We start from the raw sequence: 57,671 nt of genomic DNA, 5'->3' as shown, positions 1-57,671 counted from the left end.
AGGGTAACATTCACTTTAATCGTATCTTCTTCCATACCCAGCGCAGCGGCCACATTTTGCTGTGTGCTTTGCGGCGTTTGGGTCGATGCCCAGATTTCACAGCCCTTTTCAGTCACATGGGCGGTGGCAACGGGCGGCTCGATAGAAGAATGAATTAAATAAGGTACGGTATAAACCGCCTTTAACGTATTCGCCTCGGGCCAGTTTTTGATTTCATCACCAGCTTGGCGCACAACGTTACCGCTTTGCTGTACCCGCTCGACAAGCTCCTTTAAATAAAGACTTGAATCATGCTGACTGTTGTCGGCCTGAGTCCAAGTGACTTTTAAGGCTTTGCGGCCTTCGAGGGCACTCCAAGTGTTTGTGGCGATAACAGCAACGCCGCCCAAAGCCTGAAACGCGGGTGCGCCCTTAGCGGCGGGCAAACGATACACATCTAATACACCGGCCACCTTGCGCGCCGCAGTATCGTCCAAGCTTGCCACATCGCTCCCAAGCACGGGCGGGCGCATGATGCTGGCGTAGAGCATACCGTCGAGTTTGATATCGTAACCATAAATCGCGCTGCCGCTTAACATGGTATCCATATCAACGATTTGGCGTGATGCGCCAATCTGCTTGAAATCTTTAACCTCTTTAAAGGTTAACGACTCAACGGCGGGGACTGGCTGCTTTGATGCGGCTAACGCTAACTCGCCGAACTTGGCCGAGCGGCCAGATTTAGCATGCAACACTTTATGGTCGGCGGTATGCACCTCGCTCACGGGGACTTTCCAGCGCGCAGCGGCTGCTTGCTCTAGCATGGTTCTTGCCATCGCCCCCATCTGACGCATGCGGTCGTAATTTTCGCGAATACTGCGGCTACCGTCAGTGTTTTGGCTGGCATAACGTTTATCGGCTAAGCCTTGAATGGGGACGATTTTATCCCAATCCGCTTCTAACTCTTCGGCTAAGACTTGCAGAATGCCGGTTCTGATCCCTTGTCCCATCTCGGAGCGATGGCAAGTGAGGTACACTTTATCGTCTTCACCAATGGCAATAAACAGATTCAGCCGCGCTTCTTTATCCTGCGCCAGCGCCATGGGGCTCCAAGTTAGTCCACTCGCCCCTAATGCTAATCCGCCACCCACTGCGCCAAACAGTTTTAACACATCGCGGCGGCTGATATTTTCTACGGCAGTAAAAGTACTCATATTAGCCCTCCTGTTTGGCATAGTTTTGCAGTGCTGCTTTAATCCGCGGGTATGTGCCGCAGCGGCAGATATTGCCTGACATGGCAGAGTTGATTTGTTCTTCAGAAGGTTTCGGATGCTGCGCAACTAACGCCGCAGCCGACATCAATTGTCCCGCCTGACAATAGCCGCACTGGGGCACGTTATGTTCGGCCCATGCATTTTTAAGCTTTTGATTATCCAGCCCTTCAATTGTTGTCAGTCGTTTTCCCTGTGCCTGCCCCAAACTGGTTAAGCAAGCGCGTACGGGTTGGCCGTCTAAATGCACAGTGCAAGCACCGCATAGTCCTGCACCGCAGCCATATTTAGTGCCCGTGAGCCCTAGAATATCCCGTAGTGCCCACAGGATTGGCATTTTAGGATCGGCATCTAAGGTAAATGATTTACCGTTGATGGTCAGTGTCTGAGCGGAAAATGTCTGGGTGGAAGCGGCGGCATTCGCTTCCTTGACGACTGCTTTGGTTGATAAAACTTCTGCCATAACTCACTCCTTAAGTGCCAACCACGACGCAAGATCGGCTTGGGTATCAATATCAATTGCGGCGCGGGGTAGTGTTATAGCGACTAACGCTCCCTGCTGTGCTTGTTGTTTTAAAATAGATTTCGCCCCGCGATCACCACTCAAGTGGGTGAACAAAGGCAATGTAGAGGCATTAAAAATAGCAGGTACACCTAAATCATCCAAATAATCGGCGGCAACGTCTTTACCCGTTTCATGCCATGTTAAAATCAGTTGGCGATAATCATCGGCGCTCAGAGCCACTTGGTCAGCGAGTGTCAGCAGCATGGCATCAAAGCCTTGCTCCTTGGCATAACTTGCCGCCAAACTCACAGAGGAGGCCAAACCCGTGTGCCACTGCGGATTAATCAAAATATCAAAGGAGTGGCGGGAGTTAAGTTCAGCCAATAACGGTTGCAATACGTGCTGGTGAGCACCGAGTATGACTAACAAAGGCAAATGCTGGGGCGAATGTGTGTCTTGGCGCTCCAAATATAAATCTTGGCAATGAAGCTGTTGTAAAAGCTCAACATGGGTGCAAATAATGGCTTGTTCGCGAGTTTCTGTAGCGCTAAGTGATGGTATAAGCTGCGCTAACTTAACCCCCTCAAAGCGCTTACTTTCACCCGCCGCAAGTACCACGATCAACAGCCGCTTGGATGAACGTGGCGTTTGCTCTGCCAACGTTAGCGCTGCAGACTTTGGCACTGGCAGCAATGTCATCAACGCATTATCTCATCGAGATGTTTTAAGGTCGCACCATGGAGTACGCCGTGGCATTGGGCCAAAATACTTAACGCCACTGCGCTCGGTAACTCGCCGCCAAGGGCAAGCCCAGCGGGGGCAGAAAACACCCCAGAAAAAGATTCAGTACTCAGCCCTGCCATCCCAAGCACTTTATCCCGTCTATGGGCAGGGCCAAGCAAGGCGACATAGGCGAGTGGGTGGGCTTGAATGACCTTCAATGCCGCAGCATCTAAGCCCAAGTTATGATTCATCACTACGGCGCAATCCAATTGGGCGATATGATTCGCGGTTAATTCCCCTGCGGTAAGTTTCACGATATGGGCATGGGGGAAATCCGCCGCTCTGGCATAGGCGGTACGACCATCAAAAACTGTCACTTGCCAGCCTAATGTATCGGCCATGGCGGCAATGGGCTTAGCGTCGATACCACCGCCAAAAATCCCAAGGTGGAATCTCGGTCTCAGCGGAATAATCAGCGATTCTCCCGCCTCTTGGGTGAAGACGCCTGTGCGGACAAAATCGCTGGCGGGGAACGGTGTCAACGCTTCGGGGTAGAAAGCGGCTTGATATTGGCGCGCATCCGTCCCCGCTTTGACTAATGGCAATTGATAAAAACCCGACCGACCGTGGCGAAATGCCTGTACTAGCTCAATCAAACCAAGATCATGATTCTCTTTTAAGAGTGGGATCAACATGATATCTACTATGCCGCCACAGCCGAGTCGATAGCTGGCATCGGACTCATCACTCGCGTCATAGGTCACGCACGTGACTTGCTTTGTCTGCATGGCCTTTTGGGCATGGCGGCGGAGATCGGCTTCTAAACAGCCGCCACTTAACATACCCACGCCTTGACCAAACTCATGAAACAACATCATGGCGCCAGGTTTGCGATAGGCCGAGCCTTGAATTTGGGTGATCACCGCAAGCACCCAAGCGTCATCCGCCAGCGGTAACCAATGCTCTAGTAAATCTTCGATTTGGTGATCCATCCGCAAGGACTCCATTGAGTTAGGGATATTTGAAAAGACTTAATGCACTTTTTACTGTCGACACTATCGAAACAAATAACCGTCGAAACTAAAAACGCTCAAAACTAAAAAATCGCTGGTTAAGATCGCTGATGAATATCACAGCTATCAACGTCTATTTTGTTATCAAGGTTTGATGCGAGTTTCATTTGTCGATAAAAAAGCATCGCCAAACGCTCGGCATTAAACACTTGGGCAACCACGTTAGCAAAGGCGTGTGTGTATTGAAAGGAGTAATAGATGTCAAAAAGTGTCGAAGCAGAAAATATGTTCAGGAGAGGATTCGAAGAGGAAGGATTGACGTCCATGTCTTGAGTGGCCTTCGTTCGTAAATCAACCACATCTAATCTAAAACTGATATTCCCCCGCCTTAGTGCGCAGTATCTGAGATTGATTATCTAGGCTAATAGAGGTCGATTCTATCTGTTCGATAATTTGTGATACTTCACGGGAATTATCGCGGATCACCATCATACTCGAAGCGATTTCTTTAGAAACCAAGGACTGTTCCTCAGTTGAAGCGGCAACCTGAGTATTGATCCCATGAATCGCTTCCGTACTGTGACGAATATCCTCAAATACAGCCACGATACGTTGCAGCTCTACTCCCGCCTTTTGCATAAGCGTCGCCGCTTGAGTCACAGATGTACCCACTTGATTTGTACGACTCTGAAGGCTTGCGACAATATCATCGATTTCCTTAGTGGAATCTTGGGTTCGCTGGGCTAATGATCGAACCTCATCGGCCACCACAGCGAAACCTCGCCCTTGCTCACCGGCCCTTGCGGCTTCAATCGCGGCATTCAGTGCCAGCAAATTAGTCTGCTCTGCAATCGCCTTAATCACACTCAACACATTACTAACTTGGGTGCTTTCGTTCACTAAATGCGACATAGAGTCTTGAGTATTGGTAAACTCAGTTTCCAATACCGACATGGCTTTCAACGCTTCCGATACCGTCTGTTTACCCACAGTGACATGCGCTTCATTTTCAGCGGCGCGACTTTCAGCGTTCGACGTGCTCTCACTCACATGCACTAACGTCGTGGTCATTTCTTCCATCGCACTGGCGCTGGCATCCAGTTCTCTCGCCACCCGATTTGAGCTTTCACGCGAAACTTGAATAGATGCCTTGGTTTGCTTCGCTAAATCAGCGACCTCTTTTGCAATACCATCCGTTGTCGATAAGGAACTGGCAAGGGAAGAGATAAACAAGTTGATTTGATTAACGATTTCGCCAATCTCTCCCTGAGTGGTGACAGAAATCCGCCGCGCAAGGTTTTTAGAGCGCTGAATGTCGAGCAACTCACTACAGGTCTGCACTAATGGAGTCACAATCCGGCTCTTAACGATAATGAATCCACCAACGGCCGCTAAAATCACGATAAATAACACGAACTGAGACCAGTTTAATGCCGCATGTAAGGAGTCGAGACGACCATTAACTTCTCCATCGGTACGTTTATCCAACGCCGTAAAGAACTCATCAATCGGCTGCATGATCTTGGCTTTTTCTCTATGGTATTGGTCGCTATGCAATAACTCCCTCGCCATGGTTAAGTTAGGCTCGCCTTTTATCGTGTAGGTTTGGGTGTTGGGGTCCATAAAGATACCTTTGACGGCATTCATGGCTTTCACTTCGAGGGCGACTAACGCATCTGAGTTTTTTTGGGCTTGTTCGAGGTAACGAAATTCTTCATCGGAAAAACCGAGGGACTTCATTTGCTCTTTTATAGCAATTCTCGCGCCGTCTGGCTTTGGCTTATCGCCATAACTCAGCACCAAATCCCAATAAATCTGATGATATTTTTCGGGTCTGGGTTTATCACCATTACGGATAGCCAAAATATCCATATACATTTTTTCGTATTTTTCATCACCTGTGACGGCGTAGGTACGGGCGAGACGTGTTAAGTCATCGGAACCTTGCCTTAATTCATCGGCAAGTTGATAGGACTGATATCGGATGCTGGCGGCATCATTAAAGAGATCGATTTTAGACTTCACATTGAAGCTCAGTGCCGCAGAAATCACGGCACTCGCGACTATGGTCGAAAATACCACACTCATCATGGTTTTTGTTTTCATACTTACCCCAATAGACGGAAGAACAGCTTTAAGTCTAGAAGGAAAATCAGAAAACATCGGTAAAAGTGGGACAATCAACGGAAATAATCATTTGATTTGCGAGTGATTATCGCTCACAAATCAAACAGTTCTTAATGACGTGACACTTAGAGTAAAAGTTGGTCCGCGACAAAGGGATTATGCTCGCGCTCTTCACCAAAGGTTGATATAGGACCATGCCCCGGAATAAATTCGACTTCGACGCCTAAGGGCCACAGTTTTTCGGTGATCGAGTGAATTAAATCCTGATGATTTGATTGAGGAAAGTCGGTGCGGCCGATTGAACTTCTAAACAAAATATCCCCCACCCACGCCAATTTAGATTGGGCAGAGAAAAGGGCAATGTGTCCCGGCGTATGCCCAGGGCAATGCAGCACAGACAAACTTTGTTCACCCACTTGCACGTTATCGCCGTCCTGCAGGTATTGATCCGGTTCAAAGGCATCGCAATGGGGAAAACCGAAGTTTTGGCTTTGCTTAGGTAAGTTTTCAATCCAGAATTTATCGGCGATATGCGGCCCAATAATCGGCACATTGGTGGCTTGCGCTAAGGCTTTTGCCCCACCAACATGATCGATATGCCCATGGGTAAGAATAATTTTGTCGAGGACGAGTCCAAGTTTCGTCACTTCGTTTTGGATCCTGTCAATGTTTCCACCAGGATCCACGACCGCAGCTCGCTTGGTTTTTTCACACCAGATCAGGCTGCAATTTTGCTGAAAAGGTGTCACTGGAATAATCTGATACTTCATAGCTTCAATCTCGTGTTATCCATAAGCGATAGATTACGCTAAGAAACTCATCATGGCTCAAATTTAAAATGGAAAAATTGATCTTCACCAAAAGCTAATTAAATAATCCTAGCCTACTGCATAAACTATTTGGTCTATACCCAAGGTAGTTGAAGATACTAGTTTCAACTAGCCTAGGTTGCTGCATCTTCAGGTTATTTGGGTATACAATCTGCCAATCACAATAACATGATCCTCTGCCATTAAGGTTGTTTGATGAAACCCGATATTATTCTCGCCGGAGTGCTGGCGAAGAAACATACTTTTACCTTGCCCCTCAACTATCAAAATCCGATTGCAGAGCAAATCCAAGTGTTTGCCAGAGAACTCTGTAGCCCAGAAAACAAAGATAAAAAGCTACCTTATATCGTGTTTTTCCAAGGCGGCCCGGGATTTGCGGCCATGCGCCCCGCCAGCAACAGCGGCTGGATCCGCCGCGCATTAAAAGAATATCGGGTATTATTACTCGATCAACGCGGCACAGGCTTATCAACACCTATTAATTACCAAAGCCTGCAACACTTAGAGCCCGCAGCTCAAGCTGAGTATCTAAGCCATTTCAGGGCTGACAATATCATTCGTGATGCAGAGACGATTCGTGCCCAGCTTTGCCCCGCCGATAAATGGGCAATTCTTGGCCAAAGTTTTGGGGGATTTTGCGTATTACATTATTTAAGCGCCGCCCCTCAAGGTGTCAGCGAAGCCTATATCACCGGCGGCATACCGTCATTAACCCGCAGTGCCGATGATGTCTATCTTGCAACTTATCAACGCGTGCTGGCGAAGAATAAACAATTTTTCCAACGCTTCCACGATGCCCAACATTTAGTTACTCGCTTAGCAAAACACTTGCTTGAAAATGAAGTGTATTTAGCAACGGGAGAACGCCTCACGGTTGAAATGTTGCAGCTGCTGGGTATTAATATCGGAATGGAGCAAGGGCCTGAATCGGTTTACTATTTACTTGAGCAAGCCTTAATCAACACGGCTTCTGGGACAGTCGTGAACCCGTTATTTTTAAATCATTTCGGTCAAATTCTCGATTACAACACTAACCCGATTTTTGCCCTGCTGCATGAGGCGATCTACTGCCAACACTCGGCTTCACAATGGGCGGCGCACAGAGTGAGACAACAATTCCCCGCCTTTAACTATCAGCAAGGTAAGCCGTTTTTATTCACCGGCGAGATGATTTACCCTTGGATGTTTGACCAATTCAGTCACTTAGTTCCGCTTAAAGCCGCGGCAGAAATCCTTGCCCATAAATCAGATTGGCCTGCACTATATAATCTTGAACAACTGGCGCAAAACCGCGTTCCCGTTGCCGCAGCCATTTACAGTGAAGATATGTTTGTCGAGATGCAATACAGCCTAGAAACTGCGCAACAGGTCGGCAGGCTAAAGTATTGGTTAACGTCAGAATATGAACACAACGGCATTCGCATGGATGGTGAGCACATACTGGATAAGCTCATCAGCTTAAACCGAGGCGACACCTTAAGATAAAGGTTAATTTTAAGGGCTAATTAAGTTAACGCTGATATTATAAACCTGCTCCTCATCTATTGAGTGATTTTGGCAAGTTTCAACGACCTATTTCCGTATGAGTAAACCGTTTTGGTTTACTCTTTTTTTTGCAAAAAATTTAAGGCTATTTCGGAAACTCGTATCCATCAAACCTCAGCAGCCACTTTGCGTGTTCGACTCCGAGTCCCTGAACTCGCACTCGACTTTTTTACACTGCTACTTATCTTTGTACTTGTTTTAGCGGTACTTGCCGTGCCAGTGCGTTTTGTCGAGCTAGAGGCTTTGCGGTAAGGCAACTTGCGATAACCGGATTTATTCCCAGCCGTTTTGCGATAACCTTGGCCTTTTAAACCATTAAGCGCGGTAGGCAGTTGTGCTCCTGCGTTTTGAATAAGCGTGGATAAAGTGCCGAGCAACGGTTGCATAAAGGCTTGATAGGAGGCTTCTTTATGACAAATACCGTTCAAGCTGGCTTCCCACAGGGCGGTCATGTCAGGCGTTGTTGCACTCGCGGGTAAGCTGTTAATTAACCCCTTACCCACATCCGTCGAAACGATGGATTTACCTAAACGTTGTAAAAAACCGCGTTTAAACAGTAGTTCAATAATGCCTGCACGGGTGGCTTCAGTACCTAAGCCATCAGTTTCTTTGAGAATTTTACGTATATCAGGGTCGGTTACGTAACGGCTAATCCCCGTCATAGCACTGAGTAAAGTGGCATCGGTAAAGGCCTTTGGCGGCTGAGTATTTTTCTCCAGTAACTCACCTCGAGTACAATGCAAAGCCTGCCCTAGTTTCAGAGGCGGTAATTGGCCGATAAACTCGTCATTCTCCTCATCATCCTTACCCGCGCTTTCTTCCGTCGACTTGTTGCCACTCGCCTTACTACCATTTGGCTCTTGGCGGGCAAAGAGCTGCTTCCAGCCAAGAGATTTATCCTGACGCGCCTTGGTATTAAATAAGCCGCCCTCAATTGTCACTTGTACTGTGGTTTCACTGTAACAATAGGCCGGATAAAACTGGGCTAAGTACTGGCGGGCCACATGAAGATATAACTGCCTCTCACGCTGACTCAAACTGGATAAGTTAGCCGTCTTCTCGGTTGGAACAATGGCGTGGTGGGCATCCACTTTTTTATCATCCCATGCCTTGGATTTAAGCCGTGGATCGGGGGCATCGGCGCCTTGCAGTAACTCAGCGGCACCGCTACGAATCGCCTTAAGAACCGACGGCGCTAGGCTATGTTGCTCGACGGGTAAATAACGGCTGTCAGAGCGGGGATAAGTAATGAGTTTATGGCGCTCATACAAACTCTGGCAGGTATCGAGCACATCCTTAGCACTCATGCCAAACCGTTTTGCCGCATCAATTTGCAACGCGGATAAGCTGTAGGGCAAAGGCGGATTCTGTTTCTTGTCCTTAGCCACTAATTGAGTGACTAAGGCGGGTTTATCACTGATGCGACTCACCACATTTTGCGCTAATCCTCTGGCTAATACTCGCCCTTCTTCGTCCATATACGGCTGACAAGCTTCGCTGGGTTGCCACTTAGCACTGAAGGTTTTCTGCTTTTCGGTCGCCAAATGCGCTAGCACTTCATAGAAAGGTTTAGATTGAAAATTGGCAATCTCTTCATCACGGCGCACCACTAGCCCGAGCAAAGGCGTTTGCACTCGCCCGACGGACAATACGCCTTGATAACCAACCTTTTTACCTTGGATGGTATAAGCGCGGGTCATATTCATGCCGTAGAGCCAATCGGCGCGGCTACGGGCTAAGGCCGATGTGGACAAAGGAATAAACTCGCGATTACTGCGCAGCTGCGTTAGCGCCCGTTTTACGGCTTGTGGGTTTAAGTCGCTGATCAGTAAACGCTGAGTTTGATGTAACTTATCACCCGTCACGCCAAGATAGGCAATCACTTCATCCACGAGTAACTGCCCTTCACGGTCGGGATCGCCCGCATTAACTAGCATGTTGGCTTGTTTGACTAATCGTTTTAGCACTGTGAGTTGGCTACGGGTTGCGGCCTTAGGTTTTAGTTGCCACTTGTCCGGTACTATTGGCAAGTGCTCGAATTTCCAAGACTTAAATTCAGGATTATAGGCATCAGGTTCTGCTTGTTCGAGCAAGTGACCTACGCACCAAGACACACAATCGCCATTGGCGGCTTCGATAAATCCATCGCCTTTTTTATGGGGTTTAGGCAATACATCGGCAATGGCCCGCCCTAGGCTAGGTTTTTCAGCGATATAGAGGATCATACAAACACCAAGCACTGGATATAATTACAGTATAATTTAGCCCAAACGCCCGTTGAGTGCAAATTTCTGTGACAAACCGAGCTTAAATACCAAAGCTCAAGTGTAAATTCAATTGCGAATAGTTCTCAACAACCACTAGAATGCACTAAATTTTAGAGGAGTGGCTATGAGACAGTTTGCAATAAATGCGCGGCAGGCGATGACAATCAGTCCAGCATTAATATTAAGATTCAATCAGTTACTGCTATTTCATAGCCTGATGTTACTCGCGATAAGTATGCTCACCAGCACTTGGCTGGGACAAATGAAAATCATCGACATGCCTTTAGCTTGGGGATTCATGTTAGTGATACCCATTGCGGTGAGTTTATCGCTACTGCTAAAACATCAAGTCACCCGCCATAGCTTAAGCAGCTTATTCGGGGTGTGGATGCTGCTGTGGATCTGGGGATGAGCCAACTAACCTATGGCTGAAAAGATCAGTAGCCTCGCTGCTCCAACAATGGATTGAGTTCGCGGATGTCGAGAACAAACACTCATAGAAGTTCCCCCTCGCCCAATCGCGATACCTTTCCCAAGTGGCGGTTAACAATTAATAAAAAATCCATAAAAAAAAGCCAGTGACGTTATCACTGGCTTTTTATCAGCCTAACGTTTCACCTTATGGGTGACAAACGTTATGCAGCTCTAAATTAGTACCGATATCTTTATTGCGATCCGCTTTAGCATCGTCATTACGCAGTTGCGTCAAGTGATCTAAATACGCTTGATCTACATCGTTAGTGATGTAATGACCATCGAAAACAGAGGTTTCGAAACGCTTAATCGCTGGATTCTCCATTCTTACCGCTTCAATTAAATCGGGTAAGTCTTGGAAAATAATGCCATCAGCACCAATTAACTTGGCGATTTCATCGGCATCACGACCGTGTGCAATAAGCTCATTCGACGTTGGCATATCAATACCGTACACGTTCGGGAAACGAATTTCCGGTGCGGCAGAGGCAAAGTACACTTTCTTAGCACCTGCTTCACGGGCCATTTCGATGATTTGCTCTGAGGTCGTACCGCGAACGATAGAGTCGTCCACCAACAGGACATTTTTGCCTTTGAATTCAGTGTTAATCGCATTCAACTTGCGACGCACTGACTTCTTACGCTCCTGTTGACCAGGCATGATGAAGGTACGGCCAATATAACGGTTTTTCACAAAACCTTGGCGGTACGGTAAGTCCATGCAACGGGCAATCTCCAGCGCGATATCGCAAGAGGTTTCAGGAATAGGAATAACCACGTCGATATCGTGATCATACCATTCTTTCTTAATCTTCTCGCCAAGCTTAGCGCCCATGTTTACGCGACTGGCATAAACAGACACTTTATCGATAGTCGAATCTGGACGGGCAAAATAAACGAATTCGAAGATACAAGGGGCATAGCTAGGTTCTGCTGCACATTGACGGGTATACAGCTGACCATCAATTGACACGTAAATCGCTTCACCTGGCGCCACATCACGCATCACTTCAAAACCGACGGCATCGAGTGCCACGCTTTCAGAAGCGACCATATATTCAGTACCCGTTGGCGTTTCGTGCTTACCTAACACCAGAGGACGAATACCAAATGGGTCACGGAACGCGACTAGGCCTTGACCGATAATCATAGCCACAACCGCATAGGCACCACGAGCTTGCTGGTGTACGTTAGCAACCGCATCGAACACTTCTTCCGACGTCAGGGTCAAACTCGTAGTTTTTTGCAGTTCGTCGGCCAACAGGTTGAGCAACACTTCAGAATCTGAAGTGGTGTTCACATGGCGACGTTTTTTGATCAGCCCTTCGGCTAATTCGACTGTATTGGTTAAGTTGCCGTTGTGGGCTAAAGAGATCCCAAATGGCGAGTTAACATAGAAAGGCTGCGCTTCAGATGCGCTTGAACTGCCCGCAGTTGGATAACGCACATGGCCAATACCTGCATTACCTTGTAGGCGTTGCATGTGTTTGACTTCAAAAACGTCTTTGACCAGACCATTGGCTTTACGCAGTCTGAAAGCACCACGATCAATGGTCACAATACCTGCCGCATCCTGACCTCTGTGCTGCAACACTGTCAGTGCATCATAAATGGTCTGATTAACCGATGATTGGCCAACTATTCCGACGATACCACACATGGGTAAGCTTCCTCATTGTAAGATGTTCTATGCCCTTTCATGTTGAAATATAAGCAAATGATAAAGTAAACCTCTAGCCTTTCGGCTTAAGTGCTACCTTATCGGTCGCCAAGGTATCCCGTCACTGACCTGTTAATCGCAATCGCACGCCTAAACTTGCCATTGCGCTCACAGTTACCCTGTTTTTAGGCATAAGCCCTTGAACAGGAGTGACGTACATACCTAAGCGATTGCTACTTTCCATCACTTAGGATTAATTAATTTTCTTTCTTATAGTTTGGGTACAAAGCTGGAGGTGTTTTCCAAATAGTCAAAAAACCATTGAATGACAACGCCAAATTCGGGCACTAGCACAGAGTCCTTCCACCATTGGGTGTTGGGCGAGCCTGTGAAAGCATCCATAAAAAACAGCAAGGCGCTAACAATTAGCGCGCCTCGAATAGCACCGAAACACAGGCCCAAGAGCCTATCAGTGCCAGATAATCCAGTTTTGACAACAAGTTGTCCGAGAATATAGTTAACTAAGGCGCCGAGTACCAAAGTGGTAATAAAGAGGATGGCAATAGAAACGCCATTACGCAGCATCTCATCGTTCATTTGAGTTAAGTGAACGGCAAGATCTTGGTAAAATTGGCTGGCAACAAAGAAAGCCGCGAACCATACCACTAAGGACATGGCTTCTTTGGCGAATCCGCGGATTAGACTGATGAGAGTCGATAATCCGATGACGAATATGATAGCGTAATCAATCCAAACCATTGAGATGGCTTTCCGACATGGGCTTTAAGACGGCGCGATTCTACCAGAGACTGAAACGATTCTCACCCCTAGAGAGGTAAATAAATCATTTTCAGTCGCTGATCTTATATCACCATTAAGATTCTAAGGGATTAAAAGGAACAATCCAGCCCTTAAGACGCGTGAGGTTTTCCACCTCAACTTGTATTTTCTTCAGCTTTGCCTCAGACACATCTGGCCCGACAAACACTTTGGTTAATACGCCATCTTTAGGATTTTCAGGGATAGTGTACGCTTTAAAACCGCTCTTACGTAGCTGTGCAATCAAGGCTTTAACATTGGTTGCATTGTTAAAACTGCCAAGCTGCAAGGTAAAGCCACTTTTTAAGCTGTCACGGCTCGCAGCACTGGCTTTAGGCGTTTCTGCTTTGGGCTTTTCAGTCTTAGCGACGGTTGGCGCTTTAGTCTCAGCTTTTTTAGCGGGCTCCGTTTTTACCGTCGCCTTAGGTGGCTCTTTTTTAGGTTCTGGTTTCGCTTCAGGCTTTTTAACTTCTGCTTGCTTAACCTCTGGCTTTTTCACCTCGGGTTTAACGTCCGCCTTAACGTCTTGCTTAGCGATGGCAGCTGACTTGTCACTGTCTGCATTATTGCCTGTCTCAGCTAAGGCAACATCAGCCCCACTTAGCGCGGCAGCATCTTCGGCCGACAAGACTTCAAACATATCATCGTCGGCTTTTTGCTGCTCAATCACAGTCGGACGCAAAGGAATTTCGGAAAACTGCTCTTCTTGGCGATCTTTTTTGCCATCCAAAATATCCGGCAAAAAAATCACTCCAAGCGCAACCAGCACCACAGTGCCGACTAAACGATTATGAAACTGGCTAGACAAAACGGACTTCCTGCATAAATTGAGACTTAAAACCTGCCACAGTGTAAAAGGAGCCAAACACAATTACCACATCATCTGGGTTAATTTGCGCTTTTAATGCCGACCATGCCTCAGCTATGCCCTCAAACTCAAATGCGCTGGCCTCGGGTGCTAAGGTTTTGCGCAGCATGGCAGAACTCGCGCCACGCTCACCATGAAGGCTCACTAAATACCAAGTGTCGACCAGAGGATGGATCACAGGCAACACGCCCGCAATATCTTTATCCTTCAACATGCCACAAAGGGCAAACACCCGCTTACCTACAGCCATTGGCGCTAATTGCTGCACCAAAAAACGCGCCGCATGGGGATTATGCGCCACATCGAGTAGCACTAACGGCTGCTCATTCACCCGCTCTAATCGACCGGTTAACCGAGCAGTGCTAATGCCCTGGGCAATAATAGCGGGCGCGATATTCGGCCAACCCTGTTCAATTACGGCCAATACCGTGGCCGCATTAGGTAGCGGCAAGGTCGGTAACGCTAAATCGTGCAGTTTGAGCACTTGGCCTTGAAAGTCCCATAAACTACCATGGACTTGATAACTGAATTCGTTGCCGACGCGATACAAGATGGCGCCAACCTCATTGGCAACATCATTGACGGTATGCGGCAAGTTGGGCTCGCCAACAATCGCAGCTTTACCGTGACGGAAAATACCCGCCTTTTCACGGCCGACGAGTTCACGGGTATTCCCCAGATAACTTTCATGATCTAAATCGACCGACGTCACCACACTAATGTCGGCATCGATAATATTGGTGGCGTCTAACCGTCCACCTAAACCGACTTCTAAGATGACTACATCCAGCTTGGCGGCTTTAAACAGTATCATGCCCGCAAGCGTGGCGTATTCAAAAAAGGTCAGGGAAATCTCAGCGCGCGCCGCTTCAATTTGCTCAAAGGCGGCGACAAAGGCGCTATCACTGGCGTCGCTGCCATTAATACGCACTCGCTCGTTGTATTTCAGCATGTGCGGCGAGCTGTATACGCCCACAGTCAAACCCGATAATCGCAGAATATTTTCCAGCATGGCGCAAGTCGTGCCTTTACCATTTGTGCCAGCGACTGTGACTATCTTGCTTTGACCTAAATCTAATAGGCCAAGGGTTTGCGCGACCTTAGAAACACGGGTTAATCCCATATCGATTTCGGTTGGATGTATGGATAACAAATAATCCAACCACTGTTCCAATGCTGCATTTGACGCTGGCGCTGTTAGCATGTCCGTACATCCTCGTATTCGATTATCTCTCAAATAAGATCTTTTCAATCCAACATGAATAATGGCCCAAGGGCGAGTTTAGGCAATTGATATTGTTCTGGATAAGTCACATCAACTAAATAAAGCCCATGGGGTTTAGCCGTCGCTGCGGCTTGGTTTCTGTCTTTTAACGCAAGCAAATCGCCCATCCATGTCAGCGGCTGATTGCCTAAACCGATTTCTAATAATGAACCGACGATATTGCGCACCATGTGATGTAAAAAGGCGTTGGCGGCGATATCAACAGTCACATACATGCCTTGGCGCGTAACATTGACGCAATGTACATTACGAAACGGCGTTTTTGACTGGCACTGGACTGCGCGAAAGCTGGTAAAATCTTGCTCACCTAAGAGTGCCTGCGCCGCTTGGTGCATTCTGTCTGCATCGATATCACCGTGATAATGGCTGACACCATGGCGTAAAATCCCAGGGCGAAAACTGTGATTATAAATCACATAACGGTAGCGTCTGGCGGTGGCCGAAAAGCGCGCGTGAAAACTGTCGTCGACTTCTTTAACCCAACGCACGGCAATATTATCGGGCAAATTGGCATTCACCCCTAAGGTCCATGCGCCTTCATTACGAATGGCATTGGTTTCAAAATGAACCACTTGGCCCGTGGCATGCACGCCCGCATCGGTACGGCCAGCGCAGAAGACGCCGATAGGCTCGTTGGCCACTATCGATAACGCCCGTTCTAATTGCGCTTGTACTGAATCGACTTCGGCCTGACGTTGCCAGCCAAAATAACCATTGCCGTCATATTCAATACCTAATGCAATCCGCATCCACTTTTCCTCACAATTGATTTAGCGGCGCATTTTATCACAGCAGCCCATAAAAAAAACGGCGCTGAAGGCGCCGTTAGGTTGAAACTCTCTCAATCGGGATTAACTCATCTCTTTGAGTAAACGTCCGGCTTCATCTTGCTGGCGCTCATTACCATCAATTTGCACTTCTTTGAGCAGGGCTTTGGCGCTGTCGCTGTCGTCAATTTCGATATAAGCGCGGGCTAAATCCAGCTTAGCGTTGACTGAGTTTTCTTCATCATCGACATCAATCATAGCGGCATCGCCGATTAAGGCTCCGACATCACTCATTTCCACGTCGACTTCCGAATACAAATCGGTATCAGTGCCGTCTTCATCGGCATCATTCAACAGCTTGTCGATGTCGATAAAGCCGTTTTCATTTTGGAAATTCGTTAAATCATGCTCAGGAACAAACTTCTTCTGCGCTTTGCGCGACTCTTGGGCATCGAGTGCCGCTAACGCTTCATCGACAGTGAGATCATCGACGAGTGAGAAACTGTCTTCCGACGTCAACACATCTTCATCGTCATCAAAATCGGTATTGGCCGTGAAAGCAGCGAGTACATTATCGTCGCTTAAATCGAGGCCTTGCTCAGAATCGTCAGCATCCTCTTGGGTATCGAGTTTAAAATCTTCACTAAAATCAAGATCGTTACGCGTCGCCTTAATCGGCTTCTCTTGAGTCGCATCATCCGGAGCCAGCGTATCAGCTAGCGAAGCATCGGCATTAGGCTCGACATCATCGACATCCGTTTCAGCGGCGGCATCGGTTGGCGTCGCAGCAGGTTTGGCCTTAGGCGCAAAATCAAGCTCTGAGTCCCAATCGAGCACGTGGGGATCTTTGCTCTTATTGGCTTTTAAATCATTAAAGAAAGAAGACTCTTTTTCCTTAACACTCGCTGCGGCGGTAGCGGCAGCTAAAGTGGCTGCTGCCGTAGTCAGGGCGTCAGAATCATCATCTTCACCCAACTCTTCGACTAACGAGAAAGTATCATCAGTACCGTCAATCGAGTGAGATGCACCAATACCTTTGAGTAAATTGTCTTCATCTGTGGCGTTATCGTCCGCGTCAAGCTGCGCCGTTTCCATATCGAAGTCGAATTCATCTTCATCGGCATCGAGTTGTTCTGGCACATCAAATTCAGCTAACAGCGCATCTAAATCTTCATCGCCTGACGCTTCGCCTTTTATATCTTCCGGTAACGAAGCTTCTAGCTCTGCGGCAATTTCTGCACTGATCGCATCATCTGCGGTATCGTTTTGTGCATCGTCTTCGGCATTGTCTTCTAAATCGACTTTGATTTCAGGCTCAGTATTAAAACTCGCCAACAACGAATCGATATCATCTGATTCATCTACCCCTAATTCATCCAATTCATCGTCTAACTCGGCGGCGATTTCAGCGCCAAGATCAGGTTCAGCTTCGGGTTCTGCTGGTTTATCGAAATCAGCTAACAGCGCATCAATATCGTCAGTGTCTTCTACGCCAAGTTCATCCAGCTCTGCATCTAACTCAGCGGCAATTTCAGCGCCAAGATCAGGTTCAGCTTCGGGTGCTACTGGTTTATCAAAGTCTGCTAACAATGCATCGATATCGTCAGTGTCTTCTACGCCAAGCTCATCAAGCTCTGCGTCTAACTCAGCGGCAATTTCAGCGCCAAGATCAGGCTCGACTTCAAGTTCTGCTGGTTTATCGAAATCTGCTAACAAGGCATCGATGTCGTCGGTATCTTCTACGCCCAGTTCATCAAGTTCGGCATCTAACTCGGCGGCAATTTCAGCGCCAAGATCAGATTCGACTTCAGGTTCAGCGGCTGGCGTTGGTTTATCGAAATCGGCCAATAGGGCATCGATATCATCAACCTCTTCTCCGCCCTGTTCATCATCTAGCTCATCATCGAGTTCTGCGGCGATGGCGGCACTGAGATCTTCATCGTCAGACTCAATAGATTCTGTTGCAGATTCTTTTGCCGTTTCTGGATCTTCAGCAGGAACACTAAACTCGGCAAGTAAGGCATCGAGATCATCGTCATCGGCGACGGCTTCATTGGCAGGTTGAGTATCTTCTACTTCAACGTCGTCTTCTTCAGCTAAATCGCTAGCAAAGTTTCGCTCTAATTCACTTAAATCGTCTTCAGCGTCAGTGTTGTCTTCTGAACCTAGGCCCGCTAATAGTGCATCGAGATCGGCTTCCTCAAGAATATTGTCAGATTTAGGTTTTTCCTCAACAATATCCTCTTCCTGATCGCCCATGGCTTCGGCCCACAGGTCATCAAGAGATTGCCCTTCGTCTTCAACCTCAGGTTCGGCAGAGAGACCCGGATCGACAAACATTTCAGACGCCATATCCATCTGATCGTTTGAGTCAGTCAAATCTTGCTCAGGCTGTAAATCGACGCTGCCCATATCAAGCAGACTATCGATAGAGTCGGCATGGTCGGTATCTAAATGCACCGCCATATCATCTAAGTCGTCATCATCCATGTCCATGATGGCAGTACCGGAAACGCCAGCAGCACCCGCGGCCATAACCGCTTCTTGCGCCTGCATTTCACGACGTTCTTTATTACGCTTACGGCGCAGCAACCAGAACACAGCCAGTAACAAGAACAAGGCAGGGATCACAGCGGCAGCAATCATTAACACTGGACTGTTGAGGATATTACGCCATAAATCATCGGGCTCAGCCGGCGCCTGAGTCTCAGCTTCAGCCGTTCCCGTTGCCATCTCTGGCGTTTGGGCAGCTTCAACTTCGGCTTTCAAAGCTTGATTTTGCAGTTTGCTGGCTTGCAGGGTTTCTTCTAGCACGGCAATGCGTTGATTCAATTCTTCAACTTTCACTTTTAGCGCTTCAACATCTGAAGTGCGGACAGTGAGTTGATCTTGGGTGCGAGCTAATTCATCGGTTAATGACAGATTTTTACTTTCTGCCGCTTCTAAGCGCGACGTTACATCAGAGCTCAGCATCTTAGGCTTATCTGGCGCCGGTGTTTCTACCACTGGCACTTTGGGCGGCGTCACTTTGGTTTCAGTGATAACTTTGGTTTCAGCAATCACAACAGGAGCAGTAACAGGGGCTTGCGTGGTCACTTTAGCAGCAGGTTTCTGCGTCGCTTTCGCTGGCGCACGGGATTGTCTGTCGCTTTGCTCTGCTCTTGCTATCGCCATACTATTGGGAATCGACAGCATGACTTCTTTAGACGGGATCAGCAGGATCATGCCACGTTCTAAACTGTTGTAGCTGGCAGAGTTAAACGCATGGGGGTTAGCATCGTATAACGCGGCCATCACTTGATAGACGCTGACACTGGCATCGGGACGGACTTTTTGCGCTATGCTCCAAAAAGTGTCTCTGGATGTCGTTGGGCCATATTGATGATTAACTTGACGGATCTGTCCGTCTGGACCCATGATTTTTAAGGGTTTTAATCTTGGCGTATCTGCTGCAACGGCGGGATCAATAAAATAAGCGGTAGAAGAAACAGCTAAAACAGTGGCCATTAGACCCACAAGATACGAAGTGCGAAATTTCATCAATCCTTCCCTTTGAAGCGCTATAAAGTTATCTCGCTGATAACAGGCTTTAGGCAATTGTATTTATTGAGATTACTATAAACCAGAAATCCCTGCCCTGCTACTGTTCACAATTGTAAAACAAAAAAAGCCTGCTGACAGCAGGCTTTTTCAATGGGCATGAAATGCAATCTCGTGCTTAGTAATAATCTCTCACTAAGATCTCGGCAATTTGCACACTGTTCAAGGCTGCGCCCTTACGAATATTGTCTGACACTACCCACAGGTTAATCCCGTGAGAATGAGAGATATCCTTACGAATGCGGCCAACATAAACCGGATCGGTACCAGCACCATCGGTTACAGCCGTTGGATAGTCATCATCTGACTCAAACAATACCACTCCTTCGGCATTACGCAGTAAAGCTTTAACGTCTTCTGCATCGACAGGCTGACGAGTTTCGATATTAATGGCTTCCGAGTGACCATAAAACACAGGTACACGTACCGCGGTTGCATTCACTAAAATCTCATCGTCACCGAAAATCTTCTGGGTTTCCCAGACCATTTTCATTTCTTCTTTGGTATAGCCATTATCCATAAATTTATCGATTTGCGGCAATACGTTAAAAGCAATTTGCTTTGGATAAACTTCGGCTTCAACAGGCAAACCTTGCAGCAGTTTAGTGCACTGATGCGCTAACTCTTCAATGGCTTTTTTACCTGTACCCGAAACTGACTGGTACGTTGCCACATTAATGCGGCTGATACCATAGGCATCATAAATAGGCTTAAGCGCCACTAGCATTTGAATGGTTGAGCAATTTGGGTTGGCAATGATATTGCGATTGCGGAAATCGGCGATAGCATGCGGATTCACTTCGGGTACGACCAAAGGAATATCGATGTCGTATCTAAAGTGCGAGGTGTTATCGATAACAACACAACCCGCTTCAGCCGCAATCGGTGCCCATTTGGCGGAAACATCACCCCCTGCGGAGAAGAAACCAATTTGAGCTTGGGTCCAATCGAAGGTTTCTACGTCGAGAATGGTAATTTGTTTGCCATGAAAGCTGACCGTTTCACCGGCGCTGCGGCTACTGGCTAAAGGGTACAAATTGGCAACCGGGAAATTACGCTCTTCGAGGATCTCTATCATTGTTTGACCCACTGCGCCCGATGCACCTAAAACGACAACATTAAATTCCTGTGACATAGCTACTGACCGACTCCTGAAAAACCTAAATTGGACAACCAATCTACCTCAGATTGACCGTCATAAGCCAGCGCCAATGCACTAAATTCGCGTCTATGTTGGTGATTTTTTCTCATAGTGTCGAAGCCATTCTCATTTAAGAATGTATTTCTGAACATCTTGTCATCGTCGCGCAAATCATAGACGAAACGCGCGAGCTGCAATAACGCTTTTTCATTCGGCGCTGTCGCAAGTTCGACCGCCTTAATGTTAAAGGTTGGCAAGAGATCCAGCAGGCTTTTATCGGCAGTAATATTCAACAACTGACACAGGTTTTGGTAGAGCATAAAAGTGCCGCGCGCCTTACCTTCTAAACTGTAACCTGCGATATGCGGCGTAGCAAATTCGGCCAATGGTACCAGTTCTGGCAGCGGTGTTGGCTCGCCTTCCCATACATCGAGCACTAATTTAAGATCGTCACGTTGCTGCTTCACTTTAATAAGCGCCTGATTATCTATCACATCACCGCGGCAGCAATTCACTAACCATGTATTGGGTTTGAGTGCCTTTAAGCGCGCCTCATCGAACAAATGCTTGGTTTTATGCTCGCCAGTGCGCGTGATGGGCACATGTAAACTGATGATATCGGCCTGCGCCATGATGGTATCTAAGCTCACAAAACTGCGCGGATCGCCCTCTGCAGCTTTGATGGGATCATTAAGTAGCACCTTAATACCATAGGCTTGCAAACATTTTGCCGTCGCAGTACCAGTGTTGCCCGCGCCCACTATACCGACGACCTTGCCCTTAAGCGGTGAATTGAAGCGCTGCGCTAGCTCCAGCATAGCGATAAAAGCAAACTCCCCGACCGCAGTCGCATTGCAACCTGGTGCATTAGAGAAGGGAATATTACGCTCAGCAAGATAGGCTAAATCCACATGATCTGTGCCTATGGTGGCACTGCCGACAAATTTCAGCTTGTTATTGCCTGAGAGCAACTCGGCATTCACTTTGGTGACCGAGCGCACTAATAGCACATCGGCCTCGCGCACTTGCTCGGCGGTTAACGTGCGGCCGTTAACAGGAATAATGTCCCCGAGATCGCCAAATAGCGGTTCAACATAGGGCATATTTTCATCGACTAAAATCTTCATGGGCACCTGATATAAAAAAGTGGGAATGGAAGGCATCAAGATGCTCGGTATTCTAACAAGACTAATGGGATAAATCCTTGTCAATGCAACAGGTTTACAAAAATCGCCCATAAAAAAGGGAAGCCTAAGCTTCCCTTCTATCGCGTTTGATAAACAAACTTATTTGAATTTACGCATCACTAGCGTGGCGTTTGTACCGCCAAAACCAAAGCTGTTACTCATGACTGTATTCAGCTCAGCATCGCGATATTCACGAACGATAGGCATGTCTTTCGCCGCGTCGTCCAGATTTTCGATATTGATGCTTGGGGCAATAAAGCTGTTTTCCATCATGATTAAGCTGTAAATCGCTTCATGTACGCCTGCGGCGCCTAATGCATGACCTGTCATAGACTTAGTCGATGCAATCGGTGGGCACTTGTCTTTGAAGACTTCACGTAGCGCTTCTAATTCACGCACGTCGCCCACTGGCGTTGAAGTGCCGTGAGTGTTGATGTAATCGATTGGGGTATCGACATCCATCATCGCCATTTGCATACAACGCACAGCGCCTTCGCCAGATGGCGCTACCATGTCATAACCGTCTGAAGACGCGCCATAGCCAATCACTTCAGCGTAAATTTTTGCGCCGCGAGCCAGAGCATGCTCTAACTCTTCAACCACTAAAATACCGCCGCCGCCAGAGATCACAAAACCATCACGGTCTGCATCATAGGTACGAGAGGCTTTTTCTGGTGTGGCATTGTACTTAGTTGACAGTGCGCCCATAGCATCAAAGCCCATGGTCAGCGTCCAATCCACTTCTTCAGCACCACCGGCAAACACCATGTCTTGCTTACCCATTTGGATAAGTTCAACGGCGTGACCAATACAGTGGGCGCTGGTTGCACAGGCTGAACTGATAGAATAATTCATGCCTTTAATTTTAAATGGTGTGGCTAAACAAGCGCTGGCCGTGCTCGACATTATGCGAGGCACAATATACGGACCAACACGTTTAACACCTTTTTCACGCAGTGTATCGGCAGATTGAACTTGGTTAGACGATGATGCGCCGCCTGTACCGACAATCAAACCGACGCGCGGATCTGAATACTGCTCTTCAGTTAAATTGGCATCGCTAACGGCTTCTTGCATCGCAATGTAAGCATAGGCAGCAGCATCGCCCATGAAGCGTAGCGCTTTACGATCGATATGCTCAGCTGGGTTTAACTTGATGTCACCCCATACGTGGCTACGTAACTGCATCTCTTCAAACTGAGCTGAATGCGTAATACCACTGCGGCCCGCTTTCAGTGACTCGGTCACTTCTTGCTTGTTATTACCGATACTTGAAACAACACCCATTCCGGTGATCACGACTCTTTTCATTTTATTGCTATCCATTGTGTACATGTCAGTACCTACTTTTCGCTGAGCCAATAGTATCTGTTTTGACTCAATTAAGTGGTCAGCTTTCCATAAAGGCGAGTAAAATAATGCCAATTATGAGACCGAGAGTAAATTTCTTTGACTGCAGAGCCCAATAAACCTTGCCAAATTAAGCGTGATTACCAGCAATTAATCAACCTTTATCCCGCAACCGCTGACACTGATGCACACTATCTCAGCAAGTTGAGCATTTATCAGCAGCGGGTATTTGAGGCTCATTCACAGCAAAAACTCTTAATATTAGGCCAAATTGGTTTAGGTAACGGGCTTGAACTCTTATCTTGGTGGCGCACTCAGGCGAATCCTAGCCAACGTTTACTCCTTAAGGTGTTCGAACCCAATCCGATTAATGCGTACGAACTTAAATTACTTTGGGATCAATCACTCGCTCTTGTGAAAGAAACCCCATTCGAGCCACATCTTGAATCAAAGCAAGCGTCAGCGTTGGAGTGTAAATCTAAGCTCAGCCAGCTTGCTCAAACCTTACTCGATGCTGAGCCGACGGCTATTATAGGTTGCCAGAGATTAATTTTTGATGACGGTCGTACCACTATCGACCTGCACTTTGGTGATATTCAAACCCAGCTCAGTTCACTCAGCCATTCGCCAATGCATCCGGTTCAACACTGGTTGATATTGCCTCACCTGCTACAGGCGCTACATCATCAAAGCCAATGGCAGATGGCAAAACTCAGTGACGATAGCGCGACCATTGCCACGATTGGATTAAGCGAATCGAGCGAATCAAGCGAATCAAGCGAATCAAGCGAATCAAGCGAATCAAGCGAATTAAGCGGATTAAGTGAAACAACAGTCAACCGTTTCCAAGCCTGTGGCTTTACTGTGAGCGATATCAATGAACTTGGTACCAAAGCTCTGGGTATCAATGAGCTGGGTATCCATCAGCCAGTCACATTGATTAATCACCAGCCTGACGCCGTACTGCTACACGAGCGCCAAGTCTTACGTCAGCAAGACGCTAAAGCCTATGCTTTTAATCCTATGGCTGCAATCTTATCCTCGGCGGCGCAAAGCTCGATTGCCATTATAGGCGGCGGCTTAGCCTCGGCGCATTTGGCGCTGTCTTTGGCTGAGCGCGGCCAAGGTGCACAGGTATTTTGTAAAGATGCCAAGCTAGGCCAAGGCGCATCGGGCAATCGCCAAGGAGCCATTTATCCGCTGTTGACCCCAGAAAATGACGAATTAAGCCGCTTTTTCCAACAAGCATTTTTATTTAGCCGACGTCGAGTGCAGGCGCTGACATCCACCCCAGCCGATAATCAGACGCCGATTTCCCATGATTTTTGCGGCGTATTGCAAACTGCCCACGATGAACGCAGCCAATTACGACTCGATAAAATCATCCAAGGCCAACCCTGGCCAAGTGAAATCGCCTACGCCGTTGATGCTGAGCAAGCCAATGCCATTGCCAAGATCAATCTCGATAAGCCAGGCTTTTTTTATCCCTTAGGTGGCTGGGTTTGCCCATTTGAATATGCCGAAGCTGCGATACAAAAAGCGATGCAACTGGCCGATGTTAGCGTCTCGCTCAATACCGACATCCTTGCCCTTGAACGCCAAAGCGATGGCTGGGTTTTGTTAACTGAAAAGGAACGTTTCGGGCCCTTCGCGCAACTTGTACTCGCCAATGGCGCAGAATTGACACAATTTGATGCCAGCAACAAATTACAAATTAGCCCCTTTCGCGGCCAAGTCAGCCATGTGCCCGCTCAATTTCAATTGAGTCAGCTCGCAACTGTGCTGTGCGCAAACGGTTATTTAACGCCGAGTCACCAAGGACTCCACTGCCTTGGCGCAAGTTACGTTAAAGAGCCTGAACATTTAGATTTTTGCCCGCAGGAACAACAAGAAAACCTCATGAAAATGCACGAGAGTTATCCGAACCAAAGCTGGCTTGCAGATATCGACATGAGTGGCAACAATGCCCGCGTCGGCGTGCGTATGGTGACGCGGGATCATTTCCCTATGATGGGCAGCGCGCCCGATGTGGCGAAAATCCTTGAGGATTATGAACAACATCAACTCACTAAAGAGAGTCGTCATTACTGGCAAACCACGCCAGCACCCGTGCATCAAGGACTGTATATTCTTGGTGGATTAGGCTCACGGGGACTCAGTTCTGGGCCACTGGCCGCCGAATGTCTCGCGGCGCAGCTTTGCGGCGAGCCAATACCGCTCGATAAAGAAACCCTGTGTAAACTCAACCCCAATCGCATGTGGCTGCGAAAATTGCTCAAGGGTAAAGCGCTCGAGGCAATCAATCGCTAGAAAAATAACGTTTTTGAGCACTATAAAAAAGGGATTAAGCCATGGCTTAATCCCTTATTTAAATGTTTTCTGTAAACCACTTAAGCGGCAGTGATGACTATCGTGTTATCTCTGCTGCTAGGTTCAAGGCTGCTAGACTTAAGACTGCTAGCTTCAGCATGTCGAGGTTTTCGCGGCGCTCTGGGCACTTTTACCCGAGTACGATTGTTGTTATCGCGGCTCTGACGAATAAGCGCATCGCCGCTTATGCTCGATGCTAGGCTTGCAGCCTCACGGTGAGATTTCGCCAATCTGTCGTATAACAGCACATTGACCGACGCAGCAAGATTCATACAACCGACCGTAGGCACATACACTACGGCATCGGCTTTATCGATAATCTCTTGGCCAATGGTGCCATCTTCAGGACCAAACACATAAAAGGCTTTCGCGGGATGGACAAAATCCGGCAGCGGCGTCGCGCCAACCACCAAATCCACACAGATAAGCTTAGTGTCCGCCGGAATCGAGGCGAGTAATGAAGTCACACCCGTGAGCGGAATGCGCTCTCCAGCATCCTTAGTATCGACATGGTATTGCACTGCACCCGAACGCGCGGCTAACTCGTAGCGCCTGCCAGTATAAAATACGCCATCGACACCATAACAACCCGATGCGCGCATTATACCGCCGACATTAACGGGCGTTTTAGGATTCACTAAACCGATAAATACTGTGCTGGCATCGAGCGTTTGCTCACTGGCTAATTCAGCACTTGGCATTTCTGTACTCGTTACTTCGGTACTAGTCACTGCAGTATTAGTCACTTGCTCGTTGTCAGTCATAGGCATAACGCTAGGCAACATCAAATTCGCCTACAATCCTTGCATGCAGCTGTGCCCATGCCTGTTCAACCAAGGCATAATCGGCATCATTTAATTCTTGGCGCGCGAGTGCTAAACAATCGGTCATTTTCAACATAAGGGCATCGAGATCGGTTGCACCCTGCGCTTCAAGTTGCGATAACACAACGGCGACATGACCCTGTAAATAGCCACAGGCAAACAAAGCATCGTCATCACCATGGCTGACTACACTGGCGATCCACTGTTCTAATGCGTCTTCGTAATGCTCTAACATTGGGTCTAACTCTCCATTAATACTGGATTGGTCGACACATCTGCTGCGACCAATAAATCTGGATTGGCCACCTGATACATGACGTAATCATGGTAGCCCGTCGTCACTTTATAATAGCCGCCAAGCTCGCTATCTAATTTAGGGTCGCCACTATCCACAATTAGTGGCCGTCCATCAAGTGCTTTTAGCTTAGTTTTTGTGGCGAGGATAATAATATTGTCTTTTCCGATGCGCCGAATGAGCTCAGGCGACAACTGTTGATTGCCGCGCCCTAAGATATGGCCTTGACCGCCAATCAGAGTGATCACCAACTTAGTCGGCTTATCTTGGATCAGTTTAAGTAATTCATTCGCGGTTAAATCACTGCCGACAAGGTTTTTATCTTGAATAAGATCTACACCTAACAAGGTATTGTCCAGACCTAACTCTTCCATCACAAAGGCAACCGTACTGCCAGAGCCCATGATGTACAGCTCATCTTCCATTTGATTGATCACATCGGCGGCGATATCGGCCAGCACGAGTTCATCGACTTCCTTACCGCCCATCTTCACCGCTTGCACATAACGTGGCTCAGCGGGCACTAAAAGTTCACCAAATCGTTTGGCGCGCACTGTGCCTTGGCGAAAAGCCACTTCGTCGATATCCATCACATCGGCGGACATCAAACTAACAAGTTCACCATCGAGCAACATTTTGACCACCATGCCAGAGGCATGGGGCGTAATACCGTAAACGCCGGAATGAATTTTCACGCCAGCGGGCACACCAAGCACGGGTAATTTGTCATCGATAGTGGCTTGCTCAAACACGGAGTAAACGTCGCGTGCCGTGCCATCACCACCGGCAAAGAGCAGTAAATCCAGAGGTTCATCCAGCAGCGCACGCACAACGGCCTGCGTATCCAGTGCCTGTGTTTTATCCGGGGTTTGATACACCACTCGCGTGGTAAAACCCAGTGACTTAGCGGCGTCCCCACCCATGATTCCTGAGGCGGTAATAACCTCGATGTCATCGGCATAATCACGGATAACCTCAAGTGCCTGCATCATACGCAAAGCGGCTTTCGGTTCGGCGCCTAATGCAAGCGCCTCTTCGGCAACGCCATCGCTGCCCTTAAGGCCAACACTGCCACCTAAGCCAGCCAGTGGATTGATCACTAACCCTAAACGAAACCGAATCACTTTTTACCTCACTTAACGCAATTTTGGTATTTTATCTTTATATTTTAGTATCTTAACAGATGCTTTTAATCGTGACTGATATTGCTAGATTGACATTACTAGGCCGCATGGGCGGCAACGCCAGGTTTATCCCTAGGAATAAAGAATACCGCCAGCATAGCGGCAAAGGCGCATCCAGCAGCAAATACCCAAGACCAAACCGCCCCGCTACCATCGCCCCAAATATAGCCGCAAATCCAAGTGCCGAGCGCGCCGCCAACCCCAAAACTTAAGCTAGCGTATAGGGCTTGACCTTGGCTTCTGTGACTCGCATCGAAATGCCTGTGCACAAATTGAATCGATGCCGCGTGAGTTAAGCCAAAGGTAAAGGCATGCAATAATTGACTAAAACCAAGCCACAATACGCTATCCACCCCAAAGGCGACCAACAACCAACGCAAGCAAGTCATGCCGATACTGACAATCAATAGGGTATTAACACCATAGCGGCCCAGTAAACGCGGCGCGAACATAAACATCACGATTTCGGCCATAGCGCCAAGGGCGACAAATATCCCCGCTGAAGATTCTGAGTAACCCGCTTGTTTTAAATATAAGACGAAAAAGCCGTAGAAAGGCCCTGCGCTCATTTGCAGCAACATAGCCGAGAGTAAGAACCAAATAATTGCCCGATTCCATTGTAATGGCGGCCGCACTTGACTGGTGTCACGAACTAAGCGATTTGCTGGTAATGGCAACGCACTGGCTAACATGCCGATAAACAATGAAAAACCGATATAAGGCAGCACTTCAGTGCCCCACTGGCCAATCGCAAAGCCCGCACCGACAACGAGGCAAATATAACCAACACTGCCCCAGCTGCGAATTTGACCGTAGCGGCTGGCATTCTGGCCTAAGGTTTCTAAGGTGATCACTTCAAGCTGGGCAAGGATCGCATTCCAAAAGAAAGTATAGAGGGCCAGACTCAGCGCCATATACACAAAACCGCCATGGTAGAAAAAACTCAAATACGCCAGCGCGGCGGCTCCCGCGCCCATTTTGATAAGCTCAGCACGCATCCCCGTTCGGTCAGCCACTTTGGCCCACACATTCGGGGCAACGATACGCGTCGCCATCAGGATGGCGAGTAAAAAGCCAATTTCTTGAGGATTAAAACCGCGATTTTCGAAGAAGACCCCAAGATATGGGACCATAGTACCGAGAATAGAAAAGAAGAAAAAATAGCAGGCACAAAGCCAGCGTAATTGCCGGCTTGTGCTAGAAGAAGTTGACATTAACGCATTCCCTTTATCTCATGCCACTTGTTGTATCGTTATCGCATACCATCTATCACATGCGCCTATCTCATACCCCTATTTCATGCGCCTATTTCATGCGCCTATTTCATGCGCCTATCGCATACCAAGCACGGGCGTGTGACTGCGTACATCCTGATTTTGCGCTCTGTGTCTTAGCAAGTGATCCATCAACACAATAGCAAGCATAGCTTCGGCAATCGGTACAGCGCGGATCCCAACACAGGGATCGTGACGACCTTTAGTGACAACTTCGGCCATTTCACCCTGCGCCGTCATACTTTGGCCCGGCACACTGATGCTTGATGTGGGTTTTAAGGCAATATGGGCAATGATCGGCTGGCCCGATGAAATTCCACCGAGCACACCGCCCGCATGGTTAGATTCAAAGCCTTGAGGTGACATTAAGTCACGACCTTCGGAGCCCTTTTGAGTAACTACGCCAAAACCATCACCAATCTCAACACCTTTAACGGCATTGATGCCCATCAGCGCGTGGGCAATATCGGCATCCAATCGATCAAATACTGGCTCACCTAAACCCACTGGCACACCTGTCGCGATAACGGAGATTTTCGCGCCAATGGAGTCACCGGATTTTTTCAGCTCACGCATGTATTCATCAAGCGCTTCAAGCTTGCTGGCATCGGGGAAGAAAAAGGCATTTTGCTCAATTTGGTCAAGATCAATAGTCTCGGCACAAATAGGACCCAGCTGGGACATAAACCCATAGATCTCGATACCATGAACTTGCTTCAAATACTTTTTAGCCACCGCACCCGCCGCAACGCGCATCGCGGTTTCACGGGCAGACGAGCGGCCACCACCACGGTAATCACGCATACCGTACTTTTGCTGGTAGGTATAATCGGCGTGTCCAGGGCGGAATAAATCTTTGATATTAGAGTAATCTTGACTACGTTGATCGGTATTTTCGATCAAGAGTCCAATTGAGGTACCCGTGGTTTTACCTTCAAAAACGCCGGATAAAATCCGCACTTCGTCTGGCTCACGGCGGGCCGTGGTATATCGGGATGTCCCTGGACGACGGCGGTCAAGATCATGCTGCATATCGGCTTCGGTTAATTCAAGCCCTGGTGGGCAACCATCAATAATGCAACCCAGTGCAACACCGTGACTCTCACCAAACGTCGTCACTACAAAATTTTGACCAATACTGTTTCCAGACATCCGCTTTGTACACCTTAGGTTATTTGTTCATCGCTCCGTGTCCAGCGACCACTGGACAATTTATTTTCCCGCTGCAAGCCTAACTGGCAGCGGGAAAAGTCTCAACCTAATTTGCTATCTTAGGTTATTCTGCGTCGCGATAAATGCCGAACACTGACTGATTTTCGACCAGTTGATCGCGGGTCAATACAAATACGCCATCGCCGCCATTTTCAAAGTTAATCCAAGTGAATGGCACTTCTGGGAATTGCTCAATCAAATGCACCATAGAATTGCCCACTTCGACCACGAGTAAACCCGTTGGCGTGAGGTATTGCGCGGCATTGGCCAGTATGCGTTTGGTTAAATCTAAGCCGTCGCGACCTGAGGCTAAACCAATGGCAGGCTCATGATGATATTCATCTGGCATGTCGCCAATGTCTTCGGCATCCACATAAGGTGGGTTTGAAACAATCAAATCATACTGTGGACCTTCTGGGATTGCCGAGAACAAATCCGATTGCATCGGGAATACTCGGTCCATCACGCCTAAGGTTTCGATATTAATTTGCGCCACATCTAAGGCATCTTCGCTGATGTCCAGCGCGTCAACTTCGGCGTCTTCAAATTCGTAGGCACAGGCAATCGCGATACAAGCGCTGCCAGTACATAAATCTAAAATACGCGTTACTGGTTTGCCATATAACCAAGGGCTAAAACGATTGGCGATCATTTCGGCAATCGGTGAACGTGGCACTAACACACGCTCATCGACGTAAAATTCAAGTCCGGCAAAACGCGCTTTGTTGGTCAGGTAAGGCACAGGTAGGCGCTCTCTGACACGGCGAATAATCAACTCGACAATTTTATGCTTTTCACTGCTGGTCAAGTTGCTTAAAATCACTTGCTGGCCGATTTCTTCGGGTAAGTGTAAAGCATGGAAAACTAAGGCGATGGCTTCATCCCACGCATTATCAGTACCATGACCATAATACACATTGGCGTCGTTAAAACGGCTCACGGCCCAACGTAACATATCGCCAATAGTGCGTAATTCTGTCACAGCTTCATCTACAAAGATCTTATCCAAAACGTGCTCCCGCTAGTTTGTTCGCGAACATTGTAACTGAACTCTATTCAGAAACCATAGGATTCAATAGAATACCCGCCATGAATAAAGACGACGACAAAGAAGGCTTGGCGATGTTCTCAGCGCTTATCGATGGTATTAAACCCATCACGCAAAATAAGCGACACTTTCGCACGCCCTTAAAAACCAAACAGGAAATAGAACTGAAAGAGCAGCAACTGCATGCTAACAGTTATTTCTCAGATACTTATCAGCCGCTACTGCCAGTTCAAGGGCCAATGCGTTGGTTAGAGGAAGGGGTTGATAGCCTAGAACTCAAACGCCTGCGACGTGGGGATTACCAGCCAGATTTACTGCTGGATTTGCACGGCTATCGCCAATCGGAAGCCAAACTTGAGTTAGCGGCACTGATCCAAGCCTGCGTTAAACAGCAAAGCCTGTGCTGCTGCATTATGCACGGCTACGGCAGTGGCATATTGAAACAACAAGTCCCCATGTGGTTAGTGCAACATCCTATGGTGAAGGCTTTCCATCAGGCCCCTAAAGAATGGGGCGGCGATGCGGCGTTATTAGTGCTGATTGATATTGGTGAGCAGCCGCATAGACGTTAACTCGCTATCGGCTTTAAACATTAACGTTTCAGGTTTTGCGATTTAGTGATTTTGCGAGTTTCCTACGTTTACTGAAAACGAAACGGCCCACATTCAGTGGGCCGTTTCGTTTGTAAAAGGGATATAAATCAAGACTAGCTAATGCTGTGGGGCGCGTGCTGCCACACGATTGAAGCTTGCTCGGCATGTTTATCAATGAGCGTAATGCCCGAAGTGGCAAATAACGGCGGCTCAACGCCAGCAACTAACTCACTGACTAAATAGCCCAATAACGGCATGTGAGCAATCACTAGCACTTTATCCGCCTTGTATAACTCAGCGTAGGCTACAACTAACGCGGCTACATTGGCGGGATCGCCAGAAGGAACAAGATCATCAGCGACTAACCACTTACGCGGCTCAGGAAAATGCTGACTCAGCTCCTGCCAAGTTTGCTGTGCACGTAAGTAAGGACTCACCAAAACAAGATCGAAATCAGTCACACTGCGAGCCAACCAGTTGCTCATCAACACAGTATGGTGCCTTCCAACATCGGTCAGTGTTCTGTCTCTATCAGACTGAGCATTAAATCCGGCGTCACCATGTCTCATCAAAAATAGCTGCATACTTCTCTCGCGACTCAAACTTGTTTTTGTTTTATCCCAATTGTAGCCCTAAAATCCATTTCAACAAACCTTGTAAGACTTAATCTTTAGTCGATAAACACAAGAGATATTTGCTAAAAACCATTAAGACTATCAATATATAACAAGCTATCGTTATCGGAGTGTCTCTTTGCAAGCCTCTCAGTCCATTTATAAAAGTCCAAATGATCACCGTCAGTATCGTTATCTTGTGTTAGATAACGCGCTTAGGGTGTTATTGGTTGAAGATCAAGATGCCAGCCAAGCGGCCGCATCTATGGCTGTAGGCGTGGGTCATTTTGATGATCCCGCAGATAGACCCGGCATGGCGCACTTTTTAGAGCATATGCTCTTTCTTGGTACCGAAAAATTTCCCGACTCAGGCGAGTACCATGCCTTTATCAACCAACATGGCGGCAGCAATAACGCTTGGACGGGCACAGAGCACACCAACTTCTTTTTCACCATCAATGAAGATGTGTTTGCCGACTCCTTAGACAGATTCAGCCAATTTTTTATTGCACCTAAATTTGACTTAGAACTGGTCGACAGAGAGCGCCAAGCCATTGAATCTGAATTTAGTTTAAAACTGAAAGACGATATTCGCCGTACCTATCAAGTGCTCAAAGAGACAGTTAATCCACTGCATCCTTTCTCAAAATTTTCAGTCGGTAACTTAGTCACCTTAGGCGGAGAGCAAGCACAGGTACGTAGCGAATTACTCGATTTCTATCAAAGCCACTACAGCGCCAACTTAATGACCTTGTGCTTGGTCGCGCCGCTTTCCCTCGACGAATTAGAAGATTTAGCCTGCCATTATTTTAGCGGGATCCAAAACTTGAACTTAGTGAAAAACTATCCTCTAGTGCCGCTGTTTTCAGAAAATGAGCTGTTAACCCAAATTGATATCGTACCGCTTAAGGAGCAAAAACGCTTAAGCATCAGCTTTAATTTCCCTGGCATTGACCACTACTACAAACGTAAGCCTTTGACTTATATCAGCCATATTTTAGGTAATGAGAGCCATGGCAGCCTGTTGTCCTATCTTAAAGAGCAGGGACTGGTGAATAACTTGTCCGCGGGCGGCGGCGTAAATGGTTATAACTTCAAAGATTACAGTATCGGTTTACAATTAACCGATAAGGGATTGGCGAATCTTGATGAGATAATCAGCTGCTGTTTTGAGTATATTGAGCTCATCAAAACCCAAGGTTTAGATGAATGGCGTTATTTAGAGCGCGCAAACCTGCTCAAAATGGCATTTCGCTACCAAGAGCAAGTTAAATCACTCGATTTAGCCAGCCATCTCAGCATCAATATGCATCATTATGAAGTCGAAGATTTGGTCTTTGGTGACTATCGAATGGATGGGCTGGATATTCCAGAAACCATATCCCTACTCGAGCTAATGACGCCCCACAATATGCGTCTGCAGCTTATCGCGCAATCGGTTAAAACGGATCGTAAAGCCAACTGGTATCACACGCCCTATAAAGTGCGCCCTATTGCACCTCAGTCCCTCGTTCGTTGGCAAGTGAGCAGTATTCGCCCAGAATTACAATTACCTGCAGCAAACCCATTTATCGTCGCCGACTCCATTCCTCGACCAGATAAGAGCGATGTCGATGTACCAGTGATCGTTGCAGAATCGACGGGATACCGTATTTGGCACAAGAAAGACGATGAGTTTAATGTGCCCAAAGGCCACATGTATTTGTCGCTGGACTCAGAGCAGGCGAGTAAAACACCAAAACATGCCGCCCTCACCCGCCTGTATGTTGAAATGCTGCTCGATTATCTGACAGAACCAACCTATCAGGCCGAAGTCGCGGGCTTAAGTTACAATATTTATCCGCATCAAGGTGGCATTACCCTGCATTTATCGGGCTTTACCGGTAATCAAGAAACCCTTTTGGCCTTGTTAATCCACAAAGCCAGAGAGCGTAATTTTACTGAAGAACGTTTTGCCCTGATTAAATCTCAACTACTGCGCAGTTGGCAGAATCTAGCGCAGGCTAAACCTATTTCACAATTGTTTACTAGCCTCACTGTCACGCTACAAAAAAGCAGTTATGAGCCTGCCCGCATGGCTCAAATGCTCGAAGACATAAGCCTTGAAGATTTGCATAACCATGTACGCGCCTTTTACGAAAAGATCTATCTTGAAGGATTAGTTTATGGGGATTGGTTAGTCTCTGAAGCACAAGCTCTCGGTAAACGCTTAGAGCACATATTGTCCTTGGTTTCGACGCCAAGCGCAGAGTCCACCAGAGAATTAGTCAATTTAACGGGTCAAGGCACCTTACTTAGAGAACTTGCAATAGAGCATCAAGATAGCGCGATCATTGTGTATTACCAATCCGCAGTGGCAACGCCAGAAAAGATGGCTCTGTTTAGCTTACTAAATCATACTATGTCGTCCACCTTCTTCCATGAACTGCGCACTGAAAAACAGTTGGGCTACATGGTAGGCACAGGTTATCTGCCGCTCAATCGCCATCCAGGACTTATTTTTTATATCCAGTCACCTACGACTGGACCACTGCATTTATTAGAGGCGATAGACGAGTTTATTGCCGACTTTAATTACGCCGTGATGCAAATCACCAACGAAGAATGGGATAGCACTAAGGTCGGTCTTATTAGTCAGATCATGGAGCACGATGCGAACCTCAAAACTCGCAGCCAACGATATTGGGTCAGTGTCGGCAACAGAGATTATCAATTTAACCAAAGAGAACTGGTTGTAGACGAAATCACTAAGCTCACCCGCACTGATTTACTCAAATTCATGATGCGTAGAATGCGCACCAAACACAGTGACCGCTTAGTCTTATTTAGCACGGGTGAACAGCACAGAACCCAAGCGGCGTTGCTGTCAGAAAAGATGATCACAGATCTCAAAACGTTTAAGCAAACGGCAGAGAAGTTTAATTTCTAAACAAAAACACTTTTACACACACATTTGTTCACAAATTTGGACAAACAAACAAAACCGCTACAAATTAGCCCAACTATAGTTGTATCTATCACGGTTGGGCGTAATACTAATGTAAAACATGGCTAGTCCATGCTCTACCCCTTCTACTGCGGACAATTTTGCTGCATCTACATGCTGTTAAAAGGATTTTTAGCCGCCTCCGCTTTGACAAAGCCCTCACTTTCTGGAAAAGTGATGTAACACAATTGTTTCATGGCATCCTCGGATAATAAGAACAAACACTATGCCTAAAGCACTCTTTAAAATTATTTTTCTTCTAGCTATTTTCCTATCGACTGCAGAAGCGCAACAATTACCAATAGCTTTAAAAACTAAGTCCTATGGCGTTCCAGAAGGCCTATCCCAAAGTACAGTCACATCGGTCATTGAAGATAATGATGGTTACATCTGGATTGGTACTTTGAACGGATTAAATCGATTCGACGGTGAAGAATTTAAGCATTTTTTTGCACATGATCACTCAGGTCTATCTAGTTCATTTATTCAAAGCCTATTATTTGACAATAAAAAAATGTTAGTTGGAACTGACAATGGTTTAAATGTTTACGACTCAGAACTTGAATCCTTCAAAAAACAAAAAAAAATAAATGAAGCCATATGGTCTATAAATGACAATGGTGAAGTTTATACAATAGGTACTAAAAACAAAATAATTGATATTAGAAAAGATAATTTAGAAATAATAAAAACATATCAAGATGAAAGCTTTAGCTTCATAAAGAAAGCAATAAAGACCAACAACGGCTATATTATAAGAAATCATGATGGTAAAATCATTCATTATCGCGAAGATTCAACAGCTACTATTTTATCCCTACAATCTGTAGACATAGTAAAAGGCAGAAGTGGAATTTACATTTTAACATCAGATGGTATTTATAAAAAAATATCTGAAGACATACCGAAGTCTCTTGCTGGTGAGTATACAGCTCTAGCCGTGATTGATGGTCAAGTAATACAAACAAACCTTGAATCATCAGAGGTAACATCAAAAGGTTATGTATTAGAAAATAAAGAAATTACAAATCAGGTTCAAGCCTACAGAACGAATAACTATACAATAATACCTTCATTAAATATGGGATTTATTCTAATCAGAGATAGTAGCAATGTTGTAAAGTCCCTAATAAATCCTATCGGAAATATCTGGTCAATAAGCTTGTTAGACAATGAACACATTGTGACTTCTGATGATAGTAGCGAAGTGGAAGTATATAATTCAAACTTTATCCTCGAAGACAAAATAGACACAGGAATATCAGGACCTAAGTATATCATAAGAAACAATGACTCTTTAATTATTGGGGGTAATAATGGTCTTTATGAGTTTAATGGGAATTTAAAAGCAACAATATTAAGCGATAGCATTGTCACTCTATTTAAAAACCCAAAAAGAACCGAATTAATTGTTGGAACAAACAATTCAGACATATACATAATTGATCTACTAGATAGAAAAAAAATTCGAAAACTATCACTAAAAAATAAACACCCAATCTTCCAAATCCAACAGACCTTTGATGGCACACTTCTACTTGCTACTCAAGGTGGGTTGATAAGTATAGATGCTAACGGCAACGAAAAAACAATTTTTGATGATGACTTTGTTTATTGCATAACTGAGACACCAAGTGAATATCTTTTTGGAACAAGAACTTCAATCTATTCGACTAAAAAAGAAACGTTAGAAACTAATAAGGTTTATAACTCAAACAAACCAATCTACTCAATCGCAATTGATGATAGCAATGACTTTATGGCATCTTCCATAAATGAGTTGATTTTAAGCAGAAATGGAAAATTACTCACACTAACAACTGACTATGGTAGTCAAGAAGAATACAATAATCAGAGTGGGATATTCTGGAATGGCAGTTTCTTTTTTGGTGGAATATCTGGCGTCAGTGCAATAAATAAAGTTAATGCAATATCTTATATTGAAGACAATGTTATAAACACTAATATCAGTGAGCTTTTAGTATTTAACAAAACTGTTAATATAGGCGATGAGCCACTAGGAAAAAGTATATCGAAATCAAAATCAATTGAGTTAAAATATTCAGACTATCCATTTACACTGAAGTTCAACTCTCCGAAGTCAAGCCATAAACATATTGAATACTTTTACAACCTAAATGGTCTATCAGATACATGGATTACTGCAAAAGGCACAAACTCTGCAACCTACACAAACCTCTCACCTGGTCATTATATTTTTAATGTATTTGGTGAGAACCCTGTCACCGGAGTAAAAGGTCCAGTAAATTCTCTTAATATTTATATATCCCCTCCGTGGTGGCTATCTTATTGGGCAAAATTAATTTATTTCATAACTGTTTTGCTCGTAGCTTTTTTTATTATAAAAGCTGTGTTACGAAAAAGAGAAGTGCAACGCCAAATAGCGCTCAGTGAAGAAAGATTAAAACTTTCCTTATGGGGAAGTGGTGATGAAATGTGGGACTGGGATATAGAAACTGGCAAAATTTTCCGCTCAAATATCTGGGGAGCACTTGAATTTCCGCGTGATGGACATCGCTCGGGTAAATCGGATGAGGAGAGTAATATACATCCAATGGATCAAGAACGTGTCCGAGAAGCGCTCAATAAGCATTTTTATGGTGAAACAGATCATTTCGAAGCCGCATACCGAGTTAAAGGTAAAGACGACAATTGGGTATGGATCCTAGACCGCGCCAAAATTGTAGAACGTGATGAAAAAGATAATGCCCTGCGAATGACTGGAACGATTAAAAATATTAGTCAATTTAAACAAAAAGAAGAGCAACTAAAACTCTTTGAAAAGGCTATTGAAAATATTTCGGAAGGCATGTTTATCCTCGACAGCGAATACCGTTTTGTCGAAGTTAATGAAGCTTGCTGTAAGATTTCATTACGTAACCGAACTGATTTTATTGGTAACTTACTCACATTTGATTTATATCCTGAAACCTTCTCCACCCAAATCAGGACCATGTTGAAACAACAAGGTCGCTGGGCAAATGAAGTAGAAGCCGCAAGAGGAGATAAAAGTCACTTCCACATGGAGCTCACTATCGATGCTATCTATGATGAGTTAGGCGAATTGTCACACTATGTCGGGGTTTTTTCGGATATTTCGAGACGGAAACAGCAAGAAGAAGAACTTAGAAAACTAACCAATAATGATCTTTTAACCGGACTACCTAATCGCTCCAACTTACAAGTGACCTTAAGTAACCTAGTGAATCGAGAAATAGCTCATGCGCTTATGGTGCTTGATCTTGATAATTTTAAACGTATTAATGATTCCCTAGGCCATCAAATTGGCGATACTTTATTAAAGCTCGTTGCTACCCGCATTAAGTCCTTACTTCCTAAAAATACCAGTATTTATCGTCTAGGCGGAGATGAATTCGCCATTGTATTAGATAAAGGCTCAGATATAAGCGCCAGCGCTGCGATTGCTAACCGTATTATCGAAGGGTTAAAACCCGCTTTTGAAGTGAGTAATGAACAACTAGTCCTAGGATTAAGTATTGGTATAGTGCTATTCCCAGAAGACGAGCAAAGCGAGCAAGCATTACTGAGGAAAGCTGACATTGCTATGTACCATGCTAAGTCAGCGGGGGGGAATTGCTATCAGTTTTATTCAGAGTCATTAAATCAACATGCGATTAGGCAGTTAGAAATAGAGAATCTCATCCGTGAAGGCTTAAAAGATGATCTATTTGAAGTTTATTATCAGCCTAAGGTTGATCTTAAGCGCGGTAAAATTGCAGGCATGGAGGCTTTAGTCAGATTAAATCATCCAGTACATGGCTTGATACCCCCAAATGATTTTATTCCACTTGCTGAAGAAAACGGCTTAATTGTTGAAATTGGTGAAATCGTCTTACGCAAAGCCTGTTTCGCAGCGCAGAAATGGCGTGAACAAGGAATATTCAGCGGCAGAGTCGCCGTCAATTTATCGTCACGTCAATTTGCACTCCCCGATATTCAACAGCGAATAGAGTCAATTTTAAGGCTCACCAAACTCCCCGCTTGTCACCTTGAATTAGAAATAACCGAAGGTACTGTCATTAAGCAGCCGGAAACGGCGATTATTGTCATGCAGCAACTGGCTAAAATGGGCGTTAGTTTGGCACTCGATGATTTCGGCACTGGCTACTCGTCTCTTTCATACTTAAAACGTTTCCCGATTCATACTTTAAAAATTGATAAAGCTTTTGTTGACGATATTGATAAGTCTGATCGCGATCTCAAAATGGTCGATTCTATTATCACTATCGCCCATAACATGGGGCTTTCTGTTGTGGGAGAAGGGGTAGAACAAGCAGCACAATTGAACATTTTACGGGCACTTAACTGTGAAGAGATCCAAGGCTATATCTTTAGTAAAGCTATAAAAGAGACCGAATTTACCCTGCTACTCCAAGAAGACATGATAAAGCCAAACACCAAAAGCAACATTAATTAATCATTTAACTCTCAATTAGATTTCGATTTACAACATTGGCACAACAAGTGCAATAGCACTATCAGTGTCAATAATAAATCAATATCAACTACCCTGAGAGATAATTAGAATGATTAAAGGAATATTCACTGTTGTAGCATTAACATCATCGCTTGCTGCTGTAAGTAATCTTACTTCCTTAGATAGCATAGATACCTTCTCAGCAGTACCTAATGTACGTTTTAAACAATCTGAAATTGCTGCCGTTCCAAATGTTCGCTTCAAACAAACTGAAGTTGCAGCCGTTCCAAATGTTCGCTTCAAGCATATTGAAGTTACTGCCGTGCCAAACGTTCGCTTCAAGCATATTGAAGTTGCAGCCGTACCAAATGTTCGCTTTAAACAATCTGAAATTGCTGCCGTTCCAAATGTTCGCTTCAAACAAACTGAAGTTGCAGCCGTTCCAAATGTTCGCTTCAAGCATATTGAAGTTACTGCCGTGCCAAACGTTCGCTTCAAGCATATTGAAGTTGCTGCCGTACCAAATGTTCGCTTTAAACAATCTGAAATTGCTGCCGTTCCAAATGTTCGCTTCAAACAAACTGAAGTTGCAGCCGTTCCAAATGTTCGCTTCAAGCATATTGAAGTTGCTGCCGTACCAAACGTTCGCTTCAAGCATATTGAAGTTGCTGCCGTTCCAAATGTTCGCTTCAAGCATATTGAAGTTGCTGCCGTACCAAATGTTCGTTTTACCGAAACAACTTTTGCTTAATAGAAATTTTTTATTAAGGAGCTAACATGCTAAATTCAATCAAAAAAGCACTCGGTTTATCCAAGCCAGCGCGTAAAAAAGTTAAGTTGCCAGAAGGCTTAAACCACCTTGAAGTGATTTCTGCGAAAGGTTGGTGGAACTAATTTAAGTCCTGTAGCCATGAGTCTAACTCGTGCACTGTGATGGAAAATTAGGCTAGAAACAATAAAGGGAGCATTAGCTCCCTTTAGTTTTACATAAGTAAAAAAGTATGAAAATACATAGCATTACATATTGATAGATTAGCTATTTAATATCCCTTCCTCACTACAACGGATTTTCCTCAAAGCTAAATGGCGGTGTGTCGTAAAGAGCGGATAAGCCAAAGGCCCGAGCACAAAACCCAGTAATGCCCAATGCGTAACAGAAAGGCCTGCGGTAAATGCAGCTAAGCCGAAGTACCAAGCCGAGATAAATGCGATAAAGATAACCAGTAAAGCCACAAATCACCTCTTTGAAAACAACTAAAAATCATAAATGTAGAGAAACTAATTCCCCATCAAAATGCGGATACGACTCGCTTAATTTTGCTGATTAATTCAATCTTAAAATACCGCTCTAACTGCACAATGAAAGGTTCTCCACACTGTGCAGAAACGAGCAGCACTCATTCATAGCTACGCTCTCAGCACAGAACACATAGCTCTGAACAATTAGCACTGAGCACTCACAGTACAGAAAACTGAGCACGGCTCTCTCGATCAAGCGCTCGGATTATACAAGACCCACATCTAAGTTATGAACATTTTTTAGGCAAAAACATGCCTTATGGCAATAAAAAAAGCGGCAATGATCTGCCGCTTTTTTGTTCAACCTTGATTGGCTAAGACATAGATTAACTATGACTTAGATTCACTGAAACTTAGAAAAAGTGCGCGTTTTCTTGAGCCATGGTTTTTAAGCGCTCACAAGGTTCGAATCTGTTACCGAATTGACTTTGATAACTTTCAAGGATGTTCACTAAGTTCGCGGCGCCCAAAGTGTCAATATAGTGGAATGGTCCACCGAGGAATGGTGGGAAGCCAATACCGAAAATGGCGCCAATATCACCATCTCTTGGTGATGCGATAATACCATCTTCTAAACAACGCACCGCTTCGTTGAGCATTTGTACGACACAACGCTCGGCAACCGCTTTTGCGTCTTTATTGGTGCCTGGCTTAATACCTAACACGCCATAAACACTCTCATCGACAGCTTTAGCTTTCTTACTCGATGCGCCGTATTGATAGAAACCTTTACCATTTTTACGGCCTTTACGATCGTCACTCAAAAGCTTGTCAAAAGCCGCTGGCGCTTTAAAACGTTCACCCAATTCTTTTTCGAGGATTGGTGAAATCTTAGCGCCCACGTCGATACCCACTTCGTCGAGTAAAGTAATAGGGCCCACAGGGAAACCAAACTTAACCAGCGCTTTATCAAGATGTTCAACACTTTGGCCTTCAAGTAATAATTGCGCGGCCTCGTTCATGTAGAGTGCAAGAATACGGTTCACGTAGAAACCCGCGCCGTCTTGCACCACTATCGGTGTTTTACCTTGCTTACGGGCAAATGCGACCGTGGTCGCAATGGTTTCTGGTGACGTTTTAGCATGGGCAATCACTTCCACCAGCGGCATTTTTTCTACTGGTGAGAAATAATGCAGTCCAATAACGTTCTCAGGACGTGTCGCCGCCTCGGCGATTTGGCTAATAGGCAAAGATGAGGTGTTTGACGCAAAAATAGTGTGCTCACCACACTCACGCTCAATGTCTTTCACCATTTGATGCTTAAGCGCTAAGTCTTCAAATACCGCTTCCACAACGATGTCGGCATCTTTAACGCCTTTATATTCAGTCGTTGTGGTCATCAGTGCCATTAGGTTGTCACGAGCAGCAGGCGTCATATGACGGCGCTTAACCCCTTTATCCAACAGCTTGTAGGCGTAAGCTAATGCATTACTTAAACCTTTTTCGCTGATGTCTTTGACACGAACGGGGATTTTAGCCTTGGTCGTTGTGACAGATGCGATACCGCCCCCCATTAAACCGCCACCTAAGATCACCGCTTTTTTCACTTTGCGCGGGCTTGCACCTTCAGCGCCGGTTTCTTTCTTCATGTCTGTGGTCGCGAAAAAAATACTGCGCAGCGCTTCAGACTCTTTCGATACCACTAATTCGGCAAAATGACTGGCTTCGACTTCTAGCCCTTTTTGCATGCCCTTAGCAATCCCTTGACGCACGCAGTCAATGATCTTGGCAGGCGCAGGATAATTACCTTGGGTTTTCTTTTCGACCTGCTTAGTCGCTTGATCGAAAATAATGTTACGGCCGAAACTCGTGCCTTCAAGCACTTGATTAACGAGTGACTTTTTAACTGGTTTCGGTGCACGTTTACCCGCAAGCGCCATCTCAACGGCGGTTTGTAACAGAATAGTCTGCGGCACAACATCATTCACTAAGCCCATTTTCAAGGCTTGTTTAGGACGAATTTGTTTACCGGTTAGCATCATATCTAAGGCGGTGGTAATGCCGACTAAACGTGGCAAACGTTGAGTCCCGCCGCCGCCTGGCAATAAGCCAAGTTGGACTTCTGGTACGCCGAGCATAGTCTTGCCATCGTCGCTACATACCCTTTGATGACAAGCTAAGGCTAACTCTAAACCACCGCCTAAACAGGCACCGTGGATTGCGGCAACCACAGGAATCGTTAAGGCTTCTAGCTCATTAAAAACCACATGGCCTTGCTGGGATAAGGCTTTGGCATCGCCAGCCGTTTCACAGGCATCGAGCATAGAAATATCTGCGCCCGCGACGAAAGAATCTTTTTTACCTGAGATCAGCACTAAACCGCGAATGCTCGAATCACTTTTGATCTCGGCCAGAATTTCACTGATTTCAGGGCCAAACTGCGCTTTTAGGGTGTTCATGGTTTCACCAGGAACATCCATAGTTAAAATAGCAATGCCGTCGTCGCGGCGGGTTAAATTAAAGGTCTTTTCCATGCCGATTACTCCACTTCCACTATCATTGCCACACCCAAACCACCAGCCGCACAGGCTGTTGTTAGGCCAGTTCCACCACCACGGCGCTTAAGCTCACGACACACTTGGGTGATCAAACGGGTTCCCGTTGCAGCAAAAGGATGACCATAGGCGAGCGAGCCACCGAGCACGTTAAACTTGCTCATGTCGATTTCACCAATGGCGCGGTTACGGCCAAGTTTTTCTTCGGCAAATTTTTTCGAAGCAAACATCTGCATATTCGCTAATGTCTGCGCCGCAAAGGCTTCATGCATTTCAATCAGGGTAAGATCTTCAAGCTCCATTCCAGCACGTTTCAGCGCCAGTGGCGTCGCGTAAGAGGGCCCCATCAGCATGTCTTGCCACACATCAATGGCGCTAAAGGCATAGCTCTTAATGTAACCAATTGGTTGATAACCTAAGGCTTTCGCTCGACCTTCGCTCATCAGGATAATCGCTGAGGCACCGTCAGTCAGTGGCGTACTGTTGGCCGCCGTCACAGTACCATGTTGTTTATCGAATGCAGGACGCAGCTTAGCGTATGACTCCAGTACCGAGTTTTCGCGGATATTGTTATCGCGATCGATAAACTGTTTATACGGCGGCACATGGGCAACCATCACTTCGTCACGAAGATGGCCCGAAGCCCAAGTTTCACTCGCTAAGGTGTGCGAGCGGTGCGCTAAAGCATCTTGATCGGCGCGGCTAATATTGTAGGTTTTTGCCATTTGCTCAGCGGTTTGTCCCATAGACAAGCCCGTTGAGTACTCGGCAACCGCAGGCGGTACAGGTAATAAATCTTTAATGCCTAAACGACGGAAAATTTGTAGTTTTTGCCCAAAGCTACGGGCTTTATTCAGATCGACTAACGCATGGGCTAATTTTTTCGACACGCCGATAGGCAAGACAGATGAAGAGTCGGCGCCGCCCGCAATACCGATTTCGATATTGCCCGTCATGATAGATTCGGCCACGTTTACGGCAGATTGAAAGCTCGTCGCACAGGCGCGAGTGACACTATAGGCATCGGTCGACACATTCATGCCAGTACCGAGTACGATTTCACGGGCGATGTTAGGTGCAGCGGGCATTTGCACCACTTGTCCATAGACCAGCTGCTCAATCAGCTTAGGGTCCAGTTCAGAGCGCGCCAATAATTCATTAACCACCATTTTGCCCATATCGAGCGCCGATACACCGTGAAATGCCGTGGCTTGTTTTGCAAATGGCGTTCTTAAACCCGCTACAATTGCGATACGCTCGCCCTTGGCGTTCGTAACCTGTTGTCTATCACTCATTTGTCACCCTCTTTATGTGCGCAATCGCTGAGAGATTTCAGGCGGCGCTAGCTATTTCCGTGTTTGACCCATTGTTTTACGGCGAAAAACGCCTAATAACAGGTCTGACCATTAAAGTGTGATCTGATTCTAACTTCTTGTCAGCAAGTTTTAAACACCTGTTTGTTTTTTTAACACTAGCCAAACCCTAAGGGAATTCTTTACCATATCCGTTGTCTATAGCCCACACACGCATTTTCAACATAATAAAACGAGTAGCATCATGCCTTTGAGTCGCTTCCATGCATTACGCACTTACCTAAATAAGGTTGTTTTAGGGCAGCCAGTATTGACCGAAAATCTGCTCATTGCCTTAATTGCCAATGGCCACTTATTAGTTGAAGGTCCACCGGGACTGGCCAAGACCCGTGCGGTGAAAGCCTTATGTGACGGGGTTGAGGGCGATTTCCACCGCATTCAATTTACCCCAGATCTGCTGCCTGCCGATTTAACCGGCACAGATATTTATCGCTCGCAAACCGGCACTTTCGAGTTTGAAGCCGGACCGATTTTCCACAATTTGATCTTGGCGGACGAAATTAACCGCGCCCCCGCCAAAGTACAATCGGCCTTATTAGAAGCCATGGCCGAAGGTCAAGTCACCGTCGGTAAGCACAGTTATAAGCTGCCACCGCTGTTTTTAGTGATGGCAACCCAAAATCCATTAGAAAACGAAGGCACTTATCCCCTGCCCGAAGCACAGCTTGACCGTTTTTTAATGCACTTGAATCTTGATTACCCGAGCGGCGAGACTGAAATCGAAATTCTGCGCCAATCCCGTAAAGAAGCACTCACCCACGAATTGCCGACCACTGAGCCGATTGCACAAGCAGATGTGTTTGCCGCCCGTGACGAAGCCATGGAAATCTATCTCGCCGAGCCACTCGAAAAATACATAGTCGAGATCGTTATGGCGACCCGCGAACCTTTACGTTACAGCGAAGACTTAGCGAAATGGCTTGAGTACGGTGTCAGCCCACGCGCCACTATTTCGTTAGAACGCTGCGCCCGCGCCCGCGCTTGGCTGCACGAGCGAGACTTTGTTTCACCGGAAGACATTCAAGCCGTTGCACCGAATGTGTTAAGACACAGATTATTACTCAGCTACCAGGCACAAGCCGAAGGCGTCAGCCGCGATCAGGTGATCAATCACATCTTGAGTCAAGTAGCAGTACCTTAACGGTGAAGATAAAGGTGAAATAAGATGAGTGACACTGCGCGACTCTCAGCCTCGGCCGATGGCTTGCCGCTGTTTGCCGATGGCTTGCATTTAACCGAGCAAGAGCTGCTGGCGTGCCAAAATATCGCCCGTGCTATGCCCGAGCGTTACAGCCGTGCCCGCGCTAATTTAGCGGGCCATCGCAGCAGCTTAATCAAAGGCCGCGGGATGGAGTTTGCCGAGGTGCGCCACTATCAACAGGGCGACGATGTGCGCACCATTGATTGGCGCGTTACCGCTCGCACGGGCAAAACCCACACTAAGTTATTTGTCGAAGAACGTGAGCGCCCTATTCTGTTGTTAATCGACTTGAGCCAAAGTCTCTATTTTGGATCAAGTTTATTGCTGCAATCGGTGCAAGCAGGACACTTAGCAACCACCTTAGGTTGGAATGCCATTAACCATGGCGATAGACTCGGCGCCTTGATCGCGTGCGAGTCTGAGCATCTAGAGCTTAAACCCCGCAGCCGTCGTCAGGGCATATTGCAATTGATCTCAGGTCTGCGCCGTGTGCATGAGAATCAACTCAATCATGTTGGCAGTGGCCAGCGCGATCCTGATCATATTCTGCGCGCGTGTCAGCGATTACAACGTATCGCTAAACCCGGCTCCTTGGTGTGGATAGTGACAGATGGCAGCCATTTTAGCCCCCAATGTATCGCGCCTCTCACTGAGCTTAAGCGTCATTGCGATGTGGGCGCCTATCTTATTACCGATCCCCTGCGCCAAGGGACACTGCCGTTACCGCACAACTTTAGTTTGCCAGTACGGGATGGGAATGAGGACTTAGTGCTCACCCGCCACAGTTATCAGGCATGGCTCGACATTCAGCTGCGTCAGCAAAGAGACTTTATCGCCATGATGCAGCAACTGCGCGTGCGCACCCAGCTCATCGATGCGGGTGCTCCCCTAGCCCATCAATTGGAATTATTGCGTTAACTATGGATCCAGCAACAGTGAATTCAGAAATAGTGACACCAGTGATAGCAAATCCACAGGCTGCGGTCCCCATTGCTTCGGCGACGCCAAACCCTGCGCTGGCGGATCTGCAGGATATCATTCATCCCGATCCAATCGGCGCTTGGCCTTGGGCAATCGGTTATTGGTTGGTCCTCGCGCTAGTGATTGCCCTCATCACACTCTTAGTTATCTGGCTAAGAAAACGCGCCCGTGACTTCGCGCCGAAAAAAGCCGCGAAACAGTTACTTAATCAGCTCGATAAACAAGCGCCGTCCTATGTCTCTGACGTCAATAGCCTATTAAAGCGCACCGCCATGAGTTATATCAGCAGAGATGCAATAGCCTCCTTAGATGGTGAAGCTTGGGCGACTTGGCTAGACAGCTATTTACCCGCGCCTAAACGCCAACGTATCGGCCACTTGTTGGCCAAACGTCACCAGCCAACGCCGTTAACCTTAGCTGAAGCCAATGAGTTACATGAACTCGCACAAGCTTGGTTGGCATCGAAAGCAACACTGAGTGCGCCTCTGCCGAATCTTGTTCAAGTAAAGGACTACGTTCAAGCGAGTGGCGACGCTCAAGCTAAAAGCCAAGCGCCAATCCAGCCAGCTGACACCCAACAACCGGAGGCACAATGTTAACGATTGCATGGCCTTGGCTATTGATATTACTGCCTTTACCTTTAATTTTTTGGCGCCAACAAACCGTACAAGTGGATGGTGGCCGGCTACAACTCCCCGGAATAAGCCAAACAGGCAAACAAAGCTTAGCGGCTAACACGCGCCAGAGTCGCAAACGCTACTGGCTGATGTGGTGCCTGCTAGTGCTCACTATTGCTCGTCCGCAATGGCTAGGTGACCCTATCGAACTGCCAAGCCAAGGCCGCGATCTGATGATGGCGGTGGATTTATCCGGCAGTATGCAGATTGAAGACATGGTGGTAAATGGCAAAACCGTCGACCGTTTCACCTTAATCCAACACGTCGTCAGTGACTTTATCGAGCGCCGCAAAGGCGACCGTATCGGTTTAATTCTCTTTGCCGATCACGCCTATTTGCAGGCGCCGCTCACCCAAGATAGACGTTCAGTGGCGCAGTTTTTAAAAGAAGCACAAATCGGCTTAGTTGGTAAACAAACCGCCATAGGTGAAGCCATAGCGCTGGCGGTAAAACGCTTCGATAAAATGGACGAGAGTAACAGAGTGTTGATTTTATTGACCGACGGCTCTAACAACGCGGGCAATATTGAGCCAGAGCAGGCGGCGCAAATTGCCGCTAATCGTAAAGTTACCATTTACACTGTCGGTGTCGGTGCCGATGTGATGGAGCGCCGCACACTCTTTGGCCGCGAGCGGGTTAATCCCTCGATGGATCTGGATGAAAACCAGCTTAAGCATATCGCCGAAGTCACCCACGGTCGTTATTTCCGCGCCCGCAACAGCCAAGAGCTAGACCAGATTTACCAAGAAATCGATAAACTCGAACCTGTAAGTCACGATCAGTTAAGCTATCGTCCGCAGGCAGATTTGTTCTATTGGCCGCTGGCACTGGCGTTACTGACGAGCCTGTGGATTGCCTTAGGTCAATTACCATTCTTTGCAGCGCGCCGCGTTAAACCCTCTGTCGCAACCACTTCACAGGGGAACATTAAATAATGAGCCTACATTTTATTCGCCCCGAATGGCTACTCGCCCTAGTGCCACTGGCTTTAGTGTTGTTGAGTTTATGGCGACAACACGAGAGCCACAGCGCGTGGAATCGTTATATTGCGCCGCACTTAGCCAAAATATTGGTCACCCAAGGCAGCAAGAAATCCCGCCGTCCGCTGCATTTATTAGCTTTCACTTGGCTGATTGCGACTTTTGCGCTCGCCGGACCTGCCGTAAATAAACAGTCCTTACCTGTGTTTGCCGCCGAGCAAGGCCGCGTACTGGTGATGGACATGTCTGTGTCTATGTTCGCTACCGATCTTGCACCAAACCGGTTAACCCAAGCTAAATTTAGGGCTACGGATCTCCTGCGTAATCTTAAAGAAGGTGAAACAGGTTTAGTCGCCTTTGCTGGCGATGCCTTTACTATCAGCCCGTTAACGCGCGATACCGGCACGCTACTCAATTTATTGCCGACCTTAAGCCCTGAAATCATGCCCGTTCGTGGCTCAAACTTAGCGGCAGGTTTAACCCAAGCTAAAACGCTACTGGCTCAGGGTGGGCATATTCGCGGTGATATTATCGTGATGACAGATGGCATAACCGCAGCCCAATTTGATGACGCTAACTCGGCATTAAGTGGCACGCAATATCGCCTTGCCGTCGTCGCTTTTGGTACCAGCCAAGGCGCGCCAATACGTCTACCCGATGGACAATTGCAGCGCGACAGTAGCAATGAGGTCGTTGTGGCCAGCACTGACTTTGGCCTGCTGCAAAAACTGGCAGCGGATAACAAAGGCGTGTTAATCCAAAATCGCACCGACGGCAATGATCTGGCCCAATTACAACATTGGTTAAGTGATACGGGCGATGCCAAAGCCACAAATCTTGACGGTGAAACCTGGCAGGATCTCGGCCCTTATCTCGCCCTGCTATTACTGCTGCCCGCCCTTTTCAGCTTTAGGCAAGGAATCGTGGCAAGCGTTGGATTTGCCACTCTCATTGGCGGCTTACTGTTCGCGGCCGCGCCTCAGCCTGCCCATGCCAGTGTGTGGGACAATGCCTGGGACAATGTGTGGAAAACGCCAGATCAGCAAGCGATGCAGGCCTATCAGTCCCAAGATTATGCCAACGCCGCTAAGCAGTTTGAGTCACCCCAGTGGCGTGGCAGCGCCCAATATAAGGCCGGTGATTATGAGCAAGCGCTGAAAACCTTCGAGCAAGATAGCTCAGCCCAAGGCCTCTACAATCAAGGCAATGCGTTGATGCAACTCGGTAAACCCGATAAGGCTAAGGAGCGCTATCAAGCCGCACTTGAAAAACAAGCCGATTTCCCTGCGGCAAAGGCCAACCTTGAACTGGCTGAAAAGCAATTGAAAGAGCAGCAAAAGCAGCAAGGTAAAAACGATCAACAGGATAAAAACCAAGATCAACAAGGCGATCAGCAGTCCGGTGATTCCAATTCAGGTGACCAACAATCTGGCGACCAACAATCCGGTAATCAGCAGTCGCAGGATAAACAACAATCTGACCAAGATAGCGCTCAGAAAGATAAGCAAGATCAAGCGGGACAAGAGTCTCAGGATCAACAGGACAATGCCAATCCTGAGCAAAGCTCTGAGCAGCAAAAAGCGGATGAGCAACAGTCTGAGCAAGATAAGCAAAATGGCAATGCTCAGGACAAGCAAGATGAAGCTCAGCAAGATCCCGCGAAAGATAAAGCGCAACAGGATCAACAAGCCAAGCAGCAAAATGCCGAGCAGGATGCAAAGGACAATTCACCAGTAGATAATGAAGCTAAGATGCAGGCGCAGGCTAACGCCGATGCCGAGGAGCAAAAATCCGCTGAACAAGCAAAGCAAAGCGTTGGCGCCAAAGAAGCTCCAGAGCAAAATGCGCAAGATAAACAAGAGGCTGCTATGAGTGATTCTGTCGAAGCGCCGCCCACCAATAGCGAACCGCTTCCCGCAGAAATGCAGCGAGCACTGAGGGGCGTGAGTGAAGACCCCCAAGTGTTACTTCGCAATAAAATGCAGTTGGAATATCAAAAACGCCGTCAAAATGGCCAAATATCAAAGGATAACGAACAGTGGTGATCAGACAATTTTTTATCCTGCTACTCCTTGCCATCGGAGTGGCCCATCCCGCCTTTGCACTCAGCAAAATTGAGGCATCGGTCGATCGTAATCCTGTGATGGAGGGTGAATACTTTGTGCTCAACATCAGCGTCGATGATGAAATCGATACTGGCAAACTAGACACATCCGCCCTCCTGAAAGACTTTATTGTTGGCCGCACCAGCGTGAGTCGCAGCACACAGATCATGAACTTCGATGCGGTCAAAGAGACTCGCTGGCAAGTGTTGCTCGCGCCAAAACAAAAAGGCCAGTTAACCATTCCAGCCTTTACTATTGATGGCATCAGCTCGGCGCCGATCCCACTCAAAGTGGTCGAAACGGGTAGCCAGCCCGCACAGATGAATAACCTATTCATCGATGCCAAAGTGTCAACTGACGAGGCCTATGTCGGGCAGCTCATTACCTACAAGGTAAAACTCTATCTGGCGGTAGAATTACAAAGGGGCGTATTGAGCGCACCTGTCATCGAAGGCGCGCAGATCAAACAAATCGGCGAAGATAAGGATGGCTCAGAGATAGTCGATGGCCGTCGTTACCGCGTGATTGAACGCACCTATGGCATCATTCCCGACTTACCCGGCCAAGTGAACATCAAAGGCGCAACCTTTGCGGGCGATGTGCTAGTTGAATCCCAACGCCGCGGCGGCATGTTTGGCTTTAATGAAAGCCGCCCAATGCAAGCGGGCGCGCCCTCACTCACAGTGCAAGTGAATCCTGCACCGACAAGTTTCCAAGGCCAATGGCTAGTTGCCGATTTAGTGGTGTTAAAAGAGAACTTCCCTGAGGATATTAAAGAATTTACCGTCGGCAGCCCTATTACTCGCACTATTACTTTATTGGCTTCCAATGCCGATGAAAATAGCCTGCCAGATATAGTGCAAACCCTGCCTAATGAACTGAAGTCATACCCTGAAAAACCTCAGCGACAAACCTTTGTGCGCGATGCACAAATTGTCTCCCAGTACAGTATTACGTCGGCAATCGTTCCCAGCAAAGCGGGAACATTTACCCTGCCCGAAGTCAAAGTGCCTTGGTGGAATCCGCACCTTAAACGTCAAGAAACCGCGACGCTCCCCGCACGCACAATAGTGGTAACTGGCGGTGCCGTCACAGACGCGCCCGCCCAAGCCGCTTGGCAAGCAAATTCAGCGGCCGACAACAATGACTCCTGGATGATTAAGGTGTTTGCTGCGCTATGGCTGATCACTCTCGTCGCTTGGATCATCACTTTAATCGCTTGGCGCCGCGCTTTAAAAAACCAATCGGCCGCCCCGACTGCCCTTAACGCTTCAATGAGTTCAGCACAATCAGTAAATGCTGCGGGCTTACAGGGATTGGAGCAAGCCTGCGCCAGTGGCGATGTGAGCCGCATTATGTTGCAGTTACAGCGCTACTTCAGCGAGTTACAGCAAGCGCCTATGACACTCGATAAAATTGCCGAGCAGTCACCGCAACTCGCACAGGCGATACAGCAACTGCAAATTGCCGCCTATAGTGCGAAGGCCGATGCCAACAGCCATACTGACAGTGCAAATACTAACAAGCTGACCGTAGAGTGCGCCGCGTTGCTTAACGCGGTTAAGGCCTGTGAGCATAAACATTCAGCACCTAAATCAGCGCCATTAAGCCCACTGAATCCTAAGTAAATTATGGGGTTAATGACAAAGAAGCGAGCTCAACTATGCTAAACATTCAGCCAACAAGCCGAAAAAATAAAAATGTTTGCTAACTGGCGTAAGAAATCCGTCGAGCCCGCGGTCTCTTCTGACATGCTAAGTAAACAACGACGATACAACAGCCTAGTCAAGGCGCTACATGCTGACATCTTCCGCTACGCCTACTGGTTATGCGGCGATAAACACGTGGCTGAAGACATTACCCAAGAAACCTTCTTGCGGGCGTGGCGCTCTTTGGATTCCCTCAAGGATGATAAAGCGGCGAAGGCATGGCTGATCACGATTCTTAGGCGTGAGAATGCACGGCGTTTCGAGCGTAAACAGTTCGATTATTCCGACGTTGAGCAAGATACCTTAGAGGACAATATCTCCAATAGCAGTGAAGAGCAGACCGAGCAATATCTGATCCGTCGGCAAATTGGCAAGCTGGATATCGAATACCGCGAGCCACTCTTACTGCAACTGATTGGTGGCTTTAGCGGCGATGAAATTGCCGAGCTGATGGAGCTCAATCGCAACACCGTAATGACGCGTTTATTTCGGGCGAGGAGCCAATTGAAAGAATTACTTGAGAAGAATGATGTGAGAGGTCAATCCAATGGATGAGCTTAAATTTAGACGTCAAGCTTATGAAGATCCTCATAATCAAGATGCTGATTTTCTGGCGCAAATTAATGCTAAGCCAGAAAACCAAGCCTTAATCAATGAGCTCAAAAACCTTGATGCCAAACTGACAAATGCATTGAAAGTAGAGGTGGCGGACGATCTCGCCGATAAACTGATTTTGCGTCAGCAGTTACAACAACACCATAAACACCGCCGTCAGACGGGCTTTTTAGTGGCGATGGCGGCCTCGGTGGCATTTGTGGTGGGGATCAGTTTTAGTCTATTGCGTTTAGGGCCAATCGATTTAGCCGAACATGCACTGGCCCATGTCTACCATGAAGGTGTTGCTTTACAGGTGGATCAAAACGTCAACTTTAATCAGGTCAATGCGCAGCTCGCGTCGATGAAAGACTTTGGCAATGCCAAGTTCACCCAACAACCGGGCAAAGTGTATTACACCTCCTATTGCGATTTTCAAGGGGTGAAAAGCCTGCACTTAGTGCTACAGGGCGAGCAAAGCAAGGTCACACTCTTTATCGTGCCACTCGAAAAACGTATGGTGTTAGACAAAACCTTCGCCGATGGCAAATACCAAGGAATGGGCTTTGAAACACCCGATGCGTTTATTTTACTTATAGGTGAAGATAAAGCAGACCTTAGCTATGTAAAAGACGAAATCAAGAACACCTTCATCTAACCCCATCTTATCTCGGCTATTTTTAAATTAACCTCCGATATTTTCACGCGATCGGAGGTTAGATTTTAATCACACTTCTATCTGCTAATGGGCGATTGTTCAAACATCTGGTAGCATGCTTGCCACTTTTAATAATAACAAGATGGGAAAAGGCAAGATGACGATTGAAACCCCGATTTTAATCACATTTGTTGGTTACTTAGTATTGATGATGGGCATAGGTTTTTGGGCTTACCGTGCTACCGATACTGTTGATGATTATATTTTAGGTGGCCGCAAAATGGGCCCCGCTGTGACCGCACTCAGTGTGGGTGCATCCGATATGTCAGGTTGGCTGTTACTGGGTTTACCCGGCGCAGTTTACTTAGGCGGCTTAGGTGAAGCTTGGATTGGCATAGGATTAATTTTTGGCGCTTGGCTAAACTGGCTATTTGTCGCCAGACGACTGCGTATTTACACTCAACTCGCCGATAACGCCCTCACCTTACCGGATTTCTTCGAGAAACGTTTCCACGATACCCAGGGCTATCTCAAGCTCGTCTCCGCAATCACTATTTTAGTGTTTTTCACTTTCTATGCTTCCTCAGGCATGGTCGGTGGCGCGATTCTATTTGAAAAAGTCTTTGGTCTCGATTACACAGTGGCGCTGGTGATTGGCTCAGCCATCATAGTCGGTTATACCTTTATTGGTGGCTTCTTTGCTGTGTGTTGGACAGACTTCTTTCAAGGCTGTTTGATGCTTGTCGCCCTCTTAATCGTCCCCTTTGCCGTTTTCTCTCATCCTGAAAGCCACGCCGGAATTGAAACTATCGATCCTGCGATGTTAGCCTTGGTCAGCGACAAAACCACAGTGATAGGCATGTTGTCTTTACTCGCATGGGGTCTTGGCTATTTTGGTCAGCCGCATATTTTGTCGCGCTTTATGGCGATAGGCAGTGCCGATGCCCTGCCCTTATCGCGCCGTATTGCCATGAGCTGGATGGTCTTATCTTTAATTGGCGCTTTAGCCACAGGTATTGCCGGTTCTCTGTATTTCGCTAACGCCCCACTAGCGAATTCAGAAACGGTATTTATTCATTTAGCCCAAGCCGCGTTTAATCCTTGGATTGGGGGTCTACTTATTGCGGCCATTTTGTCGGCCATCATGAGCACTATCGATTCACAGTTGCTGGTGTGCTCAAGCGTGATCACTGAAGATTTCTACCGTAAATGGTTACGCCCTCAAGCGGATGATCGCGAGTTGATGATGGTCGGTCGCATGGGCGTGCTGGCGATTGCCGTGATCGCAGGCATCATTGCCCTCAATCCTGAAAGCAGTGTATTAAGCCTTGTGAGTTATGCTTGGGCAGGCTTTGGTGCGGCCTTTGGTCCTGTGGTCTTGTTATCGCTATTTTGGAAGCAATACAGCCGTAATGGTGCCATCGCCACTATTATTGTCGGCGCATTAACAGTCGTGATTTGGAAGCAACTTACGGGAGGGATTTTCGAGTTATACGAAATCCTGCCAGGATTTGTATTTGCCACATTTGCCGGTATTTTGGTGAGCAAATTGTCTGCACCGAGTGAAAATGTAACAACAGAGTTCGAACAATTTAAGTCTGCACTCTAGTTTTGACACGCTTGTATAACTTAAAAAGCGCACACTTGTGCGCTTTTTACATTTTGTATCCTTTTAAATACTCAACACACAATTACAAACCGTTAACGTCAATTGAAACCTACCGTTAAACCCAAAGCCCTTCATATCAAGCATCTGGCCAGACCATTCAAGCGTACTAAAGTTCAACCTCTGTTTTAAAGGTTTTTAATTAACTGAAAATTAACAATTTTCACATCTGGTCGGACTTGTTGAGGGTAGATTCAGTCCATAAGATGCCGAAGACTAATAAATGGATTTAAAGACTTTCGGCTGACTAGGACCGAATAAAAATCCAATACTTATAAAAAATAGAGAGAATTATAATGAAAACATTCAACAAGACACTCATTGCCGTTTCTGTCGCATTAGCAAGTACTCAAACCTTAGCTTCAGGTTTTCAACTCAACAGTCAATCAGCCACAGGTATGGGCCGTGCATTTGCTGGTGATGCGGTTATTGCCGATAACGCTTCTGTGTTATCACGTAACCCTGCTGCTATGGCATTATTCGATAAAGATGCGATCTCATTCGGCTTAACTTATGCCGATATTACTGTTGATGTTAAAGACGTTAACTTTGCCGGTGGTGCCGTTGACTTAGGCAGCATCGATGATGCGGGTAGCTCTAAAATTATCCCTAATATTTTCTACATCCACCCAATCGACGATAAGTTCGCCGTGGGCTTTGCTGCGTTTTCTAACTTTGGTACCGGTACCGATGCCAGCTCACTTTCAAAGAGTTTACCAGCAGGCTCACCAGCACCTTATGATTTACTTGGCGAAACAGAAGTCACAACGGTTAACTTTAACACCAGCCTTTCATACCGTATTAATGACATGTTCAGTATCGGTGCGGGTGTGGATGCCATCTACGGTGAAGGTCGTTTAACCCGTAACATGGGCACTACGCCTTTAGTTGACGTCGACGCTGACGGCTGGGCCTTCGGTGGTATAGTGGGTGCCACGATTGAGCTAGATAAAGATAACCGTTTCGGTATCAGCTATCGTTTCAGCCCAACAGTGAATGTTAAAGGTGATGTCAATACAATTACATCAAACACTTTACCAAATGTTGGTAAAGTGAATGTTGCCACCAGTTTTGATAGTTTAGATGTACCACTCGCCGATATTTTCCAATTTGCAGGTTTCCATCAGCTAACGTCTAAATTTGCAGTGCACTACACAGCGCAACACACCCAATGGGGTAATTTTGACCAAATCACTGCTAAAGATGGTGTAGCAACTATTCTACCCGGCCAAACAGGCGCTGGTATGTCTATGGATATTGGTGACAAGGCTCTGAAAGAATACCAATGGAAAGATTCATGGTTATTCAGCCTAGGTGGTACTTATACTATCAACGAACAATTCACCGTTCGTGCAGGTTATATGCATGACCAAGGCGTTGTGGACGAAATTAGCTCAATTTCATTCCCAGACTCTGACCGTAACTGGTACACAGCGGGTATGAGCTACCACATCAACCCACAAAACACCGTTGACTTTGGTATCGCTTATATTAAAGGTGAAAAAGTTCACCTGATCGAAAACAGCTCTATCACAGGCATAGGTCCTGTGAATGCAATTACTGAATCAAGCGGTATGTACTACTCAGTTCAATACAGCTACCAGTTCTAAGCTAAACGCTTAATCCTAAAAGCCGCATTTTTTGCGGCTTTTTTGTATCTTAA

Annotated in this window: 43 protein-coding genes (1 of these 43 running past the window's edge); 17 read left to right on the top strand and 26 right to left on the bottom strand. The window is 46.7% G+C overall.

Going from position 1 to position 57,671, the window contains the following annotated elements; translation table 11 throughout:
• The 6 genes from FW758_RS04770 to FW758_RS04745 all read right to left on the bottom strand — a co-directional run.
• On the bottom strand, positions 1 to 1,193 hold the 5' portion of the coding sequence (locus FW758_RS04770; RefSeq protein WP_446444784.1) for a molybdopterin cofactor-binding domain-containing protein. The gene continues 1,054 nt to the left of window position 1, outside the view; only the first 1,193 of its 2,247 coding nucleotides appear in the window; its start codon is at positions 1,191 to 1,193; its stop codon lies beyond the left edge, outside the window.
• Position 1,194: 1 nt separating this feature from the next.
• Positions 1,195 to 1,713: a (2Fe-2S)-binding protein gene (locus FW758_RS04765; RefSeq protein ID WP_446444783.1), complete on the bottom strand. Its 519-nt coding sequence runs from the start codon at positions 1,711 to 1,713 to the stop codon at positions 1,195 to 1,197.
• Between the two features lie 3 nt (positions 1,714 to 1,716).
• Positions 1,717 to 2,454 carry a nucleotidyltransferase family protein gene (locus tag FW758_RS04760; protein ID WP_446444782.1) on the bottom strand — a complete coding sequence of 246 codons (738 nt, stop codon included), beginning with the start codon at positions 2,452 to 2,454 and terminating at the stop codon, positions 1,717 to 1,719.
• Positions 2,454 to 3,470: an XdhC family protein gene (locus FW758_RS04755; protein ID WP_226059985.1), complete on the bottom strand. Its 1,017-nt coding sequence runs from the start codon at positions 3,468 to 3,470 to the stop codon at positions 2,454 to 2,456. The genes FW758_RS04760 and FW758_RS04755 overlap by 1 nt, the downstream gene beginning before the upstream one ends.
• 387 nt (positions 3,471 to 3,857) lie before the next feature.
• The gene (locus tag FW758_RS04750; RefSeq protein WP_446444781.1) at positions 3,858 to 5,597 is read right to left on the bottom strand and encodes a methyl-accepting chemotaxis protein; all 1,740 of its coding nucleotides are present in this window, start codon (positions 5,595 to 5,597) and stop codon (positions 3,858 to 3,860) included.
• 146 nt (positions 5,598 to 5,743) lie between these two features.
• The gene (locus FW758_RS04745) at positions 5,744 to 6,388 is read right to left on the bottom strand and encodes an MBL fold metallo-hydrolase (RefSeq protein ID WP_413490655.1); all 645 of its coding nucleotides are present in this window, start codon (positions 6,386 to 6,388) and stop codon (positions 5,744 to 5,746) included.
• A gap of 255 nt (positions 6,389 to 6,643) precedes the next feature.
• Between FW758_RS04745 and FW758_RS04740 the strand changes: the two genes are divergently transcribed.
• Positions 6,644 to 7,933 carry an alpha/beta fold hydrolase gene (locus tag FW758_RS04740; protein ID WP_446444780.1) on the top strand — a complete coding sequence of 430 codons (1,290 nt, stop codon included), beginning with the start codon at positions 6,644 to 6,646 and terminating at the stop codon, positions 7,931 to 7,933.
• A 167-nt stretch (positions 7,934 to 8,100) separates the two neighbouring features.
• Here the strand turns inward: FW758_RS04740 and FW758_RS04735 are convergent, their stop codons facing one another.
• A complete protein-coding gene (locus FW758_RS04735) occupies positions 8,101 to 10,218 on the bottom strand; it encodes a DNA topoisomerase III (RefSeq protein ID WP_446444779.1) in 2,118 nt (705 codons plus the stop codon).
• Between the two features lie 166 nt (positions 10,219 to 10,384).
• On the opposite strand from FW758_RS04735, the gene FW758_RS04730 reads away from it, so the two are divergent.
• Complete coding sequence (locus FW758_RS04730) at positions 10,385 to 10,672, top strand: hypothetical protein (protein ID WP_126491656.1); 288 nt, start codon at positions 10,385 to 10,387, stop codon at positions 10,670 to 10,672.
• Positions 10,673 to 10,879: 207 nt separating this feature from the next.
• On the opposite strand, the gene purF is transcribed toward FW758_RS04730, so the two are convergent.
• The 9 genes from purF to fabB form a co-directional block, all read right to left on the bottom strand.
• Positions 10,880 to 12,394, bottom strand: a complete 1,515-nt coding sequence (gene purF / locus FW758_RS04725) for an amidophosphoribosyltransferase (RefSeq protein ID WP_006085457.1) — start codon at positions 12,392 to 12,394, stop codon at positions 10,880 to 10,882.
• Positions 12,395 to 12,664: 270 nt separating this feature from the next.
• Positions 12,665 to 13,153 carry a CvpA family protein gene (locus FW758_RS04720; protein WP_006082220.1) on the bottom strand — a complete coding sequence of 163 codons (489 nt, stop codon included), beginning with the start codon at positions 13,151 to 13,153 and terminating at the stop codon, positions 12,665 to 12,667.
• A gap of 115 nt (positions 13,154 to 13,268) precedes the next feature.
• Entirely contained in the window at positions 13,269 to 14,021 is a 753-nt protein-coding gene (gene dedD / locus FW758_RS04715; protein WP_012089584.1) for a cell division protein DedD, read from the bottom strand.
• Entirely contained in the window at positions 14,014 to 15,285 is a 1,272-nt protein-coding gene (gene folC, locus FW758_RS04710) for a bifunctional tetrahydrofolate synthase/dihydrofolate synthase (RefSeq protein WP_446444778.1), read from the bottom strand. The genes dedD and folC overlap by 8 nt, the downstream gene beginning before the upstream one ends.
• A 44-nt stretch (positions 15,286 to 15,329) precedes the next feature.
• Complete coding sequence (gene truA / locus FW758_RS04705) at positions 15,330 to 16,115, bottom strand: tRNA pseudouridine(38-40) synthase TruA (RefSeq protein ID WP_446444777.1); 786 nt, start codon at positions 16,113 to 16,115, stop codon at positions 15,330 to 15,332.
• A gap of 102 nt (positions 16,116 to 16,217) precedes the next feature.
• The gene (locus FW758_RS04700; protein ID WP_446444776.1) at positions 16,218 to 19,673 is read right to left on the bottom strand and encodes a FimV/HubP family polar landmark protein; all 3,456 of its coding nucleotides are present in this window, start codon (positions 19,671 to 19,673) and stop codon (positions 16,218 to 16,220) included.
• A gap of 178 nt (positions 19,674 to 19,851) precedes the next feature.
• A complete protein-coding gene (locus tag FW758_RS04695; protein ID WP_006082225.1) occupies positions 19,852 to 20,868 on the bottom strand; it encodes an aspartate-semialdehyde dehydrogenase in 1,017 nt (338 codons plus the stop codon).
• A 2-nt stretch (positions 20,869 to 20,870) separates the two neighbouring features.
• A complete protein-coding gene (locus tag FW758_RS04690; protein WP_427751042.1) occupies positions 20,871 to 22,001 on the bottom strand; it encodes a 4-phosphoerythronate dehydrogenase in 1,131 nt (376 codons plus the stop codon).
• A gap of 159 nt (positions 22,002 to 22,160) precedes the next feature.
• A complete protein-coding gene (fabB, locus tag FW758_RS04685; protein WP_037391053.1) occupies positions 22,161 to 23,372 on the bottom strand; it encodes a beta-ketoacyl-ACP synthase I in 1,212 nt (403 codons plus the stop codon).
• A gap of 138 nt (positions 23,373 to 23,510) precedes the next feature.
• Here fabB and mnmC point away from each other — a divergent pair, with 138 nt between their 5' ends.
• On the top strand, positions 23,511 to 25,721 hold the full coding sequence (gene mnmC, locus FW758_RS04680; protein WP_446444775.1) for an FAD-dependent 5-carboxymethylaminomethyl-2-thiouridine(34) oxidoreductase MnmC: 2,211 nt from the start codon (positions 23,511 to 23,513) through the stop codon (positions 25,719 to 25,721).
• Positions 25,722 to 25,801: 80 nt separating this feature from the next.
• Here mnmC and FW758_RS04675 read toward each other — a convergent pair whose 3' ends face one another.
• The 6 genes from FW758_RS04675 to prmB form a co-directional block, all read right to left on the bottom strand.
• Complete coding sequence (locus tag FW758_RS04675; RefSeq protein WP_446444774.1) at positions 25,802 to 26,566, bottom strand: RNA methyltransferase; 765 nt, start codon at positions 26,564 to 26,566, stop codon at positions 25,802 to 25,804.
• Entirely contained in the window at positions 26,556 to 26,840 is a 285-nt protein-coding gene (locus FW758_RS04670) for a YfcL family protein (protein ID WP_006082230.1), read from the bottom strand. Before FW758_RS04670 ends, FW758_RS04675 begins: the two co-directional genes overlap by 11 nt.
• Positions 26,841 to 26,845: 5 nt before the next feature.
• A complete protein-coding gene (locus tag FW758_RS04665; protein WP_446444773.1) occupies positions 26,846 to 28,024 on the bottom strand; it encodes an ATP-NAD kinase family protein in 1,179 nt (392 codons plus the stop codon).
• A 98-nt stretch (positions 28,025 to 28,122) separates the two neighbouring features.
• A complete protein-coding gene (locus tag FW758_RS04660; RefSeq protein ID WP_446444772.1) occupies positions 28,123 to 29,298 on the bottom strand; it encodes an MFS transporter in 1,176 nt (391 codons plus the stop codon).
• A gap of 117 nt (positions 29,299 to 29,415) precedes the next feature.
• Positions 29,416 to 30,510: a chorismate synthase gene (gene aroC / locus FW758_RS04655; protein ID WP_012587325.1), complete on the bottom strand. Its 1,095-nt coding sequence runs from the start codon at positions 30,508 to 30,510 to the stop codon at positions 29,416 to 29,418.
• Between the two features lie 124 nt (positions 30,511 to 30,634).
• Positions 30,635 to 31,579, bottom strand: a complete 945-nt coding sequence (gene prmB, locus FW758_RS04650; RefSeq protein ID WP_006082234.1) for a 50S ribosomal protein L3 N(5)-glutamine methyltransferase — start codon at positions 31,577 to 31,579, stop codon at positions 30,635 to 30,637.
• Positions 31,580 to 31,659: 80 nt separating this feature from the next.
• On the opposite strand from prmB, the gene smrB reads away from it, so the two are divergent.
• Entirely contained in the window at positions 31,660 to 32,190 is a 531-nt protein-coding gene (smrB, locus tag FW758_RS04645) for an endonuclease SmrB (protein ID WP_006082235.1), read from the top strand.
• Between the two features lie 134 nt (positions 32,191 to 32,324).
• Here smrB and sixA read toward each other — a convergent pair whose 3' ends face one another.
• Positions 32,325 to 32,795, bottom strand: coding sequence for a phosphohistidine phosphatase SixA (gene sixA, locus FW758_RS04640; protein WP_006082236.1), 471 nt, complete (start codon positions 32,793 to 32,795; stop codon positions 32,325 to 32,327).
• A 169-nt stretch (positions 32,796 to 32,964) separates the two neighbouring features.
• On the opposite strand from sixA, the gene FW758_RS04635 reads away from it, so the two are divergent.
• The 3 genes from FW758_RS04635 to FW758_RS04625 all read left to right on the top strand — a co-directional run bounded on the left by FW758_RS04635 (position 32,965) and on the right by FW758_RS04625 (position 41,021).
• Positions 32,965 to 35,754, top strand: a complete 2,790-nt coding sequence (locus FW758_RS04635) for an insulinase family protein (protein WP_446444771.1) — start codon at positions 32,965 to 32,967, stop codon at positions 35,752 to 35,754.
• Between the two features lie 283 nt (positions 35,755 to 36,037).
• Positions 36,038 to 40,270, top strand: coding sequence for an EAL domain-containing protein (locus FW758_RS04630; RefSeq protein ID WP_446444770.1), 4,233 nt, complete (start codon positions 36,038 to 36,040; stop codon positions 40,268 to 40,270).
• A gap of 109 nt (positions 40,271 to 40,379) precedes the next feature.
• A complete protein-coding gene (locus tag FW758_RS04625; protein ID WP_446444769.1) occupies positions 40,380 to 41,021 on the top strand; it encodes a hypothetical protein in 642 nt (213 codons plus the stop codon).
• A gap of 281 nt (positions 41,022 to 41,302) precedes the next feature.
• Here the strand turns inward: FW758_RS04625 and FW758_RS04620 are convergent, their stop codons facing one another.
• The 3 genes from FW758_RS04620 to fadI all read right to left on the bottom strand — a co-directional run bounded on the left by FW758_RS04620 (position 41,303) and on the right by fadI (position 45,359).
• Positions 41,303 to 41,503, bottom strand: coding sequence for a hypothetical protein (locus FW758_RS04620; protein WP_446444768.1), 201 nt, complete (start codon positions 41,501 to 41,503; stop codon positions 41,303 to 41,305).
• Between the two features lie 419 nt (positions 41,504 to 41,922).
• The gene (fadJ, locus tag FW758_RS04615) at positions 41,923 to 44,043 is read right to left on the bottom strand and encodes a fatty acid oxidation complex subunit alpha FadJ (RefSeq protein ID WP_446444767.1); all 2,121 of its coding nucleotides are present in this window, start codon (positions 44,041 to 44,043) and stop codon (positions 41,923 to 41,925) included.
• A gap of 5 nt (positions 44,044 to 44,048) precedes the next feature.
• The gene (fadI, locus tag FW758_RS04610) at positions 44,049 to 45,359 is read right to left on the bottom strand and encodes an acetyl-CoA C-acyltransferase FadI (protein WP_006082247.1); all 1,311 of its coding nucleotides are present in this window, start codon (positions 45,357 to 45,359) and stop codon (positions 44,049 to 44,051) included.
• 262 nt (positions 45,360 to 45,621) lie between these two features.
• Between fadI and FW758_RS04605 the strand changes: the two genes are divergently transcribed.
• From FW758_RS04605 to FW758_RS04560, 10 genes are all read left to right on the top strand, one after another.
• Positions 45,622 to 46,578 (top strand): AAA family ATPase, encoded by a 957-nt coding sequence (locus FW758_RS04605; RefSeq protein WP_006082248.1) that lies wholly within the window; start codon positions 45,622 to 45,624, stop codon positions 46,576 to 46,578.
• A 24-nt stretch (positions 46,579 to 46,602) separates the two neighbouring features.
• Positions 46,603 to 47,556 (top strand): DUF58 domain-containing protein, encoded by a 954-nt coding sequence (locus tag FW758_RS04600; protein WP_446444766.1) that lies wholly within the window; start codon positions 46,603 to 46,605, stop codon positions 47,554 to 47,556.
• 2 nt (positions 47,557 to 47,558) lie between these two features.
• Entirely contained in the window at positions 47,559 to 48,218 is a 660-nt protein-coding gene (locus FW758_RS04595; protein WP_446444765.1) for a DUF4381 domain-containing protein, read from the top strand.
• Positions 48,212 to 49,231: a vWA domain-containing protein gene (locus tag FW758_RS04590; protein ID WP_446444764.1), complete on the top strand. Its 1,020-nt coding sequence runs from the start codon at positions 48,212 to 48,214 to the stop codon at positions 49,229 to 49,231. Before FW758_RS04595 ends, FW758_RS04590 begins: the two co-directional genes overlap by 7 nt.
• Positions 49,231 to 51,321 (top strand): VWA domain-containing protein, encoded by a 2,091-nt coding sequence (locus FW758_RS04585; RefSeq protein WP_446444763.1) that lies wholly within the window; start codon positions 49,231 to 49,233, stop codon positions 51,319 to 51,321. The genes FW758_RS04590 and FW758_RS04585 overlap by 1 nt, the downstream gene beginning before the upstream one ends.
• Positions 51,315 to 53,009, top strand: coding sequence for a BatD family protein (locus FW758_RS04580; protein ID WP_446444762.1), 1,695 nt, complete (start codon positions 51,315 to 51,317; stop codon positions 53,007 to 53,009). Before FW758_RS04585 ends, FW758_RS04580 begins: the two co-directional genes overlap by 7 nt.
• Before the next feature lie 72 nt (positions 53,010 to 53,081).
• Complete coding sequence (locus FW758_RS04575; RefSeq protein WP_006085483.1) at positions 53,082 to 53,645, top strand: sigma-70 family RNA polymerase sigma factor; 564 nt, start codon at positions 53,082 to 53,084, stop codon at positions 53,643 to 53,645.
• Complete coding sequence (locus FW758_RS04570; protein WP_006085484.1) at positions 53,638 to 54,342, top strand: DUF3379 domain-containing protein; 705 nt, start codon at positions 53,638 to 53,640, stop codon at positions 54,340 to 54,342. Before FW758_RS04575 ends, FW758_RS04570 begins: the two co-directional genes overlap by 8 nt.
• A 157-nt stretch (positions 54,343 to 54,499) precedes the next feature.
• Entirely contained in the window at positions 54,500 to 55,951 is a 1,452-nt protein-coding gene (putP, locus tag FW758_RS04565; protein ID WP_011847196.1) for a sodium/proline symporter PutP, read from the top strand.
• Between the two features lie 353 nt (positions 55,952 to 56,304).
• Positions 56,305 to 57,618, top strand: a complete 1,314-nt coding sequence (locus FW758_RS04560) for an OmpP1/FadL family transporter (RefSeq protein WP_446444761.1) — start codon at positions 56,305 to 56,307, stop codon at positions 57,616 to 57,618.
• The last annotated feature ends 53 nt before the right edge of the window (positions 57,619 to 57,671 follow it).

This window comes from Shewanella sp. 1180_01 (genome assembly GCF_052850535.1).
This window is presented reverse-complemented; position numbering and strand designations above follow the sequence as displayed.

Excerpts from the sequence above, each read along its gene's own strand:
- FW758_RS04590 (WP_446444764.1), top strand. The coding sequence starts at position 48,212 with ATGTTAACGATTGCATGGCCTTGGCTATTGATATTACTGCCTTTACCT.
- smrB (WP_006082235.1), top strand. The coding sequence starts at position 31,660 with ATGAATAAAGACGACGACAAAGAAGGCTTGGCGATGTTCTCAGCGCTT.
- FW758_RS04575 (WP_006085483.1), top strand. The coding sequence starts at position 53,082 with ATGTTTGCTAACTGGCGTAAGAAATCCGTCGAGCCCGCGGTCTCTTCT.
- FW758_RS04675 (WP_446444774.1), bottom strand. The coding sequence starts at position 26,566 with ATGTTGCCTAGCGTTATGCCTATGACTGACAACGAGCAAGTGACTAAT.
- fadI (WP_006082247.1), bottom strand. The coding sequence starts at position 45,359 with ATGAGTGATAGACAACAGGTTACGAACGCCAAGGGCGAGCGTATCGCA.
- FW758_RS04735 (WP_446444779.1), bottom strand. The coding sequence starts at position 10,218 with ATGATCCTCTATATCGCTGAAAAACCTAGCCTAGGGCGGGCCATTGCC.
- FW758_RS04750 (WP_446444781.1), bottom strand. The coding sequence starts at position 5,597 with ATGAAAACAAAAACCATGATGAGTGTGGTATTTTCGACCATAGTCGCG.
- FW758_RS04765 (WP_446444783.1), bottom strand. The coding sequence starts at position 1,713 with ATGGCAGAAGTTTTATCAACCAAAGCAGTCGTCAAGGAAGCGAATGCC.
- FW758_RS04660 (WP_446444772.1), bottom strand. The coding sequence starts at position 29,298 with ATGTCAACTTCTTCTAGCACAAGCCGGCAATTACGCTGGCTTTGTGCC.
- FW758_RS04755 (WP_226059985.1), bottom strand. The coding sequence starts at position 3,470 with ATGGATCACCAAATCGAAGATTTACTAGAGCATTGGTTACCGCTGGCG.
- aroC (WP_012587325.1), bottom strand. The coding sequence starts at position 30,510 with ATGTCTGGAAACAGTATTGGTCAAAATTTTGTAGTGACGACGTTTGGT.
- FW758_RS04595 (WP_446444765.1), top strand. The coding sequence starts at position 47,559 with ATGGATCCAGCAACAGTGAATTCAGAAATAGTGACACCAGTGATAGCA.
- FW758_RS04560 (WP_446444761.1), top strand. The coding sequence starts at position 56,305 with ATGAAAACATTCAACAAGACACTCATTGCCGTTTCTGTCGCATTAGCA.
- FW758_RS04700 (WP_446444776.1), bottom strand. The coding sequence starts at position 19,673 with ATGAAATTTCGCACTTCGTATCTTGTGGGTCTAATGGCCACTGTTTTA.
- sixA (WP_006082236.1), bottom strand. The coding sequence starts at position 32,795 with ATGCAGCTATTTTTGATGAGACATGGTGACGCCGGATTTAATGCTCAG.
- fabB (WP_037391053.1), bottom strand. The coding sequence starts at position 23,372 with ATGAAAAGAGTCGTGATCACCGGAATGGGTGTTGTTTCAAGTATCGGT.
- putP (WP_011847196.1), top strand. The coding sequence starts at position 54,500 with ATGACGATTGAAACCCCGATTTTAATCACATTTGTTGGTTACTTAGTA.
- fadJ (WP_446444767.1), bottom strand. The coding sequence starts at position 44,043 with ATGGAAAAGACCTTTAATTTAACCCGCCGCGACGACGGCATTGCTATT.
- FW758_RS04690 (WP_427751042.1), bottom strand. The coding sequence starts at position 22,001 with ATGAAGATTTTAGTCGATGAAAATATGCCCTATGTTGAACCGCTATTT.
- FW758_RS04740 (WP_446444780.1), top strand. The coding sequence starts at position 6,644 with ATGAAACCCGATATTATTCTCGCCGGAGTGCTGGCGAAGAAACATACT.
- FW758_RS04760 (WP_446444782.1), bottom strand. The coding sequence starts at position 2,454 with ATGACATTGCTGCCAGTGCCAAAGTCTGCAGCGCTAACGTTGGCAGAG.
- FW758_RS04605 (WP_006082248.1), top strand. The coding sequence starts at position 45,622 with ATGCCTTTGAGTCGCTTCCATGCATTACGCACTTACCTAAATAAGGTT.
- folC (WP_446444778.1), bottom strand. The coding sequence starts at position 15,285 with ATGCTAACAGCGCCAGCGTCAAATGCAGCATTGGAACAGTGGTTGGAT.
- FW758_RS04600 (WP_446444766.1), top strand. The coding sequence starts at position 46,603 with ATGAGTGACACTGCGCGACTCTCAGCCTCGGCCGATGGCTTGCCGCTG.
- FW758_RS04695 (WP_006082225.1), bottom strand. The coding sequence starts at position 20,868 with ATGTCACAGGAATTTAATGTTGTCGTTTTAGGTGCATCGGGCGCAGTG.
- purF (WP_006085457.1), bottom strand. The coding sequence starts at position 12,394 with ATGTGTGGTATCGTCGGAATAGTTGGCCAATCATCGGTTAATCAGACC.
- FW758_RS04730 (WP_126491656.1), top strand. The coding sequence starts at position 10,385 with ATGAGACAGTTTGCAATAAATGCGCGGCAGGCGATGACAATCAGTCCA.
- truA (WP_446444777.1), bottom strand. The coding sequence starts at position 16,115 with ATGCGGATTGCATTAGGTATTGAATATGACGGCAATGGTTATTTTGGC.
- FW758_RS04570 (WP_006085484.1), top strand. The coding sequence starts at position 53,638 with ATGGATGAGCTTAAATTTAGACGTCAAGCTTATGAAGATCCTCATAAT.
- FW758_RS04585 (WP_446444763.1), top strand. The coding sequence starts at position 49,231 with ATGAGCCTACATTTTATTCGCCCCGAATGGCTACTCGCCCTAGTGCCA.
- FW758_RS04745 (WP_413490655.1), bottom strand. The coding sequence starts at position 6,388 with ATGAAGTATCAGATTATTCCAGTGACACCTTTTCAGCAAAATTGCAGC.
- FW758_RS04630 (WP_446444770.1), top strand. The coding sequence starts at position 36,038 with ATGCCTAAAGCACTCTTTAAAATTATTTTTCTTCTAGCTATTTTCCTA.
- FW758_RS04670 (WP_006082230.1), bottom strand. The coding sequence starts at position 26,840 with ATGTTAGAGCATTACGAAGACGCATTAGAACAGTGGATCGCCAGTGTA.
- FW758_RS04625 (WP_446444769.1), top strand. The coding sequence starts at position 40,380 with ATGATTAAAGGAATATTCACTGTTGTAGCATTAACATCATCGCTTGCT.
- FW758_RS04720 (WP_006082220.1), bottom strand. The coding sequence starts at position 13,153 with ATGGTTTGGATTGATTACGCTATCATATTCGTCATCGGATTATCGACT.